Source organism: Gracilibacillus oryzae (genome assembly GCF_009498735.1).
GTDB lineage: Bacteria > Bacillota > Bacilli > Bacillales > Amphibacillaceae > Gracilibacillus > Gracilibacillus oryzae.
Map to the genome: position 1 here is coordinate 201594 of NZ_ML762427.1, position 57671 is coordinate 259264.

Annotated in this window: 66 protein-coding genes and 1 pseudogene (1 of these 67 only partly in view); 14 read left to right on the forward strand and 53 right to left on the reverse strand. The window is 37.5% G+C overall.

All coding sequences use genetic code 11. The annotated features are described in order from the left end of the window. The 3 genes and pseudogenes from F9U64_RS22915 to F9U64_RS07850 form a co-directional block, all read right to left on the reverse strand. Positions 1–401, reverse strand: a pseudogene (locus tag F9U64_RS22915) (ABC transporter ATP-binding protein); the annotation flags it as partial. Between the two features lie 627 nt (positions 402–1028). Continuing rightward, positions 1029–2369 carry a sensor histidine kinase gene (locus F9U64_RS07845; RefSeq protein WP_153402453.1) on the reverse strand — a complete coding sequence of 447 codons (1341 nt, stop codon included), beginning with the start codon at positions 2367–2369 and terminating at the stop codon, positions 1029–1031. After that, positions 2366–3034 carry a response regulator transcription factor gene (locus F9U64_RS07850; protein ID WP_153402454.1) on the reverse strand — a complete coding sequence of 223 codons (669 nt, stop codon included), beginning with the start codon at positions 3032–3034 and terminating at the stop codon, positions 2366–2368. Before F9U64_RS07850 ends, F9U64_RS07845 begins: the two co-directional genes overlap by 4 nt. 201 nt (positions 3035–3235) lie before the next feature. Here F9U64_RS07850 and F9U64_RS07855 point away from each other — a divergent pair, with 201 nt between their 5' ends. From F9U64_RS07855 to F9U64_RS07870, 4 genes are all read left to right on the forward strand, one after another. Next, the gene (locus F9U64_RS07855) at positions 3236–4819 is read left to right on the forward strand and encodes a spore germination protein (protein ID WP_194287307.1); all 1584 of its coding nucleotides are present in this window, start codon (positions 3236–3238) and stop codon (positions 4817–4819) included. Positions 4820–4834: 15 nt separating this feature from the next. After that, positions 4835–6049, forward strand: a complete 1215-nt coding sequence (locus F9U64_RS07860; RefSeq protein WP_153402455.1) for a Ger(x)C family spore germination protein — start codon at positions 4835–4837, stop codon at positions 6047–6049. Position 6050: 1 nt separating this feature from the next. After that, positions 6051–6299, forward strand: a complete 249-nt coding sequence (locus tag F9U64_RS07865; protein WP_153402456.1) for a hypothetical protein — start codon at positions 6051–6053, stop codon at positions 6297–6299. A 63-nt stretch (positions 6300–6362) separates the two neighbouring features. Next, positions 6363–7454 (forward strand): GerAB/ArcD/ProY family transporter, encoded by a 1092-nt coding sequence (locus tag F9U64_RS07870; RefSeq protein ID WP_228275630.1) that lies wholly within the window; start codon positions 6363–6365, stop codon positions 7452–7454. Positions 7455–7509: 55 nt separating this feature from the next. On the opposite strand, the gene F9U64_RS07875 is transcribed toward F9U64_RS07870, so the two are convergent. The 16 genes from F9U64_RS07875 to F9U64_RS07950 all read right to left on the reverse strand — a co-directional run bounded on the left by F9U64_RS07875 (position 7510) and on the right by F9U64_RS07950 (position 21967). Next, entirely contained in the window at positions 7510–8910 is a 1401-nt protein-coding gene (locus F9U64_RS07875) for a sugar porter family MFS transporter (RefSeq protein ID WP_153402458.1), read from the reverse strand. A gap of 365 nt (positions 8911–9275) precedes the next feature. Then, a complete protein-coding gene (locus F9U64_RS07880; protein ID WP_153402459.1) occupies positions 9276–10829 on the reverse strand; it encodes a response regulator transcription factor in 1554 nt (517 codons plus the stop codon). Between the two features lies 1 nt (position 10830). Beyond that, complete coding sequence (locus F9U64_RS07885) at positions 10831–12258, reverse strand: sensor histidine kinase (RefSeq protein ID WP_153402460.1); 1428 nt, start codon at positions 12256–12258, stop codon at positions 10831–10833. After that, positions 12255–13247, reverse strand: a complete 993-nt coding sequence (locus F9U64_RS07890; RefSeq protein ID WP_153402461.1) for a sugar-binding protein — start codon at positions 13245–13247, stop codon at positions 12255–12257. The genes F9U64_RS07885 and F9U64_RS07890 overlap by 4 nt, the downstream gene beginning before the upstream one ends. 143 nt (positions 13248–13390) lie before the next feature. After that, positions 13391–14206 carry a polysaccharide deacetylase family protein gene (locus F9U64_RS07895; RefSeq protein ID WP_153402462.1) on the reverse strand — a complete coding sequence of 272 codons (816 nt, stop codon included), beginning with the start codon at positions 14204–14206 and terminating at the stop codon, positions 13391–13393. A gap of 165 nt (positions 14207–14371) precedes the next feature. Continuing rightward, positions 14372–14740 (reverse strand): fluoride efflux transporter CrcB, encoded by a 369-nt coding sequence (crcB, locus tag F9U64_RS07900; protein ID WP_153402463.1) that lies wholly within the window; start codon positions 14738–14740, stop codon positions 14372–14374. Continuing rightward, entirely contained in the window at positions 14737–15108 is a 372-nt protein-coding gene (gene crcB, locus F9U64_RS07905) for a fluoride efflux transporter CrcB (protein WP_153402464.1), read from the reverse strand. The genes crcB (F9U64_RS07900) and crcB (F9U64_RS07905) overlap by 4 nt, the downstream gene beginning before the upstream one ends. A gap of 342 nt (positions 15109–15450) precedes the next feature. Next, complete coding sequence (locus tag F9U64_RS07910; protein WP_153402465.1) at positions 15451–15594, reverse strand: hypothetical protein; 144 nt, start codon at positions 15592–15594, stop codon at positions 15451–15453. A 317-nt stretch (positions 15595–15911) separates the two neighbouring features. After that, positions 15912–16061, reverse strand: coding sequence for a hypothetical protein (locus F9U64_RS07915; RefSeq protein WP_153402466.1), 150 nt, complete (start codon positions 16059–16061; stop codon positions 15912–15914). Between the two features lie 85 nt (positions 16062–16146). Next, on the reverse strand, positions 16147–16821 hold the full coding sequence (locus tag F9U64_RS07920) for an ABC transporter ATP-binding protein (RefSeq protein WP_153402467.1): 675 nt from the start codon (positions 16819–16821) through the stop codon (positions 16147–16149). Between the two features lie 12 nt (positions 16822–16833). Then, positions 16834–17595: a hypothetical protein gene (locus tag F9U64_RS07925; RefSeq protein WP_153402468.1), complete on the reverse strand. Its 762-nt coding sequence runs from the start codon at positions 17593–17595 to the stop codon at positions 16834–16836. Continuing rightward, positions 17592–18344: a hypothetical protein gene (locus tag F9U64_RS07930; protein ID WP_153402469.1), complete on the reverse strand. Its 753-nt coding sequence runs from the start codon at positions 18342–18344 to the stop codon at positions 17592–17594. Before F9U64_RS07930 ends, F9U64_RS07925 begins: the two co-directional genes overlap by 4 nt. Before the next feature lie 68 nt (positions 18345–18412). Further along, positions 18413–19150 (reverse strand): hypothetical protein, encoded by a 738-nt coding sequence (locus F9U64_RS07935; protein WP_153402470.1) that lies wholly within the window; start codon positions 19148–19150, stop codon positions 18413–18415. A 128-nt stretch (positions 19151–19278) separates the two neighbouring features. After that, positions 19279–20547: a sensor histidine kinase gene (locus F9U64_RS07940; protein ID WP_153402471.1), complete on the reverse strand. Its 1269-nt coding sequence runs from the start codon at positions 20545–20547 to the stop codon at positions 19279–19281. A gap of 3 nt (positions 20548–20550) precedes the next feature. Then, positions 20551–21267, reverse strand: a complete 717-nt coding sequence (locus tag F9U64_RS07945; protein WP_153402472.1) for a LytR/AlgR family response regulator transcription factor — start codon at positions 21265–21267, stop codon at positions 20551–20553. A 94-nt stretch (positions 21268–21361) separates the two neighbouring features. Continuing rightward, positions 21362–21967: a TetR/AcrR family transcriptional regulator gene (locus tag F9U64_RS07950; RefSeq protein ID WP_153402473.1), complete on the reverse strand. Its 606-nt coding sequence runs from the start codon at positions 21965–21967 to the stop codon at positions 21362–21364. A 169-nt stretch (positions 21968–22136) separates the two neighbouring features. Between F9U64_RS07950 and F9U64_RS07955 the strand changes: the two genes are divergently transcribed. Beyond that, positions 22137–22919 (forward strand): SDR family oxidoreductase, encoded by a 783-nt coding sequence (locus tag F9U64_RS07955; protein WP_153402474.1) that lies wholly within the window; start codon positions 22137–22139, stop codon positions 22917–22919. 44 nt (positions 22920–22963) lie between these two features. Here the strand turns inward: F9U64_RS07955 and F9U64_RS07960 are convergent, their stop codons facing one another. Then, complete coding sequence (locus F9U64_RS07960) at positions 22964–23536, reverse strand: NAD(P)H oxidoreductase (protein WP_153402475.1); 573 nt, start codon at positions 23534–23536, stop codon at positions 22964–22966. Positions 23537–23656: 120 nt separating this feature from the next. On the opposite strand from F9U64_RS07960, the gene F9U64_RS07965 reads away from it, so the two are divergent. Further along, positions 23657–24523 carry a LysR family transcriptional regulator gene (locus F9U64_RS07965; RefSeq protein ID WP_153402476.1) on the forward strand — a complete coding sequence of 289 codons (867 nt, stop codon included), beginning with the start codon at positions 23657–23659 and terminating at the stop codon, positions 24521–24523. Between the two features lie 67 nt (positions 24524–24590). On the opposite strand, the gene F9U64_RS07970 is transcribed toward F9U64_RS07965, so the two are convergent. Continuing rightward, the gene (locus F9U64_RS07970; RefSeq protein WP_323125831.1) at positions 24591–25034 is read right to left on the reverse strand and encodes a MarR family winged helix-turn-helix transcriptional regulator; all 444 of its coding nucleotides are present in this window, start codon (positions 25032–25034) and stop codon (positions 24591–24593) included. Positions 25035–25141: 107 nt separating this feature from the next. On the opposite strand from F9U64_RS07970, the gene F9U64_RS07975 reads away from it, so the two are divergent. Next, positions 25142–25729, forward strand: a complete 588-nt coding sequence (locus F9U64_RS07975; protein WP_153402478.1) for an NAD(P)H-dependent oxidoreductase — start codon at positions 25142–25144, stop codon at positions 25727–25729. A 44-nt stretch (positions 25730–25773) separates the two neighbouring features. On the opposite strand, the gene F9U64_RS07980 is transcribed toward F9U64_RS07975, so the two are convergent. The 7 genes from F9U64_RS07980 to F9U64_RS08010 all read right to left on the reverse strand — a co-directional run bounded on the left by F9U64_RS07980 (position 25774) and on the right by F9U64_RS08010 (position 31194). After that, entirely contained in the window at positions 25774–26280 is a 507-nt protein-coding gene (locus tag F9U64_RS07980) for a thioredoxin family protein (protein WP_153402479.1), read from the reverse strand. A gap of 134 nt (positions 26281–26414) precedes the next feature. Beyond that, complete coding sequence (locus F9U64_RS07985; protein ID WP_153402480.1) at positions 26415–26852, reverse strand: carboxymuconolactone decarboxylase family protein; 438 nt, start codon at positions 26850–26852, stop codon at positions 26415–26417. Between the two features lie 40 nt (positions 26853–26892). Further along, positions 26893–27762, reverse strand: a complete 870-nt coding sequence (locus F9U64_RS07990; RefSeq protein WP_153402481.1) for an RNA polymerase sigma-70 factor — start codon at positions 27760–27762, stop codon at positions 26893–26895. 32 nt (positions 27763–27794) lie between these two features. Next, positions 27795–29327, reverse strand: coding sequence for a polyamine aminopropyltransferase (locus F9U64_RS07995; RefSeq protein WP_153402482.1), 1533 nt, complete (start codon positions 29325–29327; stop codon positions 27795–27797). Between the two features lie 216 nt (positions 29328–29543). Further along, positions 29544–29963, reverse strand: a complete 420-nt coding sequence (locus F9U64_RS08000; RefSeq protein WP_153402483.1) for a DUF350 domain-containing protein — start codon at positions 29961–29963, stop codon at positions 29544–29546. 19 nt (positions 29964–29982) lie between these two features. Continuing rightward, positions 29983–30528: a DUF4247 domain-containing protein gene (locus F9U64_RS08005; protein ID WP_194287308.1), complete on the reverse strand. Its 546-nt coding sequence runs from the start codon at positions 30526–30528 to the stop codon at positions 29983–29985. 24 nt (positions 30529–30552) lie between these two features. Beyond that, entirely contained in the window at positions 30553–31194 is a 642-nt protein-coding gene (locus F9U64_RS08010; RefSeq protein ID WP_153402485.1) for a hypothetical protein, read from the reverse strand. 280 nt (positions 31195–31474) lie between these two features. On the opposite strand from F9U64_RS08010, the gene F9U64_RS08015 reads away from it, so the two are divergent. Continuing rightward, positions 31475–32896 carry an amidase gene (locus tag F9U64_RS08015; RefSeq protein ID WP_153402486.1) on the forward strand — a complete coding sequence of 474 codons (1422 nt, stop codon included), beginning with the start codon at positions 31475–31477 and terminating at the stop codon, positions 32894–32896. Positions 32897–32922: 26 nt separating this feature from the next. Here F9U64_RS08015 and F9U64_RS08020 read toward each other — a convergent pair whose 3' ends face one another. Both F9U64_RS08020 and F9U64_RS08025 read right to left on the reverse strand, forming a co-directional pair. Continuing rightward, entirely contained in the window at positions 32923–33438 is a 516-nt protein-coding gene (locus F9U64_RS08020) for a GrpB family protein (protein ID WP_153402487.1), read from the reverse strand. Positions 33439–33471: 33 nt separating this feature from the next. After that, positions 33472–33945 carry a hypothetical protein gene (locus F9U64_RS08025; protein ID WP_153402488.1) on the reverse strand — a complete coding sequence of 158 codons (474 nt, stop codon included), beginning with the start codon at positions 33943–33945 and terminating at the stop codon, positions 33472–33474. Between the two features lie 367 nt (positions 33946–34312). Here F9U64_RS08025 and F9U64_RS08030 point away from each other — a divergent pair, with 367 nt between their 5' ends. The 4 genes from F9U64_RS08030 (at position 34313) to arsC (ending at position 37662) form a co-directional block, all read left to right on the forward strand. Continuing rightward, on the forward strand, positions 34313–35467 hold the full coding sequence (locus F9U64_RS08030) for an MFS transporter (RefSeq protein ID WP_153402489.1): 1155 nt from the start codon (positions 34313–34315) through the stop codon (positions 35465–35467). A gap of 107 nt (positions 35468–35574) precedes the next feature. After that, on the forward strand, positions 35575–35919 hold the full coding sequence (locus F9U64_RS08035; protein ID WP_153402490.1) for an ArsR/SmtB family transcription factor: 345 nt from the start codon (positions 35575–35577) through the stop codon (positions 35917–35919). Positions 35920–35934: 15 nt separating this feature from the next. Next, positions 35935–37224: an arsenic transporter gene (locus F9U64_RS08040; protein WP_153402491.1), complete on the forward strand. Its 1290-nt coding sequence runs from the start codon at positions 35935–35937 to the stop codon at positions 37222–37224. Between the two features lie 18 nt (positions 37225–37242). Further along, positions 37243–37662: an arsenate reductase (thioredoxin) gene (gene arsC, locus F9U64_RS08045; protein ID WP_153402492.1), complete on the forward strand. Its 420-nt coding sequence runs from the start codon at positions 37243–37245 to the stop codon at positions 37660–37662. Between the two features lie 47 nt (positions 37663–37709). On the opposite strand, the gene F9U64_RS08050 is transcribed toward arsC, so the two are convergent. Then, the gene (locus tag F9U64_RS08050; RefSeq protein WP_153402493.1) at positions 37710–38180 is read right to left on the reverse strand and encodes a metal-dependent hydrolase; all 471 of its coding nucleotides are present in this window, start codon (positions 38178–38180) and stop codon (positions 37710–37712) included. A 535-nt stretch (positions 38181–38715) separates the two neighbouring features. Further along, entirely contained in the window at positions 38716–39534 is an 819-nt protein-coding gene (locus F9U64_RS08055) for a helix-turn-helix domain-containing protein (protein WP_153402494.1), read from the reverse strand. 198 nt (positions 39535–39732) lie between these two features. Between F9U64_RS08055 and F9U64_RS08060 the strand changes: the two genes are divergently transcribed. Further along, on the forward strand, positions 39733–40542 hold the full coding sequence (locus F9U64_RS08060; protein WP_153402495.1) for a phytanoyl-CoA dioxygenase family protein: 810 nt from the start codon (positions 39733–39735) through the stop codon (positions 40540–40542). A 227-nt stretch (positions 40543–40769) separates the two neighbouring features. Then, a complete protein-coding gene (locus F9U64_RS08065) occupies positions 40770–41420 on the forward strand; it encodes an SDR family oxidoreductase (RefSeq protein WP_153402496.1) in 651 nt (216 codons plus the stop codon). A gap of 51 nt (positions 41421–41471) precedes the next feature. Here F9U64_RS08065 and phnE (F9U64_RS08070) read toward each other — a convergent pair whose 3' ends face one another. From phnE (F9U64_RS08070) to F9U64_RS08170, 21 genes are all read right to left on the reverse strand, one after another. Beyond that, positions 41472–42335, reverse strand: a complete 864-nt coding sequence (gene phnE / locus F9U64_RS08070) for a phosphonate ABC transporter, permease protein PhnE (RefSeq protein ID WP_153402497.1) — start codon at positions 42333–42335, stop codon at positions 41472–41474. Continuing rightward, positions 42335–43120, reverse strand: coding sequence for a phosphonate ABC transporter, permease protein PhnE (gene phnE / locus F9U64_RS08075; RefSeq protein WP_153402498.1), 786 nt, complete (start codon positions 43118–43120; stop codon positions 42335–42337). Before phnE (F9U64_RS08075) ends, phnE (F9U64_RS08070) begins: the two co-directional genes overlap by 1 nt. A gap of 12 nt (positions 43121–43132) precedes the next feature. Beyond that, positions 43133–43897 (reverse strand): phosphonate ABC transporter ATP-binding protein, encoded by a 765-nt coding sequence (phnC, locus tag F9U64_RS08080; RefSeq protein ID WP_153402499.1) that lies wholly within the window; start codon positions 43895–43897, stop codon positions 43133–43135. A 109-nt stretch (positions 43898–44006) separates the two neighbouring features. Next, positions 44007–45026, reverse strand: coding sequence for a PhnD/SsuA/transferrin family substrate-binding protein (locus F9U64_RS08085; protein WP_153402500.1), 1020 nt, complete (start codon positions 45024–45026; stop codon positions 44007–44009). 171 nt (positions 45027–45197) lie between these two features. Then, complete coding sequence (locus F9U64_RS08090; RefSeq protein ID WP_153402501.1) at positions 45198–46007, reverse strand: PHP domain-containing protein; 810 nt, start codon at positions 46005–46007, stop codon at positions 45198–45200. A gap of 1 nt (position 46008) precedes the next feature. After that, positions 46009–46716 carry a phosphonate C-P lyase system protein PhnL gene (gene phnL / locus F9U64_RS08095; protein ID WP_153402502.1) on the reverse strand — a complete coding sequence of 236 codons (708 nt, stop codon included), beginning with the start codon at positions 46714–46716 and terminating at the stop codon, positions 46009–46011. 17 nt (positions 46717–46733) lie between these two features. Next, positions 46734–47915, reverse strand: a complete 1182-nt coding sequence (gene phnM, locus F9U64_RS08100; RefSeq protein WP_153402503.1) for a phosphonate metabolism protein PhnM — start codon at positions 47913–47915, stop codon at positions 46734–46736. Between the two features lie 62 nt (positions 47916–47977). Next, positions 47978–48817 carry an ATP-binding cassette domain-containing protein gene (locus F9U64_RS08105; RefSeq protein WP_153402504.1) on the reverse strand — a complete coding sequence of 280 codons (840 nt, stop codon included), beginning with the start codon at positions 48815–48817 and terminating at the stop codon, positions 47978–47980. Beyond that, positions 48810–49676: an alpha-D-ribose 1-methylphosphonate 5-phosphate C-P-lyase PhnJ gene (locus tag F9U64_RS08110; RefSeq protein ID WP_153402505.1), complete on the reverse strand. Its 867-nt coding sequence runs from the start codon at positions 49674–49676 to the stop codon at positions 48810–48812. The genes F9U64_RS08105 and F9U64_RS08110 overlap by 8 nt, the downstream gene beginning before the upstream one ends. After that, complete coding sequence (locus F9U64_RS08115; protein ID WP_153402506.1) at positions 49666–50781, reverse strand: carbon-phosphorus lyase complex subunit PhnI; 1116 nt, start codon at positions 50779–50781, stop codon at positions 49666–49668. The genes F9U64_RS08110 and F9U64_RS08115 overlap by 11 nt, the downstream gene beginning before the upstream one ends. Continuing rightward, complete coding sequence (phnH, locus tag F9U64_RS08120) at positions 50763–51377, reverse strand: phosphonate C-P lyase system protein PhnH (RefSeq protein ID WP_194287309.1); 615 nt, start codon at positions 51375–51377, stop codon at positions 50763–50765. Before phnH ends, F9U64_RS08115 begins: the two co-directional genes overlap by 19 nt. Before the next feature lie 16 nt (positions 51378–51393). Further along, entirely contained in the window at positions 51394–51816 is a 423-nt protein-coding gene (phnG, locus tag F9U64_RS08125) for a phosphonate C-P lyase system protein PhnG (RefSeq protein WP_153402508.1), read from the reverse strand. A 121-nt stretch (positions 51817–51937) separates the two neighbouring features. Beyond that, positions 51938–52651, reverse strand: a complete 714-nt coding sequence (locus F9U64_RS08130) for a GntR family transcriptional regulator (protein ID WP_228275623.1) — start codon at positions 52649–52651, stop codon at positions 51938–51940. Between the two features lie 121 nt (positions 52652–52772). Continuing rightward, positions 52773–53198, reverse strand: a complete 426-nt coding sequence (locus F9U64_RS08135; RefSeq protein ID WP_153402509.1) for a DUF3021 domain-containing protein — start codon at positions 53196–53198, stop codon at positions 52773–52775. Further along, positions 53179–53649, reverse strand: a complete 471-nt coding sequence (locus F9U64_RS08140) for a LytTR family DNA-binding domain-containing protein (RefSeq protein WP_153402510.1) — start codon at positions 53647–53649, stop codon at positions 53179–53181. The genes F9U64_RS08135 and F9U64_RS08140 overlap by 20 nt, the downstream gene beginning before the upstream one ends. 18 nt (positions 53650–53667) lie before the next feature. After that, positions 53668–54414: an ABC transporter permease gene (locus F9U64_RS08145; RefSeq protein WP_153402511.1), complete on the reverse strand. Its 747-nt coding sequence runs from the start codon at positions 54412–54414 to the stop codon at positions 53668–53670. 22 nt (positions 54415–54436) lie between these two features. Next, a complete protein-coding gene (locus tag F9U64_RS08150; protein ID WP_153402512.1) occupies positions 54437–55315 on the reverse strand; it encodes an ABC transporter ATP-binding protein in 879 nt (292 codons plus the stop codon). A 278-nt stretch (positions 55316–55593) separates the two neighbouring features. Continuing rightward, positions 55594–56412, reverse strand: coding sequence for a manganese catalase (locus F9U64_RS08155; RefSeq protein WP_153402513.1), 819 nt, complete (start codon positions 56410–56412; stop codon positions 55594–55596). 91 nt (positions 56413–56503) lie between these two features. Further along, positions 56504–56686 (reverse strand): YjzC family protein, encoded by a 183-nt coding sequence (locus F9U64_RS08160; protein WP_153402514.1) that lies wholly within the window; start codon positions 56684–56686, stop codon positions 56504–56506. 66 nt (positions 56687–56752) lie between these two features. Beyond that, positions 56753–57271, reverse strand: a complete 519-nt coding sequence (locus F9U64_RS08165; protein WP_153402515.1) for a con-10 family general stress protein — start codon at positions 57269–57271, stop codon at positions 56753–56755. A gap of 129 nt (positions 57272–57400) precedes the next feature. Continuing rightward, positions 57401–57671 carry the 3' portion of a M20 family metallopeptidase gene (locus F9U64_RS08170; RefSeq protein ID WP_153402516.1) on the reverse strand. It continues 836 nt past the right edge of the window, so only the last 271 of its 1107 coding nucleotides appear in the window; its start codon lies off the right edge, out of view; the stop codon is at positions 57401–57403.

Genomic DNA, 57671 nt, shown 5'->3' on the forward strand with positions numbered 1-57671 from the left:
AATGAGAATCCTTTTACTTTCTTTTTGGCCACATCCTGCAAGCGGACAATTTCGAGCACTTCTTTTATTCTTGCTTTTGGTACACCAAGGATTTTCCTTAATGCTTCGAGATTTTCATATGCAGTTAAATGAGGATAGTAAGACGGATTCTCTACTAATGATCCTACTTTCTTTAAAATATTGATTCGCTCTTTTTTTAAATCCTGCTGGAAAATATGAATCGAGCCAGATGTCGGTCTCATTAATCCTAACAGCATCCGTATCGTTGTTGTTTTTCCTGCACCATTCGGTCCTAGAAATCCGTAAATTTCCCCTTTTGGTACTTTCATCTCAATTCCTGCAACTGCTTGTTCTTTGCCAAATCGTTTCGTTAAATTATTCGTTTCAATGATATATTCCATTATTCATCACCTCTGTTATTAATCATAGAGGTTGAAGGTTAAAACAAAGTATAGAAGAAGTTTAAATTTTGTTTAAAAAAAGCATAGGACGTAACTAATTCATTTGATAGTTAAATGGAATGAAGGAATTTGTTTAATGATTCATCTTATCAACAAGTCTCTATCTGACTTTCTTTACATTTGTGCTTTATCCCCATTTTATTAACAAACCTCTTCTGCACTTCCCTACTTTTGTTCCTTATCCCCATTTTATTAACAATTCTCTACCTGCACTTCCTTACTTTTGTTCTTTATCCTCATTTTTATTAACAAATCTCTTCCTGCATTTCTTCACTTTTGTTCTTTATCCCCATTTTATTAACAATTCTCTTGCTGCATTTCCTTACTTTTGAGTTTTATCCTCAGTTTATTAACAAATCCCTTCCTGTATTTCCTCACCTTTGTCCTTTATCCTCAGCTTATCAACAATTCGCTTCCTGGCATGCGATACTTTTGGGGTTAATCCGGAACAGATGACAGTAATCTTGTTTGTTAAACCAATGATAAGGACAAAAAAGAAGGAATTGCATCCGTTTGAATGAAAATCCCTTCTTTTTAAACCTTTTATAATTGTTCACTTAGATGTGTTTACAAGTCTGTCCCAGCTTTTTGCTTCAATCGTAACAGTGTAATTACGGTTCCGCGATCTGTTGAATGGATCCTCCACTCAAGATTCATCCCTTTTACCATCATATCTACAATAGATAATCCAATTCCAGAACCTTTTTGATCAGAAATACCTTGCATTCCTTTTCCTTTATCCATAATAAGAATGGCATCATATTGAGCTGTCGATTCTGTTTTTACCGCCACATATTTGCCGCTGGCAGCATGGCGCAGAACGTTTTGCAAGAGGTTATCAAGAATGCGGCCATACCAAAGCGGATCAACCAGCCACTTACTTTGTTTAAATCCACTTAAATCCACTTCTATTTCAAAGCCCTCCTTTTCAAAGACAGGGTACCATGTTGCAAGAGACTCTCGGGTATGGCGAATAACGTCAATTTCCTGAAGATCCAATTTGTATTTACTTGCCATTAATAATGTGTAAGACATCAGGTTTTCAATTAATTTATCAATATCCTCAATGGATTTCTCCATTACAGTTAAGGACTGTTTCGCAGCACTCGGTAATTCCGTTTTGGCAAACTCATAAGTATGGGCGTTCAATTTGGTTAGAGGTGTGCGCAGATCATGCGATAAATTGGCGATCAATTCTTTTCGTAATTGTTCTTCTTCTTGTTCACGCAATCTGCTTTCCTTTAATTCCTCTACCATTCGATTAAATGAATGCTGTAATCGACCGATTTCATCTTGCTTCTTTACTTCCACATGAATCGGTAATCCATCTACATCTCTCATTTCCATCGCTTCTTGCAGTTGCAATAACCTTTTCCTTATCCCGCGAAAGAATAAAAATGACAGGAAAATAAACAAGAATATAAAAACTATTGTACCAATCAGCAAAATAATGCCAAATCGGTCATAGGCAATTTGAACAGGGGTTTTGAATAACTCTCTTGAAATCTCAAACACAATAAAACCGTTGGAATCATTATTTCCGGGATACGCAATGACTGTAAAAGCTGTCCATTCATTGGGAATCTCTCTGTCTGCATCTGATTGTGTCATCAAATCACCATCTTGATTAACCCAGAACATTGATGCATCTTCATATTTCTCTTGCCATTCCTCGAAAAGCTGCTGTACCTCTGGAACAGAAACCTCTTCTAATTGAGCAGCACTTTTATGCCACTGTTCTTCTATCACATCATAATCTGCCTCATCTGATGTATATGGCCTGTCAATACCTTGTGATAGTCCAAAAATGAAGATGGCAAGGATAAGATAAACAATTTGCACTAAAGATATTGCTAATATAATGATCAGCATATATTTTGCCAATAAGGATTGGAAGAGCTTTTTCATGCTTTCACCCGATACCCAATCCCGCGAATTGTTTCAATAACAGCGGGTCTCGCCGGGTTCTCTTCAATCTTTTCACGCAAATAGCGAATATGAACCATAAGTGTTTTATCCCCTTCCATAAAGGCTTCTCCCCATACACCCTCATAGAGCTGTTCCTTTGTCAGGATCTGATTCAGGTGTCTGATAAAATACTGAAACAGCTGAAATTGCTTTCCTGTCAGCAGAATTTCCTTATCTGTAATTTTATCAACAATCAGCATTGATTTGGGATCAATTTTTAAATGACCAATTTCTAAAACAGTATCATTCTTTTGATATCTTCTCAGCAGCACTTCTACTCTTGCCGCAAGTTCTTCCGGGTGAAATGGTTTTGTCAGATAGTCATCAGCAAAACCAAGTCCTTCGATCTTATCCTCTACTGCCGTACGGGCGGAAAGCATAAGAATGGGAAGGTCCCCCGCCTCCCTTTTTATCCGCTTGCCAATTGAAAATCCATCCAAGCCCGGTAACATAATATCTATAATAGCTAGATCAATGTTTGCTGTATACTCTTCCAGATCTTCTCCAGATTTTAGCCAAATCACTTCATAACCTCTTGCTTTCAGATAATCTGTTACCCAGCTCCCTATTTCTATTTCATCTTCTATATATAAAATCCGTACCATTCTGTATCCCCTATCTTAATCTTGTTTACTTTTAATTGATTCAATTGTACATTATCCAAAAAACTTTTACTATGTATCAACATTAAAGGAAATAATACGAAAAATATACATATTTTCTAGATTATTAGTAAATATTATTCCAACAAGAGAATCTTCTCGCATCTAAAAAGATGAATTACTATAGAGGAAAAATTGATAATTATGAGACAAAAATTTAAAAAAACATCTAGTACTAATAAAAGAGATATCACTAATATCTCTTCAGAATATGAAGTGAACTTATCGAATGAACTTGAATCTAACAAGAAGGAGATCTATCGCCTTTTAGGTAATAGTTCAGATTTAGTAACACGTGAATTTCAGTTAGGCAAGATTAGACCAATCAATGCAAGGATTCTTTTTTTAGATGGGTTAATTGATAAGGAATTCATTCAAAATTATCTTTTGAATCCATTGATTAATGATCTAAGAGAATCGAAATCAGACGAAAAAGTACTAGATGTCCAGGAATTATACCAATTTATTAAGGACTTCACCATTACGACCGCTGAATTAGCAGAAATCAAAAATTTCAAAGGTTTACTGGAACATTTATTAGCCGGTGACACGATATTACTGATTGATGGGATTGCCAAAGGATTTGCTGTAGGGGCTAGGGGAGCAAAGGAACGTGGAGTGGAGGAACCAACAACACAAAAAGTTGTCCGTGGTCCCAAAGATTCATTTACAGAAACAATTAGTGTAAACATTGCATTAATTAGAAAGAGAATTAAAGACCCTAATTTATGGTTGGAGTCATTTGCTTATGGAAGAAAAACAAAGACAAAAGTAACGATTGCGTATATTCATGGTATTGTTAATCCAAGAATAGTTGATGAGGTAAAAGCCAGATTAGCTAAAATCGATATAGATGGGATCTTAGAGAGTGGATACATAGAGGAACTCATTGAAGATGAAACATACACCCCTTTTCCAACGATGTTTAATACAGAAAGACCTGATGCTGTCAGTGCAGCATTGTTAGAGGGGAAAGTAGCTATTTTAGTTGATGGTACTCCATTTGTTTTATTGGTCCCAGCACTTTTTGTCGATTTCTTTCAAGCAAGTGAAGATTATTATCAAAGAAGTGATATTTCCAGCTTAATTAGACTTTTACGCTATATTGCATTTTTCTTAGCATTATTAACGCCGTCTGTATATATTGCTTTAACAACATTTCATCAGGAAATGATACCGACAACCCTGCTCGTCAGCTTAGCAGCACAGAGGGAAGGAATTCCATTTCCCGCATTTGTCGAGGCCCTTCTAATGGAGATCACCTTTGAATTATTAAGAGAAGCCGGGATCCGATTACCCACTCCGATTGGTTCAGCTATTTCTATTGTTGGAGCACTTGTTTTAGGACAAGCTGCGGTAGATGCAGGGATCGTGTCTGCAACAATGGTTATTGTAGTCTCATTAACTGCAATCAGCAGCTTTATCTTTCCTAGTTATAGCTTAGCCATCAGTGTCAGGATGCTGCGCTTTCCTTTTATGGTAATGGCAGCAACATTCGGCTTGTTCGGGATATTTATTGGATTAATCATATTAACATTACATCTAACTAGTTTACGCTCTTTTGGAATTCCCTATCTATCACCATTCGCACCTTTTATTGCTGAAGATCAAAGAGATGCCGTTTTCCGCGCACCTAGGTGGGCACAAAAGAAAAGACCAAGACTTATTAACCAACGCAACACGAGACGGGAAAATGCTGGACAGCCACAGCCTGACAGAAAAGGATAAAAGAGGGATGGCATCATGAAAATTATACTCAGACTTTTTATCTCGTTAATTATTTGCCTTAGTTTAAGTGGTTGCTGGAGTGCGAAAGAGTTAACCGATATTACATTAGCAACAGCACTCGCTATTGATAAAGATGAAAATAATGAATATAAAGTAACCATACAAGTAGTAAATCCCAGTGAAGTTGCCGGGGACCAGATTTCATCCAGGTCTAGTGTGGCAACCTATTCAGCTACTGGCAGAACCATGTTTGAAGCAGTTAGAAAAATTACGAAAATATCTCCAAGAAAAGTGCATCTTAGCCATCTTCAAATCCTTGTATATGGAGAGGAATTCGCACGAGAAGGAATTGGTGAGACATTAGATTTCTTAATAAGAGATCATGGATTTCGTACCGATTTCACAATAGCCATCGCCAAAGGCTTAACTGCAGAGGATTTAGTTAGCGTCTTAACACCTTTAGAAAAAATACCGGCACAGAAAATCGCCTCAAGCATCGAATCCTCCCAGGACAATTGGGCACCTTCTAAAGAAGTGTTATTAAATGAACTGATAGAATCAGTGTCCTCAGAAGGAAAAGATGCTATTCTGACTGGCATATATGTTCAAGGAGATCCTGATGAAGGAAAGAGTATGCAAAATGTGGAAAGTGCAGACGCTCCTGCTAAAGTTCGCCTAGATGCGATAGGTGTTTTTAGTGGCGATAAATTATTAGGCTGGTTAAACGAAGATCAGAGTAAAGGATTTAATTATATTACAAATAATATTAGCAGTACGGTAGGGTGGGTTAACTGCGGGGACGGTGACAGGACAATAACACTAGAAGTTATCAACAGTGAAACGAAAATAAAAGGATCGATCAAAAATGGGAAACCTGAAATAAACCTGGATCTTAACATAGCAGTAAATGTGGCTGACGTTGAATGCTCGATAGACTTAACCAATACAGAAGAACGGAATGAGGTTGAAAAAAAACTCGAACAAAAAACGGTGGACCTAATTAATGATAGTGTTAGTGCAGCTAAGGAATATGAGAGTGATATATTCGGATTTGGCGCCGCTATTCGCCGTTCCGATCCACAAGAATGGAAAAATGTAAAAGATAATTGGGCAACATTGTTTCCAGAAACAGATGTAAAAGCAAATGTCACAGTACAAATTGAACAGTCGGGGATGATTACTACACCAATCTATAATGACATAAAGAAAAAAACAAAAGAAGGGAATTAATATGCTGAACGCTATATTATTTTGGTCAATAAGCTCTATCTTTTTCTATAAAGAAGGGAAGAGATTATGGAAATTAAAAGCAAAGAAAGATATGATTATATTCACCATTTTCATGTGTTTTGCTGTCACAATCATAACCTTGCATCTATTTGGAGTTCAATTCCCTTATTTAATTCATGTTTTAGATTTTATTACAAAGCCGATCTCAGAGCCATTAAGACAATGGTTGAATAGCTTCCATCATACCTAATTCATAAAGCTATTCAAGATATCCCTTCATTTTTATAGTCCTTATTGAGGAGGAAATTCAGTGATGGAAAAGATTGATGGTAAGCAATTTACCATACTAGTTATCATGAATACACTTGGGGCATCCATAATATTCATTCCTTCAATCGCTACTGGCTTTGGTAAGGAAAACGGTTGGCTGACTGTCCTCTTTTCCATTGCGTTTGGAATGTTGATTGTCTCTATGTATAGTGTGATTATTAAACAACAAGCAGAAAGGGATATTTTCTGTTTTATTGAAGACACTTTCGGCAAATGGTTCGGAGTTATTATCATTATCTTATTCAACGGTTACCTCTTCACAAATGCATCCGCCAATTTATGGGCAATTGGTGATTTTATGTCATTGCAAATTTTAATGGGTACACCTGAACAAGCAATTGAACTAATCATTATCGGTACAGCTCTAATCGCAATCAGACACGGTATTGAGGTGATTGGCCGTACCGCTGAGGTATTCTTCCCTTTTACGATGCTGTCTACATCGCTTTTAACATTACTTGTTATGGAAGAAGCAAATTGGCAAAATATCCAGCCTGTTTTTCAACTAAATCGATTGGATACATTTGTTGGCACAATACCAATTATTGTTATCACTTTTTTGGAATTATTTATTCTTCTCGGCATTACACATAAAGTAAATCGTCCAAAAAGTGCCCAGAAAGGTTTACTCTTAGGCGGGTTTATTAGTGGAATGCTGCTCCTGGTCATTACTACTGCTTGTATTGTTGTGTTAGGTTTAAAAGCGACAACACATTATACTTATCCCATATACGCTTTAGGGCAAAGGATAAGTTTATTCAATTTTCTTGAACGGGTTGAGATCCTTGTTGCATTTATTTGGTTTTTCACTATTTTCTTTAAGATTAGTATCACCTTTTACATCTTATCAAACGGTATGAGTTATTTACTGAAATTAAAAAATCATAAAACATTATCTATTCCATTAGCATTGCTTTTATTTCTAGGTTCCGCCATTCTGATTCCTACCACATTTAATGTATTTACCTTTATCTATGGTCCCTATCTTGTCTTTTCGGTTCTATTCACTATCATTTTACCAATCTGTATTTTGTTAATTAATTCGGTGAAAAGCAAACAGCAAAAAGGGTCATAAGCATGGTAAATACCCGCTAGAGAAAGCTCTGCGGGTACTTAGAAGATGTCAACTACTATGCCATTTTTCCGTATGTTTTCTCTTTCTTTTTCTCAGCTTTAGAATTCCAGATCTCTCCGATTTCTTCTAGCGATTTATTCTTCGTTTCCGGCACAATCGTCATAACAAAGATAAAGCAGATAACGTTAATAACCGCAAACATCCAGAATGTAAAGGCACTGCCCATATTATTAATTAATACTGGTGTAAACTGTCCAATTGCCCAGTTTGCTCCCCATAAGAAGATAGTCGCAATTCCTACCGCTTTTGCGCGCAGGTGATTCGGAAAAATCTCCGGAATCATAATCCACGGAATTGGTCCCATTGAAATACAGAAGGAAGCAGTAAAACCAGCAATAAACATAATTAAAAGTACACCTGAGTTTTCAGGAGAAAAATAAAATACACTGCCGATTAACAGCATAAATACTGCCATTAAACTTGAACCGATAGCCATCAATTTCTTTCTTCCTAATTTATCAATAAGCAGAATCGCTACAATTGTAAAAGCTACTTGAACACTTCCAATAATGCTTGTTGCAAGAAACTCTGTATTATTCTCAAATCCTACACTTCGAAAAATATCCGGACCATAATATGTGACCGCATTCATTCCGATCACCTGATTAAATAATGCAAGAAAAATACCTACACCCATTGCCATTCGTAATCCTGGCTTTAATAATTCTTTCGCTGAACTGCTCTGTTCCACTTTAATGGAAGCTTTGATCTCCTGCTCTTCTTTTTTCGCAATTTCTTCTCCATTAATACGCTTCAAAATCTGATAAGCTTCTTCATCTTTCCCTTTTTGAATCAGATATCTGGGACTCTCAGGAATAAAGAATAAGAGCACTAAGAAAATGATTCCCGGAATCGTACCATAACCTAACATCCAGCGCCAGCCAATTTCGAGCCCCCAATCATACGTACCGCTATTCGCCACACCATAATTAATATAGAATGTTGCACAAATACCAAGTATTGTGAATAGTTGATACATCGAGCCTAAACGGCCGCGAATCGCAGGTGGTGCACACTCACTGATATACGTAACAGATAATGCAGAAGCAAAACCAATTCCAAAACCACCTAGAATTCTAGCAAGAACTAATGTTGTTATATCAATCGCAAATGCTGAACCCAATGCAGAAATGATAAAAAATACTGCGGATAACATTAATATATTTTTCCGACCGAACCTGTCACTCAAGTAACCAGACAATGCCACACCGATGACCCCGCCAATCATAACACAAGATATTACCCAGCCTTCCATTGCCGGACTTAGATTATATAAATCTTGCAAATAACCAATAGCTCCTGATATAACTGCTGTATCAAAACCATATAATAAACCTGCCATCCCAGCAGCTGCTGCGATTAAGATGACATACCATAAAGAGTGTTTCTTTGCCATATTCATCCCTCACCTTTAGATTTTTTGATATCGCTTTCTTTTTAACTTTCAATATAAAGCAACTAATCAGCTTGTCGCTTGTATTTAATTTACCATGTATGCTCTTACAAAATAGCGCATTCATCTTCACTATTTTGCTAAATACTAGACTTTTTTGTTCTGCAGATGTCCAGTAAGAAAAGCGCAAAGCGCCCGTTCTGCCCCGACAAGCTTAAGCGAAACTGCGACATGGCGATCTTTGCCAAATAGCAGGATCGCTTAAGAGCTCGAGGGGCAGGCGCTTGGAGCTAGACATCTCCGTTTATGCTTTCTTACCCAGTAAAAAAAACGCTCATACGAATATGAACGTGAACGTCTTTTGTGTTTTATTGATATTTATGCCGGAAATCACTTGGACTCATACCCACTTCTTTTTTAAATACCCGACTAAAGTAGTTAGGGTCCCTGTAACCAATATTCAAAGCGATTTCTTTTAGCGGGGTAACGCCATCCAAAAGATATGTTTTCGCTTTTTGTATCCTCAGTTCTGTTACATATTCCACAAATGTTACATCAAAATACTCCTTGAACAGCTTACTTAAATAATAGGAGCTTAAATTTACGTGAGCTGCCACTTCATCTAATGTAATTGCTTTTTGAAAGTGCTGATTGACATATTCTTTTGCTTGAATAAGCAGCCCCTCTACCCCATTTGTTCTCCAATCAGCAATCTGCTCTATAACAGACAGAAGATGTGCTTTTGCTATTTCCTTGATCTGCATGTTTGTCTCATATTGGTGAAAAGATATAGCAAAATCCTGCTCTAAACCTAACTCCTGTGTTGTTCGCGTTAATATTATAAAGAAATTTTCAATTGCCTTTTGAACATTCTTTACACTGTAATCCGCTTGTTGCTGAATCCATTGAAAATACTGGTCAAATGCTGACAGACTTGTTTGCTGGTCTCCTTTTTGAACTGCTTCGAGCACCTCTTTTTCCAATTCATAAGGAACAAATTCCTTTCTTCGAGCTTCCAGTTTCTCGCTGTATATCAAATAGCGTGCATTTGCATGATTTTGCAATAACGCAAGGGCATAGATTGCTTCTTCATATGATTTAGAGAACTGTTGGACACTTTCCACCACTGTTCCAACCCCGGCATTTACATTACAATCCTCTAAGAGATGTGACGATGAATGAATGACTGACTTGGTAAATTCTTCTCTTATATCTATTGCTTCTTCATCATCCAATTTTACAAATACAGGAACTTGGAAACTTGTTAACGGACCCACGAAACATTTCAATGTCTGTTCCTCTAAAGACTGCTTTAATAATTTGTACCATTCACTTTTCCTATTATGATCAGGGTTGAGATAATCGGAAGAGAATGAAAAAACGGAAACAAATCCCTTTGCATCTTCTATGTCAAGCCATTGTTTCCAATCACTGACGTCATGAACATGATCAAGCATCAGGGAAACAATGAATTCCATCTCCATTAAAGTGCTGGCTTGCTCTAATTTGCCCAAAATCACTTTATTCTCAAGCCTCTGTGTTTTTTCTTTGCGGACTTCTTCTGCCATTCGATCAAATGCTTCCAGTACTTCTTTTACTTTGCTGGGTTTGAGCAAATATTCCTTTACTCCGTATTTCATTGCCTCTTGTGCATATTGAAAAGTATCATAAGCAGAAACCATAATACACTTTGCTTCAGGTAACTGAGTGGAAATTTCTTTCACTGCTTCCAAGCCGTCAATCACCGGCATTTTAATATCCATAAAGATAATGTCAGGCTGATGGAGCTTGGCAAGTTCTATTGCCTTTTCTCCATTTTGCGCCTCTCCTGCAACCTCTATATCTGTTCGATTTCTTTCTAATATGAGGCGTAGTCCTTCTCTTTCAATTGCCTCATCATCCACTAGCAATACTTTGATCATTTTACATTTCCCCTGTCCAGGATAATTGAATAAGAATAGTTGTCCCATTGCCTTGTTTTGAATCAATGAGAAATTCACTATGTTTATCAAACAGTTTTAATCGGCTGATTACATTTTTAAGGCCGATCCCTGTTGAATGGCCAGAATGACTTTCAACGGTCTGCTCATTTGTATCCTCTTCCTTGCTTAATATACGGTCAATTGTCTTTTGATCCATCCCTGTACCATTATCTTTGATTTCCATACAGACTTTTTGTTCACAAGGAAAGATGTTCAGTTCTATTCTTGCCCCCTCTGCCATTCCTTCTATGCCATGGACAAAAGCATTTTCCACGATCGGCTGAAGTGTTAAACAGGGAATCGGCTGTGTCAGACATTCTTCCTCTATATCCACCAGAAATTCTACACGATCACCAAACCGGCTTTTTTGAATGAAAAAATATTCTTTAACTATTTCTACTTCATCCTTAATTGTTGTGTCTCTGTCTATATTTCCAATATTGTAACGCAGTAAGGAAGAGATGCTTGTAATTAAATCACTTGTCCTGTCTGCTCCTTCAATATAAGCAGTCTTGGAAATAGTATTTAATGTATTAAATAAAAAATGTGGATTAATTTGATTTTGGAGACTTCTCAGCTCCATTTCCTTTAATAACTGTGCAAGTCTTGCCTTTTCCTTCACCTCATTAACAGAAGCTACAATACTGTGTTTCATTTCATTAAAGGTTTCCGTTAAAATCCAGAGTTCATCCTTTGTCGGGACTGCTACATCCTTGCCATCATAATTTCCCGCAGATATTTCTTTTGCTGCATCCGTCAGTTTCGTAATCGTTCGTGTTATCCCATCTGAGAACCAGACAGCAAACAGAATGCTGAAAATAATGATAGAAACAAATATTGCTGTGCCCATATTTTTCGTAAAGGTAATTCTCTTATCTTCTAAAGATATATAATGTTGATATGCTGTCAATTCTTCATTTAAGAGTTCTAATGTCTTTTCGTGAATATAATCAGCTGTATGATCTGCTTCACTTAAGTTATAGGAGTATTTTTCCACATCTGTTTCATTTACTCCCTGAACTGTCTGGTCACTATTTTTCAGAAAACTTGTCAGCATACTCAAATAGTTCTTCTTTTCTATTCCCTCTGTTGTTAACTGATCATACTCTTCTTGCAAACGCAATAACTGTTGTTTATGCTCCTGATAAAATATAAGATTTTCTTCGATTGGTTCATGGACATATATTTGCAATGACTGGAAGGTTTCATCTGTTTTGCTTGTCAATTCGTTTAAAAGCAAATAGTGGTCAGTACTATTATTGTGCAACTCGATCATTTTCTCTGTGTTCTGTTCTCTTACAAGAAACATTATAATAACTAACATCAGAACAGAGACAAAATAGAGAAGTAATTTTGTCCGTATCTTCATGGTGTATCACTCTTCTCTATTAAATCTTGTTCTCTGACAATATTAACATCTGTATAATGAGTTTTTTCAATTGACTTGCCATTTAACATTCCCAGCATTAATTCAATACTGCGATAACCCATTTCATAAGGTTTTTGCCCAATTAATACATCGATCATACCTTGTTTCATAAGCTCGATATTTTCTGGCAATGTATCAAAACCAATCACATACAAGTCATCTTTGGCTATATTTAAGGAAGCTGCCGCATGTGCTATACCGATCCCGTCTAACGCACTGGTTCCATACATCGCATCAATTTCCGGATGTTCCTGTAACATTTGATAAGCTTTTTCCTCTGCTGTTACTCTGGTAATGTTCGACTCTTCAATTGCAACAATTTCTATGTTTTGTTCTTCAGCTAAAGCTGCGCGGAAGCTCTGCACTCGCAATTGATGGTGCGCATTAGTGAAGCTGCCTGTAATAATGCCAATTGTTGCATTCCCGTTTGTGTCCTCAGCCAGAGTTTCTCCAGCAATTCTCCCCGCATTATAATTATCTGTCCCAATATATGTAGAGCGCATACTATCCGGCGCATCTGTATCGATCGTAATAACAGGAATACCCTCCCTGACCGCCTTATTTATCATCGGTAAAAAATCATCGTTTAATGCTTGTACAATCAGTCCGTCTGGATTGGCCTTTATCGCAATATCCAATAATTCCAGCTGTTCATCCGGATTCGATCTTCTTGGTCCTTCATATTCCACATAAACATCATAGTGCTCTTCCGTATCTTTGGCACCTTCCCCTACTAACCGCCAATAATCATGATCCATTTCTTCCCCTATCAGGATAAAATGATACTCAGGTAACTCCTGTGTTGTCTCCATACTCCGGTCTATTTGCTGATCATATTTCTGGGCTTGTATATAGTAATAAAATGAGAAACTGACCGATATGATAAAACAAAATGATAGTGCTGTATAGATGATGGATTTCCGTTTCATAGCTTCCTCCTGCCTCTACGTGATACAGTCTCGCTTTTCTAGAATCCATTCTATCTTAACCTTCACCTGGACTAAAAATCAAAAGCATGTATCTATAAATATAAAAAAGGGCACCTGCTACCATTGTGCCCTTGACAGATAAATTAATTATTCACAAAATGTGTCCAGCTGATTTGCTCTCCACCTTTCACTTCGACATTGATACCATCGACGCATAACCAGACAGACATAGCTGATGGATTATAAACAAATTGACTGTCTGCTGAGAACTTCAGATTTTGAAAAGCATTCAAATAATCTACAATCTCCAGATTTGTTGCATACCATATATCCTCCCGCTTGCCGATATACATACAGAAATCGTTAATCAGGTCCCAGTTTTGATCATGATCAAATTCATAGCTGTGGCCCCAGACATATAGCATGTATAAGTATTGCTTTTTATGGAGCTGCACAAAATCGCCTGCCAGCTTCATCAGATTCCTGTTATGATGACAAGTGGGATTCCATTCAAGCAAATCATCAGGCATCGCAAAACTCTCTGTACTGTTCACCGTCCGGGCATATTCCATTCCTAAATGTGGCAGCAATTCTTTGATATATTGGTTGTAGGAGCCGTTTGGATAGGACATTCCTCTCACCGTTTTGCCTGCGATCCGTTCTAATCCTTTTCGGTCTTCTACTATTTCTTCAATCAGCTGTTCTTTCGGAGATCTGGCTATGGTAGGATGTGTGACAGTATGTGCGGATATCTCATGACCATGGTACAGTTCTGCTATTTCTTCCCCCGGTATACGATCTCCTTGCCCTACCAGTCCTGAATTAAGGTGAAAAGTACCCTTAATCCCATGATTGTTGAAAATTTCTACAAGGCGGCGATCAGCTTCTTTTCCATCATCATAACTCATTGTAAGTACTTTATGTTTCCCTTGTGGAAACGTCATTGTAATTTGAGGCATTCTTAGTCAGCTCCTTCGAATTATAAAGCGATTACATTCATTTTTTATTGGAGAACAGGACTTCTCGCCAAACAGAGCTGGCGAAAGTCTTAGCTTTGCTTTTCTATTATCCATTTTTATACTAATATAGTATAACAGAATGCCAAAGAGACACCTACTTTAAACTTAAGTAAGATACTGTCCCAGCCCGATTCCCAAAAAGGCGAGGCAAATCCCCCCACCATAGCTAATTAGCTGATATATGATAAAGTCTCTTTTTCTTTTATTAAAATAAAGCTGGATTGCTTCTAACTTAAAGGTAGAAAAAGTAGTAAAAGCTCCCATAAACCCTGTCCCCAATAATAATGTGGAGCTATCACCCAAATTACTCCCAATAATCATCCCCAGCAGGAAGGAACCTGATAAATTCACCAAAAGTGTCGCAACAGGTAGATGGCACGCAAACTTTTTCTTAATCAATTGACTTACTGTATAACGGCCGATAGCTCCAAAGAAACCGCCGATCCCCACTAACAAAACAGAAACAAAACTCATGCCGCTTTCCCTTCTCTCTTAAATCCCAGCCTGCTAAGTGCTAATCCGCCAAACATACTTATCACTATATAAATGAGAGCAAAGGAAATCTGGTTATTTTGTAATAATGTCACTGTTTCTACACTAAAAGTAGAAAACGTGGTAAAGGAACCGACAAGCCCTGTCCCGATTGCTGTCTGCAGCTGTTGGGATATAGGGAATTTTTTAAAAATAGCAGTGGTTACATATGCTAAAACAAAGCATCCGGTTAAATTTACGATTAAGGTACCATAAGGAAAAGCAACACCCTCACTGCTAAAAGGGGCCGCAACAAGATATCTGAGGACTGCTCCAATAAAACCCGCCAATCCCACCATTACATAAGTCATTTGAACACTTCCTATCATAACTATTGCAGACACTTGTGAATTCTGTCCAAACTGACAGGAGTCCGGTCAGTAAAATGAATTGTGCTATGATTGTTCACAGCTGATAAGTTTTGCTACTGATTAGCTGGGAGAGTGTGCAAAAACCCACCCTAATCAAACACTCATCTTATTATACAGAACTTCTTTTGATGAAGAAAGAATGGGGGCGGGGAGGGAAACCAAGGAGAGAGGCTGTTTAACCCCTCCTCAATACATTGGCTATTCTTTTGCGCGGGACTCATGGCATTCAGACTCCTTCCCAATTCCTTCGCTTGCTTTTTTTGATCGCTTATGGCATTCAGGCTACTTCTGAATACCTTCGCTTGCTTTTTTTAATCGCTCATGGTATTCAGACTCCTTCTGAATACCTTCACTTGCTTTTTTTGATCGCTTATGGCATTCAGACTCCTTCTGAATACCTTCGCTTGCTTTTTCCGAAACGCTCATGGCATTCAGACTCCTTCCCAATTCCTTCGCTTGCTTTTTACGAAACGCTCATGGCATTCGGACTCCTTCTGAATACCTTCACTTGCTTTTTATGAGTCGCTCATGGCATTCAGGCTACTTCTGAATTCCTTCGCTTGCTTTTTCCGAAACGCTCATGGCATTCAGACCCCTTCCCAATTCCTTCGCTTGCTTTTTCCGAAAAGCTCATGGCATTCAGGTACCTTCCGAATTCCTTCGCTTGCTTTTTCCGAAACGCTCATGGCATTCAGACTCCTTCCCAATTCCTTCGCTTGCTTTTTATGAGTCGCTCATGGCATTCAGACTCCTTCCGAATTCCTTCGCTTGCTTTTTTTGGAACGCTCATGGTATTCAGGCTCCTTCTGAATACCTTCGCTTGCTTTTTTCGAATCGCTCATGGCATTCAGGCTCCTTCCGAATTCCTTCGCTTGCTTTTTTGAATCGCTCATGGCATTCAGACTCCTTCCGAATTCCTTCGCTTGCTTTTTTCCATCGCTCATGGCATTCGGACCCAATCTGCATTATGAGTTTCACTTAGTTTCTCCTAAAATAAAATTCCTTCACATCATCTGTTAAAGGGCGAAACTCACCGTCTGATATGAAATATACTTCATCACATAATTCTTCAATATCCTGATAATGGTGACTTGTAAGCAAGATAGTTTTTCTCTCTTCTTTTAATGTGTGGATGACTTCTTTTACATCATGATAAGTTTTATAGTCCAATCCATTAAATGGTTCATCCAGGATAAGGATATCCTGATTTTCCATTATTGCTTGAGCTAGACCAAGCTTTTGTTTCATCCCTAAAGAATAATTTTTCACCTTTGTCTTATTTTCCGGATTAAGTCCAACCAGACTCCTTGTATGTTTTATTTGTTCATCCGTAATTTTATTTTTAATGGCAGCTAAAAACTTCAAATTTTTAAAACCATTGTAAATTTCGATATATCCAGGTGCATTGATAAAAATACCCACATTGTCCGGGAAGTCTAAATGCTTTCCTAATATCTCTTCACGAATTTTTACTGTACCTGTATCTGCACGAGTTAACCCACAAATGATCTTAAACAGAACCGATTTGCCGCTTCCATTTTTTCCTGCGATTCCAATAGTTTTGCCTTTTGCTACTTCCAGTTGGACATTTTTCAATATTACCTGTTTATCAAATACTTTTGTTACATTGTTAACCTCAATAATATTATTCATAAATATAACCTCCTAACGGAAAATGCGTTCTAAAGATAAACGGATGAAGCTGGCAATGAGCAAAAGAAGTGATCCTAATAAGGATAAAACATATATTGCAGGCATTTCTGTTTGCCCATTAAGCAGTACTAACCTGCTAAAGGTTACCATACCAGCAGGATTATAGATTAGAAAATCAAGTGGAAGTATATTCAGCATATGTAAAGACATAACAAGCAAAAAGCTAATGGTTGCATTTTCTGTCCAAATATAGAGCAATAACAGAAATAAATACAACAGCGAAAATTCTACTATCTTTAAGCAGAAAAAGATTATTTCAATGTTATTGTCTAAACATTCCCCTATTTGTAGTGCCGATACATTCCAAGACTTATTTGTCAGAATTCCGATGAACGTAATCGATAAAAAAGTAACCCCAACATAAAAGACTTGAAATCCTAACCCAGTTAACATCAATGCTCTTAGCCACTTTCTTTTTTGTTCACTTCTAATCAATATAGTGAAATGATTCCTGGAAAACCACTGACTTAAAAAAGCAGCAAGAAGCCAGAGCGGAGTTCCATAATAGATAAGTTGTTCCAGTAATGTCAGCAGATTAAATTCACCGATTTCCTGTCCGTAAAAAAAGCGCAGAAAATCATCCTGTAACGATTCTCCTTGGCCAATTCCTTTCCAAAATGTTAAAACAAGTATTATCATGATTGCAGGAACTAGGTTATTCATTGTCCACATTATTCGAGAGTAAAAATAAAACAAACCCTTCGACAACTTCATTTCCCTGTTTCCTTCCAATGCCAGGCCTTTTGAATAATTATACTCTGTATAAAAGTTAAGCTAATCATCCCTGTTATAGACCAGAGCACACCATTTGGCATAATTATATTATGATGAAGAATAATATAGCGGTTCATTGTTATAAAAGGTAGATTGCCTATTGCCTCGATTTTAAGCCCAACAATCATGACTAAATATACGAACATAATCAGTATTACTACAAAACGGCGATCAAAAAAATGATAAAGTGTAGTGATCGTTATCCCAACAAACGACAGTCCAGCCACCATATAAACACTGCTATAGATCAATGTTGCAAGCGGTGTAGAAAAACTATTTTTAAATGTTTGAAACAATGTGTCTGCAGCAGGAAGACTTTCTGAGAAATAGTTTCCTATAGGAAGACCTATCCCAACCAGACAAACCGTGATAACTTGCAGTGCAACAAAAAATGCAGAAAACATAAAGATACCCAGCCATTTGGTATAAAAATAGGAAGCAAACTTGGTAAAGCGAATTAATACATATGATAAATCATCAGACAAATTTCTGTATATTGATAATAAGAACACAGGGATCATGCAAAAGATTAGCAGATGGTAATATGTTAATACTCTTAAAAGATAGATTTCATAGGTTTCATTGGTTTCTTGACGTTCTGCATAGGAATATAGTAAGAAAATGATGATGAGAAAAATCAAGGGCGAACCTAGATATCCTTTCCATTCACGCTTTATTAATGAGATCATTGGTTTCTCCTAAACAGTATAAACTGATTCTTTTTTGACTAATTTCTTGTACAGAGCATACAATCCTGTTATAACAAGGCTAGCATTGGACCAACCAGGAAAGAAAGTATACTGATATTTTCCACTAATTCACTTGTAGGCTCAAATGCGACATATAACCTTAAAGCATCAAATGCCAGCATTTGCATAAGATAATTATCCAATAACATATAGATAAACGGGCCTGTCAAGATAACAAATAAGTTTCTGCTGAATAGACTGAAACCAAACCCCATTGTCGCAACTACTCCACATACGAGCCCTTTCCAAATACTTAACAGTAATCCATACAGAAGAGGTTTCTCTAAGAACAGTTCTGCGGCAAAATGAAAATGAATTAAACTAGGTGCAGGCTCATCAGTATCAGGAGATATCCATCCATATATTATCTCTATTGGCGGGATAATGTATAAAGCTGTAACTACACCTATAAATGATATACAAAACATAATCAGAGAGGCGCTGCCTGCAATGACAATCCATTTAGAGAATAAATATTTTCTTTTACTAGTCCTTGGCAGTGTATATTTCACAAACTCATTTTTCCGCTCAAAATACAGGAGCCAGCAAGTTGGCAATACGGCAACAAGTGGAAATGTGAAATTAAAGAATGTAAAGCCTACTTCCCACACCTCTAATTGATGCTCTAATGCGTAGGATTTATAGATAGTACTACAGAGAACAACAGAAGCAATCATGCCTAATATCAGAGTAAATATGATAGGAAATCTAAGTTTATGTAATTCTAATAAAATCAAATTCTTCATTTTATCCCTCCACTTTTGTTCTATGAAAAACTATATTACGTCCATCTATATACTGCAACAGCTTAGAAACAAACAGAGGTTTTAAAGGAATATAATTATTTCATTCCTCTAAAACCTCTGTTTATACTCTAAAACTGGACACCAATTGTGACCATCATTTCACTCATTTGTTCGTTTCTTGCAATAACTTTTCCATTATATTGTTTAGCAATTTGCTGAACATTATATAGTCCATACCCTCTATCTTTTGAATAGGTTGATTTTGTTGAGTAACCTAGTTTAAAAAATTGCATAAACTGATCGTTTGAAATGTATTCACCAGGATTGCTAACTGTTAATTCATACCGAGCATTCCTTTTGTGAAATTTAATAACAATGGATTCCCCGCCATAGCAGGCCTCAATTGCATTATCGACTAATATACCAAGTATTTCTATCAGGTCATAATCTTCACATGGCAAGGAATCGACCGGTACAGATCGGTCTATTTTTATCACTATGTTTGACTGCTCTGCTCGTTTCATTTTAGTGTACAAAAAGCCCGCAATTACTTTGTGATCCATATTTAATAACTCATATTGCCCCTTTGTCAATTGCACATTTTCAATATATTTTTCTACTTCCAATCTGGCTTGGTCCATGTTTTCTGAAGAATGCAGGACACTGGATATTGCTAATAATTTATTGGAAAACTCATGTTGCCTTGACCTTACTTCTGCAACAAGGTCATCTATAATTGGAATATATTCTTCTATTACCTTCAATCGATTTCTCATTATCTGTGACTGCCTCTGTTCATAAACCATCCAGCAAAAAACAGCCAATAATACGATGACAATAAATGTGATTAAAGCTGGTGATATAATTAATTGCTGCTGATTAACGGATGTTAATACAATATAAAACAAGAGTCCAAATACACATACAATGATTATCTTAACAAAAGAAGTAAGCTCACTAATCAGATATTGCTTAAATGTGGTCATTTCCAATATGACGACTGTTAATGATATACCGACGGTTAATAAAGGCAGTAAAGTTTCGCTCCACCCAGCAAAGTCTATCCACGTCATACTAGCCAGCCTGATTAGAAACCAGATAACATAAACAAATAATGTTAGAAAGACAATTTCGATATGAGAAGCTTTCATTATAAAACTGTTAATGAATAAAATTAGAACGAACAATCCTGCTATAGCTGCCCTTGATTGCACTGGAAAAATAATGAAATTCTCTTGACCGATCCATTGAAGACTATCGAAATAGCAATAAAGCCATAGAAATAAAAACCATTTAAGCAAATGTAAATTTAAACTGATCTTGTCACGCCCAACTAAATAAATGATACAGAATATAGATAGAACGTCCAGCGAAATATTGATATATAATGGTATCATAACCTACCCATTCCTTAAAACTTGCTCACGATATTTATTACCAATCGGGAGCTTCCCATTAAGATGACGTACTGTTACTTCATTATCTGCTTTATCAATCGAAATAATAAAGTCTGTATTCACAATATAACTTTTATGGCATTGCAGAAATGGTCCGTCTTGAACCATCTCTTTCATCCGCTTCAAAGAATATCCGGAGATTTTCTCTTGCTGATGCTTTCCGTCTATATACAAATGAATAACAAGCTTCTTACCATAAGACTCGATAAATAAAATCTCATGATACTTATACTCAAAAATAAACTCCTTCTGCTCCACACGTAAAGATAAATCCTCTTTCCATGTATTCTGAATATAACCGATTACATCTGTTATGACCTTTAATGCTTCATCCTTTGTATAAGGCTTGATTAAATAGTGATAAGATTTAAATTCTCTGTATGCTCTTAGTTCTTCTGTCACAATTGCTGTCTCGAAAATGATTGGAGTATATTTATAAGCCTCCATTGACCTTATTTGCTGAACAAGGTCTGTCCCTTTATAATCCACTAATTGAATGTCCACTATAAGTAAGTCAAACGGTATCTCCTTTGCCATTTGAAAAGCTTCTGCGGCACTAACCGTAGTAGAAACCTGTATCTCATTCTCTAATTCATTAAATAATTTTGATAAGAATGTCTGGACTTGTTGATCATCTTCAATTATTAAAACTCGGATCATATAGTAAATACCTCATTTTTCCTAGAGTAACAGTTTCGACTTCTTCCAGTAGTTCACAATATCCCATGCAAAGCAGAAACATAAATGGATTTTCTCACTTCCCCGCATTAACAATCACTAAATTACTAGCAAATGTATGTAAAATGTTAATCAGCTTAATCGAAATCTCTTCTGGTTTTAGATCATACCCGTTTCTTATCCAATCCATAATGACCCCTGAGGTCCCATGTGCCATATATAATTTATGCTCAACTGAGTTAATCGTCTTTTCATCTTTGGCTGTAAATACAAAGTTATCTTTCAGTACCTCAAAAATAGCGTTTGGCAAATCCTGATACAATCCCGGGATAGTATCATTTATTAAGAACAAATTAAAATACCCTTTATTTTGATAGATAAAGTGAATCAGCTCAAAGGAATAGGCATCCATTTTTTCTATATTAATTCTCTGGCCTTTCATATAACGATTCATCGTTTTTTGTTTGATCATTTCATACATTTCCTTTTGCAATTCTTCTGTTAACTCTATTTTATCGACATAGTAATGATAAAAGGTTGTTCGATTATATTGGGCTTTTTTCACGATATCGGTAATGGTCACATGAGAATACCCCTTCTCATGAATTAATGAGATAAATGCCTGTTTCAAATGTTTCTTTGTACGAATACTTTGCTTGGACAGGTTCTCTGCTGTTGTCATAACATCCCCTCCTTAAAAGTCAACAAAAGATAGAAAAGTGTCGATTCGATCAACAAATAAAGTTTTTTTGCTGATTGAGAAATACTTTTTTATTCAGGTAAAATAAGTATAGATAGTATTTATTTTAGCATATTAAATATGAAATTCAGCAGAAAAGGAGCAGATAGAAATGAAACGATTTCAAGACAAGGTAGTCCTTATTACTGGTGGTGCTTCAGGTCTTGGTAAAGCAGCTGCACTGCAGGTTGCTAAAGAAGGCGCAACATTAGTACTTGTTGACCTTAACCAGGAAGGGTTAGAAGAAAGTAAGAAAGAAATTCTTGCGGAAGCTCCAAATGCAACGATTGAATTAATAGAGGCAAATGTAGCAAAAGAAGAAGAAGTAAAAGGTTATGTTGATACAACTTACAATAAGTTTGGTAAAATTGACGCATTCTTCAATAATGCAGGAATTGAAGGAAAGCAAAACTTAACAGAGGATTTTGGGATTGATGAATTCCAGCGTGTTGTTGACATCAATTTAAACGGTGTATTTTACGGAATGAAATATGTGTTAAAAATAATGAAAGAACAAGGATCTGGTTCCATTGTGAACACCGCATCTGTTGGCGGTATTCGCGGGGTTGGTAACCAATCAGGTTATGCAGCGAGTAAACATGGGGTTGTCGGATTAACAAGAAACTCCGGAATTGAGTACGGTCAGTTTGGTGTCAGCATTAAAGCAATCGCTCCAGGTGCCATCATGACACCAATGGTAGAAGGTTCATTAAAACAAATTGGCGGTGAAAACTGGGAAGAAGCAGGCAAAGAATTCGTCAGCGTCAACCCAATGAAACGTTTTGGTAAACCAGAAGAAGTAGGTTACCTCGCTGCATTCCTGCTATCCAATCAAGCAGATTTTATTAACGCAACAGTTATTCCAATTGATGGTGGACAATCTTATAAATATTAAAAGCAGGAAAAAACTTGGCGAAGAAGGATTTTCGCCAAGTTTTTTTACTTCCCATAGTTAGCCCCTAAAGAATATGCTTTGGCTGACCATTCTTCCATGTATCCAGGCTCTACTTTTATCGTGTCATACAACATTTCAAAATGAGAGCTGGCGATCCCGCAATAATCAGCTAACCCAACATTAAAATAGTGACGTATCATCTGATCATATTGCCTCTTTTCAAATCGTTCAACAGGGGCTCCTGCTAAACTTAACCATAATACATGCTGATGCTTTAGTTTTCCTGGTCCATATGCAAAGCCATAATTCCACACTCGGTCAATATAACCTTTCATTAAGGCTGGCATACTCCACCACCATAATGGGAAAATAAAAGCCAAGCCATCATACTTGCTCATTCGCTCCATTTCGCTTCGTACAGTTTGGGAAAAGTCTTGGTTGCTGGCATTCCAATCAGGCTCATCCTCCATTCCTAAAATCGGGTTAAATCCACTACGATATAAATCAAACACATCTGTTTCATGGCTTGCACTCTTTAACCCTTCCACAAACTGATCCGCAACCTTAAATGTTAATGAATCGATCCTTGGATGCACAACTGTTGTTAATACTTTCATTTCAACCACTCCCCTGAATGAAGTCACCATAATTAAAGTGTATAGTAGATAGGGAGTTCAGTAAAATTGAAATAATAGATGATTTAGTTCATTAAAATCGATAAAAGGTGTGAACGAATAATGGAGCTTCGGCATTTAATTACCTTTAAAACGATCGTTGATTTAGGAGGGTTTAACAAGGCAGCAGAACACTTAGGCTATGCACAATCTACCATTACCTCACATATAAAAGAGTTAGAAAAAGAGCTGGCATATCCTTTATTTGATCGATTAGGCAAAAAAGTCACACTAACTAATTCTGGAAGGTTATTCTATCCCTATGCCATTGAGATCATTAATTTGTACAAGAAATCAAAAGAAGTTATTCAAGAATCTGATGAACCTTCAGGAGAATTGACGATAGGAGTTAGTGAATCTGTATTAGTTTATTGGATTCCTGAAATGATTAATGATTTTATGGAGATGTTTCCTAAAATTGAATTAATAATAAAGTCGATTAATTACGCAAGACTTGAGGAGCAATTAAAGCATGGGGAAATTGATGTGGCCATTCTGGTCGAAAGAAATCACTGGCATTCCAAAGAACTAACTATCCAAAAAATTAAGGAAGAAGATTTATGCCTGGTACATTCAACAGACAGGACAAGGCAGATACCGAAGACAATGCTTGTTACAGAATATTCATGCAGCTGGCGTCCTCTCATCGACAATTACATCAAAAACCAGAAAGATACAAAATATAAAAAGATTGAATTACCTGGAATTGAAGCAATAAAAAAATGTATCACTCATGGATTAGGGGAAACTATGCTGCCATACTTTACGATAAAAAAAGAAACAGACACAAAGGAAACAATGACTATTGAACATGTTATTGAAAAACCTCTTGCGATTTATACCGCCCATCATAAGGATAAGTGGATTTCTGCTAACTTAGAGTCCTTTTTTCATGTTATGAAGAGGCATTCAGGCAATGCTATTAGGTAATTTCTATCCTTCTCGTTTGCATAAACTAATAACCAGACCTCTACATTCAAAAAAGGTCTGGTTACTTTTATTTATTATAAAACACGCGATCTTGTAATATGTTCATCGCTTCTTCTAACTTCTCCAGTTCTTCTTGAGACATATCTTCTATTCTCCATTGGAATTTCCGCTCGATACATTGAAATGTATCCTTCATCAATTTCGCCCCGTCCTCTGATAATTGAATGTACTGCTTTCTTTTATCATGCAGATCATCCTTTTTTACGATTAAATTCCTTTCACTTAACTTTCTCACTTCCCGACTGGCATTTGGCAAAGAAATACGAAGACAGTCACTGATCTCACTTAATGTCATCGGATCGCTCACTGCTATAATTTCGAGGATACTATATTGTATCGGTGTTATGCTGTCAGGTTTACAATCTTGTGTCATTTCATGCGTACCGCTATGTACACTTGTTGTAAAAATAAGAAATTTATCAAATAATGACCTTTGTTCCAATGCTATCACCTCATAATCAAGATAACAAAACAGTTAACAAATAACAATTATCATTTGACAACTAAATGATTGCATTGTATATTATTATCAAATGATAACTATTTGGAGGTGAATCGATGAATGTATTAATTGTGTACACACATCCAAACCATAAGAGCTTGTGTGATGCTTTTTTACAAGAGATTATTTCTGCCTGTGAACAAAACAATAATATTCAGGAATGGAAAGTAGTAGATCTTTATCAGGAAGATTTTAATCCTGTTCTTGTTTTTAATGAAAGAAAAAGAAGGCGGGATATGCATACGGATCCCGACTATGAAAACTATCGCCAGCAAATAATCTGGGCTGACAAGATTGTCTTTATCTATCCGATTTGGTGGGGAAGACCTCCCGCAATGCTGCTTGGTTACTTTGATCAAGTATTCGCCGCTAACTTTGCCTATCGAGCGAAAGGGAAATATTTAGCTGAAGGATTATTAGAAGGAAAAACTGCTGTTTGCATATCCACAATGAAAGGGCCGGCCTATTACCCATTGTTTTTGCTGAACAATGCTCATAAAATGCTGATGAAAAAGGCCGTATTGAATTTCGCCGGGATAAAGAAGGTAAAATTCTTTGAGTTTGGGAGCATGGAACTTCCAAATGGAAACCAGCAGCAAAAATTGAAGAAAATATATAGCTATTTTAAAAGATTACAACATTGAACGATAAAACAGGCCGCATGTAAATGGCAGCCTGCTTTTTTTCCTTATAATATATCTTTTAACGTATTTTTAAAACTCTCATAAACATATGTCCACAGCTGAGGTTCATTGACATACCTCTCCTGCAATGCTGTAATCATTGCACGAAGATCATTGACAATCTGCTGTACTTCAGGTGCTCTTGGTCCCCATTTACCAATTAATTCACCCTCACCGCTTAAAATCAGAACAATCGGAATCGCACGGCCGCCATTTGTAAGGTGACGATCAATTAAATCAGTATCTGCATCTCGTAATGTAACTCTTGTCTCCATATCAGCTGCTTCTGAAATTTTACGGATAACTGGATTGATCATCATCGCATCACCACACCAATCTTCAGTGATCACTAAAAAACGTAATGATTGTTGTTTTAATGATGAGATAAAATCATCTTGAGGCAGTTCGAATTCATTATACACCTTCATACTTTCCTGTTTTAATTTACTCATTTCATCCATATATGCCTGGATTGACTTACCTTTTTCAAAATATTGCTGTTCTGTTTTCACCATATCACCTCTTTTCTTTCATCATAATATTCTTTTATATAACTTGTAAAATACTCTGTTTTAATTGGAATGGTGTACAAACAAAAAAAAGAATAAGGGCATTAGAGTATCCCTCATTCTTCTGGTACCACTTACTATTCTGGTACATTATTATTCGAAATGGCTAACCGGTTCCAGCAATTAATCGTGATAATCAATGCCACCAAATCCATATATTGCTTCTCATCAAAATGCTGACGTACTGTTTGATATACATTGTCAGGTACTCCATTGTCTGAAATTTTGGTAACAGCTTCTGTCAACTCCAGTACAGCTCTTTCTTGATCTGTATAAAAATTAGTTTCCCTCCATGCAGACAAACAGTAAATCCTCTGCTCTGTTTCTCCAAGTTTTCTTGCATCCTTTGTATGCATATTAATACAAAAAGCACACTTATTAATCTGCGATGCCCGAATTTTTATTAATTCAATCAGTTTCTCATCAAAGCCAGTTTGTTTCTTGTACATTTCTAATTGCATTAATTGTTTTACTAATTCCGGGGCAACTTCCATATAATGTATTCTTGGTTCCATCTTCATTCCTCCTCAAATTGTCTTTCACTAATAAGACAATTCAGAAGGAGAATTTGTGACCTATTTCCTTTAATTTATCCGGATTTATTACAACATAAATATTTTGTATCTCTCGATCATTATGGTCAAATATGATTAATTTAACAGGTGAACCTTGATTGCTTTGTAGAATGCCTATTTCTCCATTAACATTTACGATACGAAGTTCACCTTCAAATGTCCCGCGTTTATACACTCCCTGTAAAAATGCAGACACACGCTGCTTGGAAAAAATAGGATAAATAGCTGCCCGGGCTTTACCGCCACCGTCAGTTATAAGCACAACATCTTCTGTCAGTTGATTAATAAAAGAATCAAAATTGCCTATCTCGATTGAGTGTAAAAACAGTTCAGCTAACTCATTAGCTTTACCCATATTTTTCTTATTGAATTGTTTTTTCTTCTCAAGCTTTTGCTTCGCTCTACTGTATACTTTGCGGCAGCTCTCTTCCGATCGATCAAGCATTTCTGCAATATTCTGATAGTCATAGGAAAGCACTTCCCGCAATAAATATATACCTCTCTCTAAGTCTGTCAGCTGCTGTAAGAGAACAACGAAAGCATAAGACACAGATTCTTCTTTCAGGAGTTTATCCAGCGGCTCATTAGCATCAAGACTGACAATTGGCTCAGGAAGCCACTCTCCTGGATAAACTTCCCTTTGTTTACGAGCGGATTGAAGCAAATTCAGACTTTTATTTGTTACCATTTTTATCAGGTAGGATTTCAGGTTTTCAATTTCTGTTAGATTTACAGACTCTAATTGGATAAAAACATCATGAACTATATCTTCCGCATCCTTAATCGAACCTAGCATTCTGTAAGCGACAGTAAAAAGTAATGCTTTATATTCTTCATATAAATCTTTCATCACTTTACCAGCTTTCTTTTTATAGAATTAGATTAATAATACTTCCAGGCATTCTCATAAAGCGGCAACAACACAGGACGATTTAAGCTGTTAACAGGCAGTTCGAATGTTTCGCCATCCTCCACTATATCTTTATCTATATCCTTCCCAAAAGAAAAGAGTGTCTCTGCTATTTCATTTGTTAAATACTGGGTCTCCACTTGAACATCAATATTTTGCGCATCGATTGGCTCTCTTGAAGCAAGGACAAAGCCCCAGTTACCAAAGCTTGGTACGTCCAAATGATAACTTTCTGCATGTAAACCTGTTGCTTTTACAGTATTGTTTATTGTCCAGAACGCTTTTGTTGCAAAGAGCGGACTAGTAGACTGGATAGAAGCCATACCACCTGGCATCAGGTGGTTTCTAATAAGCGAATAAAATTCCTTTGTGTAAAGTTTATTTAATGCTTCATTATTAGGATCGGGCAAATCACCAATAATTACATTGTAAAATTCCTTTGTGTCCATTAAATAATTAAAAGCATCCTCATGTATGATTTTCACCTTGTCACTGCTCATGGAATTTTCATTGAGTCTAAGTAAATCTGGATGCGTTCTGGCAAGCTCTGTCATCATAGGATCAAGATCCACGACTGTAATTTGTTCAACTTCATCATACTTAAGCAGCTCGCGAACAGCCAGTCCATCACCCGCACCTAGAATTAAAACTCTTTGTTTGTCTTCCGCAAGTGACATCGGAACATGAATTAATGCTTCATGGTATCTGAATTCATCACTTTCTGCAAACTGGAGCTGCCCGTTTAAAAATAAACGGACATCCTCCGGTTCTTTCGTCATAATAATTTTTTGATATTCTGTTTCCTCTGAATAAATGATGGGATCAGAATAAAGTCTCTGTTCAAATGAATTAGCATATCCTTCACCGAATAAAAAGCCTGCTGTCAAAAAGATAATAAGAGCTCCACCAATTATTTTATGTAATAGAGGACGGTGTATTTCGCGTTGAAACTTGATAGAAACAACAAGTGCAACCACAGCATTAATTATCGCAATAAAAAATGCTGTTTTTATCAGGCCGAGCATTGGCCGGAGCAATAAAGCAAACCCGATCGATCCTATCAGACTTCCTGCATAATCAAAAAACAAAACCCTTGCTGTACTTTTACTGATGTCTTCTCTAATATCCTCTACTCTTCTAATTAAAATCGGCAACTCTAACCCAGTAAAAAAGCCAGTAAGACTGATGACAATATATAAATACAACTGAGCTATACCAGCGTCAAAATATGCTATTATAAAAAATAACCCAAAAATAGAGAGCCCGCCAATTAAGGCAATCATATACTCTGCCTGAATAAACCGTGCTACCAGGAAATCTTTAATTCGTTCACTGAGAGCCGCTCCAATCCCCATTGCCATCAAAAACAAACCGATAGTTATGCAATAAAATAACACACTATCACCAAACAAATAGCTGCCGGCAGCACCGTAAAGAACCTGATATACGATTCCGCATATCGAAACGATTCCAGAAGAAAAATACAAATAACGCTGTGTTGACACAGACCGTCACCCTTTCCAATCTGTTGACCCGTTAAGGAAAGAGTTCAACAGCACATATTAGTTTTATCACAGCGCTAACCGTCTGTAATACCCTAAACGAAAAGTATCGTCTAACACGAAGATGGTAATTGGGGTATAACAGACGCTAAGCATCCTGATAAGTTTCGCTAATGATCAGTGGGGGATATAAAAACCCCCCCTGATCAAAGTCTCACTTTATGTAATACTTCCCGCAACAACAAAGCCGATGAATATACTTACAGCTGCAGCAACAATAGCCACTGCTATATTGTTACGTTTAATTTCCTCTTCTACACGAAAAGGGGTTACCCATTCAAATAAATAGTATCCTAGAATCATTATAACAAATCCAATCAAGAACCATACCCCTGCTCCAATGAGATTAACATTATGTGTAATTGTTGCTTGGGTAATAATCCCCAGTCCGATCAATTTCCCCGCAAATTGAATCCCAACTGCTATATTGCCTTTTTTCAGTTCTTCTCTGTCATTATAAGGAGTTACCCATTCAAAAATGATCATACACAACCCTGCAAGCAAGAACATGATAATCCAATAAGCTCCTGTCATAAGTAACTCATTCAAGTCCATTATCTCTGACCAATCTATATTCATTCTGCCTCACTCCTATATTTTATTTTCCTGAACCAGGCCCGCCACCTCGTACAGCATTACTTGGCGCTGTTGATCCGCGAACGGAGGGAGCACTGCCAGTATTTTTAACATAGCCATTTGTACCAACATAACCGGTATAGACATGACTTCCGCCTGATGAATTCCCTTCATCAAAATCGAACTCATCAGCTGCTGCTTCACTTAATTCATATGTATCAAAAAAATCACTTGCATAATTATTCTGTACGAATCCCTCTTCTGAGACTTCGATGAGTGTATCCTCTTCATTCTCAATGTCCGGGTAAACTTGCACTAAATAATCATCATATATGAGTACAATTTTCTCGTTCGTTGTTTGATAATCTATTGGTTCTTCTTCCTCTATCAATCTATCGGTTACTTTATCTATTTTCGTATTATATGCTCGGAAAATTTCAGACTTGTTGCCATAATCATCATATACAATGTCCATCATGGGATAGGCTTCGTCCGCTACAGATTTAATCGAGCATCCTGTAATGAATAAAACGGTAAATAAGGCTAAGAACAATATGAAATTACGCAAACAATCACCTCCTAAAATTCTTTATTATTCAGAAGTAGCAGTATCCAGTTTTTGGAACATTAATCCATTAAGTCGCCAATAAGTCTCTGATACATTATCTTGCCAAACCGGAGGATAATCACCAGTTACCAAAAACACATCCTTTTGTGTGCTGTCATCCTCCAGATGGATGATTCTTGTCAGCTCAAATTGAAATTGCACCCATACATCATAAGGAAAAGTGGCCCATTCCACTCCATTTGATGAATTAGTTGAGATTGGATTTGTTTGACTGCCTTCTTCCATATAGGCCGCATACTGCTTATCTCTCACAATATATTCTATTTCTGAAATATCGTCAGGATCAACATTTTCTGCTACATATGCCTTTCTTAATTCGGTTTCCAGTACTAACTCTGACGCAAAGTGGTCATCGACCTCTCCCCACTTGTGATGATCCAAATAATCGAGCACAGCCATTGTGTGACTTAAAAAATCTTTCTCCCCAGGCTCGTAATCTTCATCTGTTATATAATCAGAAGTAGCTAAGTCTACATTATCTCCTTCCGGGTTTTGCCCGATAACGGTGACCGGTCCAGGCAGGAGGAGCCCGATAATAACTAATAATGCAAAAATTACCACAACACTGATTCCAATGCCTTTAAATATTTTTTTTACCTTTTTCATATAAACACCTCCTTACTTTCTATGGAATTTATGCTTGCTTCACCTGTTTCATTATAAAAAGTTAAAACTTCCACCAAAAGATTTTAACATAGATTTCCATTTTAATTAATAGGTGATTTAGATTGATTCCCACTTCAAAAAACGGGTTAAATTACCTACATTTGATCACAACCTGGATTACCCCGATTACTATTCCATGATTAATAAAAGGTTTATAATAAGGATATAGACAATAGTTGATAAGGAAACTAAATTTACAAGATGGTGAGGGAAGAATAAAGTGAATAATAAACAATTATTAGAACTTGATGCATGCGGGCAAAAAGAGTTAATAGATCAAAAGTTTATTTCAAGTCTCGAATTAGTAGATTTTTATATCCATCGCATAGAAGAAATTAACCCACAATTAAACGCCGTTATCCACCAAATGTTTGATGTGGCAAGAGAAGAGGCAAAAAACAGCAAGGTTGATCGAAGTCCAGTTGCAGGATTGCCTATTCTGATAAAAGATTTAAATGCAATAAAAGGACAGCCTTCCACCAGTGGTTCTGTTTTGCTGAAAGATTTTACAGCACCAGAAAATGATCAGATCGTTGATCGTCTAAAGAAAGCAGGACTCATCTTTTTAGGAAAAACTAATACGCCGGAAATGGGTTTTCTCCCAACTACTGAACCAGCATTATTCGGTCCAACAAAGAACCCTTGGGACTTGGATCGTTCACCAGGCGGATCAAGTGGCGGTGCAGCTGCAGCAGTAGCAGCAGGTTTAATCCCGTTTGCTCATGCAAGTGACGGTGGAGGGTCCATCCGGATTCCTGCTTCTGCCTGTGGATTGTTTGGCTTTAAGCCTAGTCGAGGAAGAATGCCCTATTCCCCGTATGTTAATCATTTTTCGGTTAACCATGCACTTACTCGATCTGTACGTGATAGTGCCGTTTTATTAGATATCCTTAATGGAAGTGATCATGCTCAGCTATATCCAGCATATGATAAACAGACGCATTTCCTTAGCAATTTGAACCAAACACCCCATAAGTTAAAGATTGCTGTTCAATATACTGAAGATAATCTTGTAGAATATGACCAGGCAACTCGGGAAAATTTTCAACGCTCCATTCAATTAATGAAAGATCTTGGCCATGAAGTGATAGAAACTATGCCATCATTTGACTATGAAGCACTGGCCCACCATTTTATTAATATATGGATGGCTACCGGTTCTGTTGTCATCAAACACATGGGACAGATGGCAGGTCAAAAACCGACCCTTGAAAATGTAGAAAAATTAACCTATGAGATCTTAAAATATGGGGAGAAATTAACGGCACAGGAGTATGAGGAATCGCGAGTATTTGTGCAAATGGAAGCACAGAAAATAATCTCCTTCTTCGAGGAATATGATATCTGGATGACACCGACGTTAAATCAATTACCACTTAAAATTGGCGAAAGAGAAGGAAAAGATTTATCTGGATATAATGAAATGTTACAGAATATGCTCGATTATAACCCGCTCATGCCAATTGCCAATGCCACAGGCCAGCCTGCAATGAGTGTGCCTGTTTCCTTGTCTAACGACGGTCTGCCAGTTGGGACACATTTCTTTGGCAAGCCTGGAAATGATATTTTATTGCTCCAGTTGGCTCAGCAAATCGAAACAGCCCAGCCATGGTTCCATCATTATCGAAAGATTAAATTATGAATTCAAAAAGCAGGGGGAAATGTCGGCTATCCTCTTTCCCCCTTCCACCAGGCAAGTGCCTTTTTCTCCATCTCAGCAACAAATCCTTTTTTAGCAGGGCTATAATCTGAAGTATACTCATACTTTTTCGCTAACATCTCTTTATATTGAGTATATCGTTTCACTTCTTCCGGGTGGCTCAGGAGGTAATCACGAAATACTAAATGTCTCCATATTTCTGGATTATCGTATTGATAGAAATGAATATGATGTGTTCGGTTTTCTCCGCCTTTGCGAAACAGACGTCTTCCTTCTATTCCCCATTCGCCAGCTACATCATAACCCTGCTTATTCATTTGCTTATTATATGTATCGATATTGTTAATGTCATTAACAATACACATCATATCAATGACAGGCTTGGCACTCATCCCCGGCACAGCCGTACTGCCAAAATGCTCAATAGAAACTATTTCACCATTGAAGAGGTTCTTTAATAGGAATGCTTCTTCTTCAAACATACTTATCCATATCGATGAATACTTGGTTAATCGGATTTTCACCCCGCATACCTGCCTTCATTAGGATTTCCAGTGTTATTCAAATTCTGAAACTCTCTTAGCAGTTTGCCTTTCTTCATTTGTGATAACACCAGCAAAATGGTATACGATCGCACCGCCTTCTGTAACTTTAATTGTAATAATCCCGCGGTTAGCCCAATCATCCAATTTATTCTGAGCTTCGGTAACTGACAGTGTTGTATCCATCGCTAATTCTACTGCAGTTAAACTGCCGTTTCGTTTTTCGGCTACTTTTAATATTACATTTTCTAATTCATCACCTGATAAAGGTTTCTGTTTCCTGCCAAAAAATGCCCATTTCCCCAAAAAAAAGGCAAGGATCATTGGAATAATGCCTACACATATGACAAGAATAATCTCTGCAGGGAAACTTATACTTGATTCCTCTCCATCACCGATATTAGCAATAAAGCCAAGAAGCAATATAAATCCACCCAGAAATAAACATATGCCCAAAATAAATACAACAATTCTTCCTGCTAACTTCATCGATTCTTCCTCCTAATGACACATTACGTCCATTGCCTCTATATTTATGCTAAGCAGTCTTTGTTTTTTACAAAGCTGATACATTTTTCCATTATATAATATCACAATATCAGCAATCTTTTACTAAAATATGCTATATAAGTTCCTAAACCCGGATGGTAAGCTTAAATCTCTCAATAATATATCTTCTCCATGGCATTTTAGAACAGGTTCTAATGCTTTGAGCAGGATTCCTGCGCTCGTCTGTGATTAAACTTTGTATATTTTATACTATCCTGGAGCAACAATAATCTGTTGGTATATTCAATTCCTATCTATTTTCCTGTATAATATACATTTCATCTTTAGAAAGTGAAGGTAAGTTTCAATGAAAAGACGTTTTTGGATTTTAGTAAGTATTGTGGCCGTCTCCGGCTTCAGTCAGGGCATGCTTTTGCCATTAATTGCTGTTATTTTTGAAAACAGTGGGGTGTCCTCCTTTCTTAATGGGTTAAACGCTACCGGCCTATATATAGGGATACTTTTGGCCTCTCCGTTTATGGAACAACCGTTAAGAAAATATGGATACAAGCCGCTTATTATTACTGGCGGTTTGTTTGTTATTCTTTCCCTTGCATTATTTCCGCTCTGGAAATCCTTTATCTTCTGGTTTTTCTTACGATTGCTAATCGGAATCGGGGACCATGCCTTAAATTTTGGTGCGCAGACGTGGATTACTGCTTTCTCACCAGAACATAAAAGAGGAAGAAATATTGCTATTTACGGATTATTCTTTGGAATTGGTTTTGCCGTCGGACCTTTGATGGTACCTTTAGTAAATATTAATGAAAGCCTGCCGTTTATTGTCTCTTCCATTCTTAGTTTAATTGGCTGGTTGTTTTTATTTTCACTAAGAAATGAATGGCCAGAACAGGACTTTCACATGAGTTCCATGAGAGGTACCATTAAACGCTTTGCCACAGCATGGAAATATGCATGGATCGCTTTTTTGCCACCATTTGCTTATGGCTTTTTGGAAACCTCTCTAAATGGAAGCTTTCCTGTCTATGGATTAAGAGTGGGACTGGATGTCCATCAGGTTTCTACTTTACTTGTCGCCTTCGCGATCGGCGGGATTGTTTTTCAATTACCTTTGGGGATGTTAAGTGATAAATTGGGCAGAAGGAAAATCTTGAGAAGTGTTTTACTACTTGGGTTTATCGCCTTTACTATGGCTGGTTTTCTGGAACATTCCTATCTTGCCTTAAATATCTGTCTTTTTATTGCCGGAATGTTTGTCGGCTCCACATTCTCACTTGGTATATCTTATATGACAGATCTGATGCCGAAAAACCTTCTTCCGACAGGCAACTTATTATGCGGTATTTTCTTCAGTTTTGGCAGTTTATCAGGACCGACAGTTGGCGGTTTGTTTATCCAGCTTTTTCAGTCCATTAGCTTTTTTACCATTATAAGTGGCCTTTATCTGCTGATATTCCTGTTAACATGGATTAAAACAACACCTGTTAATAATACAGCGTAAAAATTGTGAAAATCGTCCATCAATATCCCTTAATATTGGTGGATTCTTTAATTGATTGCATATATAAGCAAATCATTATATACTAATATAGGTAAAGGGGGATTAGTATGTCGGAAAATTTAGTTGCTGTTGATAAGGCTGCAACCATTTTAAAGTTATTAGGAGACAAAACTCGGTTGATGATGGTGAAACTATTAGAAAACAATACTTGCTGCGTCTGCGAATTTGTTGAAATATTCCAGACAAGTCAACCTGCGATCAGCCAACACCTCCGCAAATTAAGAGATATTGGTGTCGTTATGGAAGAAAGAAAGGGTCAGTGGATATTTTATTCTTTAAACAAAAATTATGATCACTATAGTTTGGTTGAGCAAATTCTTCAACAAGTACCAAATCAAGAACATAAGTTGAAAGAACTCGAAGAAAATGGCACAAGAATCTCTTGTTGTTAAGATGGAGGGGATCAATTGGCATTACTAGCTGTCCTTATTTTTCTAATTACCTTAATATTTGTAATATGGCAGCCAAAAGGGCTGTCGATCGGATGGTCTGCCTGTGGGGGAGCTGTCATTGCTCTCATTATTGGTGTAGTAAGTCTGGATGATGTCTTAGAGGTTACAGGTATTGTCTGGAATGCGACACTTGCTTTCGTTGCTATCATTATTATTTCTTTAATTCTCGATGAAATCGGCTTTTTTGAATGGGCAGCATTACATATGGCCAGAGCTGCAAAAGGCAATGGCATCAGAATGTTTGTCTATATCAGCTTGCTTGGAGCCATCGTTGCCGCATTTTTTGCTAATGACGGGGCAGCGCTTATTCTCACACCGATTGTTTTAGCAATGGTTCGGAACCTGAATTTCACAGAAAAGATGGTTTTCCCATTTATTATGGCAAGTGGCTTTATTGCTGATACAACATCCCTACCCCTGATCGTAAGTAACTTAGTAAACATTGTTTCAGCAGATTTTTTCGACATCGGTTTTGTTGAATATGCCTCACGCATGATTATTCCAAACTTTTTCTCACTTGCTGCAACGATTATTGTTTTACTGATTTACTTTAAGAAAAGTATTCCGGGAAATTATGAAATAACTAACTTAAAAAATCCATCGGAAGTCATTAAAGATGATAAAATGTTTCGTCTGTCCTGGTATGTGCTGGCAATATTATTGGCAGGTTACTTTATCAGTGAATTTATTGAGATCCCTGTCTCCATTGTGGCAGGAATGATTGCCATTCTCTTTTTAATTCTGGCCCGTAATAGCAAAGCGGTTCATACCAAATCTGTCATCAAAGGTGCACCATGGGAGATCGTCTTCTTCTCAATTGGGATGTATGTGGTAGTATTTGGACTTAGAAATGCCGGTTTAACGGACATTCTGGCAAGTGTTATTCAAGCAAGTGCTGAACAGGGGTTGTTTATTGCTACCATTTCCATGGGCTTTATTGCCGCAATTTTGTCATCGATCATGAACAATATGCCAACTGTAATGATCGATGCTATCGCCATTGCAGAAACCAGTACATCAGGCGTTATCAGGGAAGCATTAATTTATGCAAATGTTATTGGTTCTGACCTTGGGCCAAAAATTACCCCAATTGGTTCTTTAGCGACTTTATTGTGGTTGCATGTTTTATCACAAAAAGGGGTGAAGATCTCCTGGGGAACTTATTTTAAAACAGGTATTATCTTAACCATACCAATTCTGTTAATTACCCTGATTGGATTGTTTATCACACTTTCTCTATTATAAAAAAGGAGCTCGATAATAATGTCAGAAAAAATTATTTATTTCTTATGTACAGGAAACTCATGCCGCAGTCAAATGGCGGAAGGCTGGGCGAAAAAACACTTAGGTAATGGTTGGAAAGTTTACAGTGCAGGTATTGAAGCACATGGCCTGAATCCTAATGCAGTGAAAGCTATGAATGAAGTTGGGATTGATATTTCGAACCAAGAATCAGAGATTATTGATCCAGAGATTTTAAATAATGCGACACTAGCTGTCACTCTTTGTGGCGATGCTGCCGACAAATGTCCTGTAACACCTCCTAACGTAAAGCGGGAGCATTGGGGATTTGATGACCCTGCCAAAGCAGAAGGCACGGATGAGGAAAAGTGGGAGTTTTTCCAAAGAGTGCGTGATGAAATTGGTGAAAGAATAAAAAAGTTTGCGGAAACAGGTAAATAGAGTTATTTGGGCGAGCCGCCTTTTGTAAAAAGTGGCTCGCTATTTTTTTATAAAATAAGATCTTTGCCATAGTAAATCGTTACTACAGTCAGCAGCAAAAGAATTACTTTTTCCATTGACCCACCTGTTTTCATTGTAACTGGAAATCGGAATGTCAGGTCTGCAGGATAGAGTAACTTTATTCCATTTTTCGTCATCGCATCTAATAATAGATGGCTTGCCATTCCCAACAGAAACCCAGTAATAATAGATTGATTATTGGTAAAAAAAGTCAAAACATAACCGATCAGCACAAGAAACAGCAAACTGTGTGTAAAAGTTCTGTGCCCAAACAGTTTGTTTACCATCTTAGATATCATCGGAAGTTTCCGGCCTATCTTGCTGCCACTATGGCATATATCTGGTATAAGTGATCCTATCGTTCCTGCTGCAATAAAAAATCCGGGGTCATATCCGGTAAACTGGACAGTAACAACAGAAGCTGCTATCCCTCCCATTAAATGTGTCTTTCCTGTCATATGTATTCTCCTCAGTTGTCTTTCCTTGATGTTTGATACCCAAACGAAACATCTGTTCCTATTTTATCATATTTTTGTTTGGATACCAGTCATTTTTGCCATTTTATCTGTATATCAGGTTTTACTACATACAAAAATATATCTTTTCCCAATTTCATCTATTTACAATCAATAGAAGACCTCCTACGCATTTATCATAAGATAAGTGTATAGGAGGTCGAGTTGTTATTAGAGATTTTTTGTTATCGGGCGCTTACTTTGTTGCTCTATCTAACTCCGCTTTTTCTTCGCTTGGTTCCTGATCAGAGTCTCCCTCATCCAAAGATCCGCGATAACCCAATTGGACATTATCTATAATCCGCTCTTAGCATCTGTACAAACTATATAAAATGCATAAGTACACATAATTCAATCTCTAATTATAGTAGATTATTTTAATCTATCATAACAAGGTGGATTGTGTATAAACAATTCAATATATTCTATCTGTAAAGGAAATACTCTTATAATGTTTCAATTCTGTAAACTTAACTGATCAGGATTCTATTTCTTTGGACTGGACACTCTGAATGAATTCGCTAGGAGTTCGCCCTACATATTTGCGAAACTGTCGGGTAAAATGGTTGTAATTTTGAAAACCTACGTCAAGGGCTGCTTCACTTGCATTCCGATTCGTATGGGCAAGGAGCAAGGCAGCTTGCTTAATACGAATTCGGTTTAGTGCTTCCACAATTGATTCACCAGTATTTTCTTTAAAAAGATGAGACAGTCTCGATGCGGAAATCCCCACACTGTGGGCCAGTTCCTCGACTCGCACCTTCTCTTTCATCCGGTGAGAAAGTAAATAAAGTGTTTCTTCTATCCTTGGATCCATGCGGCAGGATTGCTGCTTTGCGAGCAGCATCAGAATCTCCCGCAATGCATTCAAGCAGAGCTCATGCCAATAGGCTCCTCGCTCCCTGGAATCGGAAAGAATTCGACAAAAGGAATTATAAATGCGGTCCCTCACCGCTTGCTGTTCAATTTGCCTTATAGTCAGCGCTTTAAATGGAAGTAAACTGGTGTCTATGAATCCAGTAGTAAAATGCGCCCACACAAAATCCCAATTCTTCCCTTCGGTCGTACCGTAACGATGGGGGACTCCAGGCTTCAAGAGTGTGACGTTACCGGTTGTTACACGCTGCTTGCGGCCGTCTGTCTCGAAGTAACCTTCACCGCCTAACGTGTAAGTGATTAGCCAGTCGCTCATGCCTTCTGGACGTAAGGTCGAATAATTATCGCTTTCATGGAAATGTCCGGCGATTACTATTCCGTAAGCCAATCCATCATAGTTTGAGGGGCGGTCTAACTTCATACTACTCATCCCTTCCAGTAATACTTTAACAAATTTAGTTTAGCTTAACTGATAGTGGTATACAAGTGTCCCATATTCAGAAATAGCAGAATCGTATGTGTTGTTAGCAAGATCGTTCCTTCTCATAACCATTATTGTAACTGTATAATTTAAATATATGAAATATCAGCCATAGTATAAATAGAGGAGGAGAAACAAATGACGTATAAGCAGCTGGTTTTAACGGATGAACAAAAGAAAGCGTTTCAAAAAGATGGTTATTTAATAGTCAAAGGATTGTTTAAGGAGCAGCAATTGAAGGAGATTGACAAAACCTTTGAGGACATCAGCCATCAGGTAATCCCCGGACATTTTGAACCGGATTTGCAGCAAGAAACTGTCGACCCGCTCAAACGATATCCAAGGGTCATGCATCCGCACCGGTTTAATGAAACAGCCAAACGGTATATGTTACATCCACCGGTAATGGACGTTCTTGCTGATTTATATGGGGAAGAACCATTGGCAGCCCAAAGCATGTTTTATTACAAACCACCGGGAGCACGGGGACAGGCGCTTCATCAGGATAACTTTTACTTAAAGGTTGAGCCAGGAAACTGCATCGCAGCGTGGACAGCGATCGATTCAACTGATCAGGAGAATGGCGCACTTTTAGTTGTACCAAAGACTAGTGAGCATGATATTGTATGTCCTGAATTGTCTGATCCCAAAGAATCATTCACTACACATTACGTGAAGCCACCGAAGGATCATAAGGCAATTCCCGTAGTGATGGATAGAGGAGATGTGCTCTTTTTTAATGGGAATCTGATTCATGGCTCGTACAGCAATAAGTCGAAAGATCGTTTCCGGCGTGCATTTATTTGCCACTATGCCAACAGTTCAGCAACTCGCATCTCCTCGCATTATCGTCCTCTGTTCCGAGCAGACGGCACGGCGGTGGATATTGAGACAAATCCGGATGGAGGTCCATGTGGCATTGAGTACGACATACCGTATATCCACTAAGAGCCTCATTTTTTCCGGTATAGAAGGAAAAAATAAAAGTAAAATAAAATACAAATCCTACAATCATGCATTTTAATCATAAAGCACAATTAAAAAGGATAAAATAACTCCTTTATTTACAAAGATGCAGTTTCCCCCCATTTTTATCCGATCAGTTCTGTTTACTTAACTTCTTTACAGGGAAGATTTAAAATAGAAGTATAGTACAATTGGAAAGGATGAAAAGGATGAAAGTATTAGTAATCGGCGCAAATGGGCAAATCGGAAAACATCTTGTCAAACTAATTCAGGATAATGATAAATTAGAAGCAAAAGCGATGATTCGCAAAGAGGAACAAGCTGACTTTTTTAAAGACTTAGGGGCAGATGTAGCTGTCGTCAACCTTGAGGGTGAAATTGACGATATAGCAAAAGCAGCTGATGACGTTGATGCGATTGTCTTCACTGCAGGATCTGGACCGAACACTGGAAAAGATAAAACAATCATGGTCGACCTTGATGGGGCTGTGAAGACAATTGAAGCAGCCAAGCACGCTAATGTAAAACGCTATGTGATGATCAGTTCATATGATACTACTCGTGAGGCTATTCAGGAATCACCAGAATCATTTGCACCATATGTTGTGGCAAAGCATTATGCGGATGAATGGTTACGAGCTGCTGATTTAGATTATACAATCATCCATCCTGGTATGCTGACAAATGATACAGGCAAAAATCAGGTAGAACTTGCGGAAAAAGTGGAAAGAGGAGAAGTACCACGTGAGGATATCGCTCAAGTGATCTTAGAAAGTTTACTCAATGATTCTACGATTAAAAAAGAATTCCAGGTGGTATCTGGTAACAGCACGATAGAAGATGCTATTAAATCTTTATAATCTTCAGATGTCATTTGGCAAAAGACCAGTGTTAGCACTGGTCTTTTGCCTTTAATTTTTTACTGTAGAAGGAAAATAACGGTCCTTCAATTTAGTTGAGATAAATTCTAAGATGATCGCTATAATGAGAATAAGATAAGTAATTAACCCAACTTCCCGAAGGTCAAAATAGAAGCCTGATGCCATAAATAATTCAAAACCTATCCCGCCCGCTCCTGCTGCTGCTCCCATTGCTACTGCAACAGAGAAGTTAATTTCAAAGCGCAGGAAGGTCCATGATAATAAATAAGTAAAAGTAGATGGCAGCACTCCATGGACAACAATATGCCACCAGTTGGAGCCAGTTGCTCTTAATGCCTCAAGAATGCCTGGGTCCACTTCCTCGATTGATTCTGAAAATGCTTTTACTAAGTAAGCGACAGAGTGAAATAGCATTCCCAGAACAGCTGCTTCACTGCCTAATCCTGCTGCAATAGCAAAAATCAAAACCCACAGTACAGTTGGCACTGCACGAATAAATGCAACAAATATTCTTACTGTTTTTGATAACCATGGCTTTGATAGATTTTCCGCTGCCATTAATGCCAGGAAAAAGGCAATGATAGCACCAAAGATAGTGGCAAGCACTCCTAACCCTAATGTGACGGCAACTTGATAGAATGCTTCCGCCCAGCTAAAGTGGCTTAAAGCAGGTTCCAAAAACATTACTCTCAGATTATATAATGTCTCTGTGAATGCACGTTCTATTTGCAAACCGGTATAGTTAAAGAAGAAAAATGCTAAGATTGTTAACAAGGTTAATATCCAAAGTGTCCACTTTACAACAAGGTCAATTTTGTTTCCTGACTTAATATTAATTTTTCCACTTTTCGTCCGTTTGATTACAGCTGGATTTATGCTTGTCTGTACTGCCATTATAAAATCACCTTCCTAATCCTTGTAGATATTAACTCAATGGCAATAACAGCTACAACGATGGTCAATGTAATTAATGCGACAATATTATAGTTCAAATTTTTATAATATAAATCAAACATATAGCCAATCCCTGTTCCCGTCAGGATTCCAACTAATGTGGCGCTTCTGATATTAGTTTCAATCATAAACAATATCCAGCTGATCATTTGCGGCAGACTCTGCGGGATAACAGCCTTGCTCACAATCTGGAAATAAGTTGCACCTGTCGCGGTTAAAGCCTCTACTGATTTTTGGTCCGCTTCATCAATGGATTCGATAAATGCTCTTGTCAAAAAACCAAGTGTAGCCACAAATAGTGCCAGAAAACCGGTAACGGAATTCTGTCCAAACGAAATTAATAAAATCAGTGACCATGCAACAACAGGAATGTTACGTGATAAAGATGCAACGAATCTGGCAATCACACTAAGTATATTATTTGCTTTAGTCGTTTTAGAGCCCATCAGTGCCAGAAAAAGAGAAAACACAGCAGCAATCGTTGTTGCAGCAATAGACATAAAAATCGTCTCATTTAATTTCTCCAGAATGTCAGGTAATCTTTCTAAAGCTTCTTGTGTAATGATTAAGTTCGAGAATATCCAGGCAAAAGCAGCGGGAATTGTTGCAACACTTTCAAACAGATTGTATTCTGTTACAGCGCTGGATAAATAAGTAGCAGCAATAATAATCAGGAAAACGAACGTCAGTTGCAGCTTTTTTTTACGCATAATTTTTTCATTCATCTGTTATACCCCTTATACGGTGATTAGCTCCCTTGTTTCCATCCCGTAAATATGTTCAATCTTATCTTGTGACAGCAATGGACTGGCACCATCAAACACCACTTCTCCTTGTTTAAGACCACTGATCCGATGTGCATAATCCTTTGCAACTTCTACTTGATGTAAATTCACAATACAGGTAATGCCAAGCTCTGTAGAAATCTGTTTAAGATGATCCATAATTATTTTGGAGGAGTTCGGATCAAGTGATGCAATCGGCTCATCACAAAGAATAAGTTTAGGTTCCTGGATTAAAGCACGGCAAATTCCTACTCTTTGCTGCTGACCTCCACTTAACTGATCACAACGTTTATAAGCCTGTTCCGCGATCCCTAACTTCTCCAGCAAATCAAAGGCACGCTGTTTTTCTTCTTCAGTAAAGAGTCCAAGCACCCCTCCAATTGTTGATTTATAACCAAAACGCCCATGTAATACATTTTCAATTACGGTTAAGCGGGGTACTAAATTATAGTGCTGAAATATCATCCCGATGTTTGTCCGCAATCTGCGCAAATCCTTTTTATTTTGCGCACCTACATCCTTACCATCAAAAAACACACAACCTGTCTCTATCTCGACCATCCGGTTAATACATCTTAACAAAGTAGATTTACCCGCACCTGATGGGCCGATAATGGAAATAAATTCACCAGCACCGACACTGAATTCAATATTTTTCAATACTTGGATTTCTGAATTATAGGATTTGTTTAACTCTTTTACTTCTAACAAAGGCATGTTCAGCGATCTCCTTTTTATCGTTTTGGATTTTGAGTAATGGATTGAACTTGCATGAATAAGCCATTTGGAGGATAACACTATTCCAAATGGCCTGTTAGAATGCTAATTAATTAGATAGCTCACGAATCGGGTCAAACCATGCATCTTCCACTTCTGCAAAACGTTCATCCGCTGATTTCGAGAATAAGCCGCCTTCTTCAGAATCCTCTGGTACAAAGATTCCCTCATTATTTGCCACTTCATCTGATACAAATGTTTCTTTAATTTTATTTAAATCTTCTTCACTTAATACTTCTGTGTTCGCAACAAAAGGAGCATTTAATACTGGTGTTACACTCATTAGCATAAATTCCTTGCCTGTTACTGTATTAAAAGGTTCCGCTGCATCGTCTTTTACACGATAAACAGTTCCAGCTGTATTCTCTTCACCTTCTGCTACTTCAACATAATTATTTACACATGTATCACAAAATGCTGCCACATCTGCACTGCCGTTTAATAAGTTAACTGCCGACCCTTGATGGGAACCACCGAATAAAACTTGTGAGAAAAGCGGTCCACCCTCCATTAAATCTTCTTCCGTTAATTCTTTGTCAGCAAAATGTCCGATAATTGTTGACGAGGGAACTACGAAACCTGAAGTTGAGCTGTTGGAAACAAACGAAAATTTCACACCTTCAAGTGTATCTAATGAAAATTCTCCATCCACCTTAAAATTGTCCTGTTGATCGACAGGCACTGCTAACCAGCTGTGATACATCGCATCATCTAATGTACCTGATGGACCAGTTGGCACTGCAATTGGCTCAATAGCATCATTTCCATTTTTTGCTTCAATGTACCCTTGTGCTCCCATAAAAGCTAATTCAGCATTGTTATTCACAATTGTTTCAATTGCAATGGCATAATCTGTTGTCAAGTGATGTTCTACTTCTTTTCCTGTTGCCTCAGCAACCATACTACCTATCGCTTCACGTGCACCTTTCAAGTCGTTACCTGATTCATTTGGATACCAAACCATATCAATTACATCATCTCCACCTGACTCTTGTGCATTTCCACTATTACATGCACTTAACACCAACGCAACAACAACCAAAAGCATGAATCCCATTATTTTTTTCATTCTTGTTTCCCCTCTCCATATAAAATGATGGTTATAAAATAATGTCTGAATATGTATGCCAGTATTAATTAAATCACAAATTGTAGAACTATATTACTTTTTTACCATTTCTTAACACTCATTTAAGAATATTTACAAATTTCATAAAAAGATATTTTCCTATATGGAAAACTATTTGTTTATTAATTGATTAGGTGGACTATTAACTTCTCCAATTGTAATAGCAGCACCAAATAGCCCATGATAATCTGTTCCGCCAGTTAGAATTAAGTTATATTTTTCCGCAAGTGAATCAATTAACAGATGATCTTCTCTCGTATGATCAGGATGGTGTCGTTCCACCCCATCTAAACCCGCCTCTGCTAACTCTGGAATCAGGTCATAGGAATCTAATTGTCCTGGATGCGCAATAACAGCTATTCCGTTATCCTGCTTAATTGCATGGACTGCCTTAAACACATCCACATATTCTATATCTCCTGATGCAACGCCATTTTGTTTAAATAAAGATTGATAGAGGTTCTGATAATTTTCCGATTCATAAGATGATGCTGTTAATTGCCGCATAATATGCTGTTTGTAGATAGCAGAACCTGGCACAATAGAAGCACTGATCTTTTCTAAACTAATATCATATCCTGCCAGTTGAATTTGTTCGATTTGCCAGAGAGAATGATGATGCCTTCTTATTAGCAACGGATCACAAAGAGCTTTGATATTCTTAGCATCAAGATCATATTGATAACCAAGGATATGGACTTTCCTGTTTCGTTTAAAATCATATGCCGAGATTTCTATACCCGGGATGACGTTAATGTTATAGTGTTGCCCTATCCTAATCGCTTCCTCTTGTCCAGCCGCAGTATCATGATCAACAAAGCTGATAGAAGAAATTTGCTGCTGCTTAGCTTGCTGCAAAACAGCTTCTATTGTGTCAAAACCGTCTGAATATTTACTGTGAACATGTAAATCAGCTTTCATACTATCCACCATGGACTAATTCACAGCTTTTATTTTTCATATCAAAAACCTTATCACAAAGGTTCTCCATAAATTCAATATCATGAAAGATACCGATTAATGTGGTTCCACTTGCTTTCAATTTTTCAATCACTTCACGCACTTTTACTTTCGACTGTTGATCAAGACTGGCAGTAGGTTCATCTAAAAGTAACAATCTTGGTTCTTTTACTGTAGCAATCGCAATATTTAAGCGCAGTTTTTCCCCACCGGAAAAAGTGTTAGGGAAGGTATCCCATAATTGCGGGTCAAGATCAAAATGTGTTAATGCTTGTTCTGCTCTTATTGCTGCTGTTTCCTTCACTGCTCCCATTTCCATTAATGCCTGTTCAACCAAATGTCTGGCAGTAGTGCGCGGCATCACATTTAAAAATTGTGAAACATATCCTATTTCATGTTTTCTTAAATAAATCATTTGTCTTTCGCTGGCTTTGAATAAATCGATAAACCCAAATCTTTTGGAGTCAAAATAGATACTCCCTTCATCAGGTAAATATGTTCTGTAAATACTTTTTAAAATGGTCGATTTACCGCTGCCGCTTTTTCCGATAATCCCAATAAATTGGCCTTTATCTAAATCAAAATTAATATTTTCAACAGCCTGTCTCGTACTGCCAAGCTGGTGACTGGTAAAACTTTTCCCAAAATTCCTGACTTCAAGAAATGTCATTCCCACTTCCCTCCTTATTAATTTGTCCGATAATTCGTTGTTGTGATAACCGTTCCATTAACCATCGTTAATGTCAGCATTGGATAACCATCTTCCATTCTTTCGATAATTAACAGGTCAGCTTTTTTACCTGGCTTAATTGAACCAATTTCATCATCCATTTTTACCGCTCTTGCCGGATTTAAGGTAACTTTCATAAACATGTCATGTAAGTCATGCTGGTATTGTTCATTCATTTTAAAAATTGCGTGTAAAAGTGCTGCCGGATAATAGTCACTGCAAAGAATGTCTGCACATTTCTCTTTTATTGCTTCATTTGCTGACAGATTGCCTGAATGCGAGCCGCCAAGCATGATATTGGGAGCACCGACAACGGTAGCCAGCCCTAAAGCTGTTGCTTTTTTGGCTACTTCTAACGTAATCGGAAATTCACTAATCGTTGTACCAAAGGATTGAACTAACTCTACTTTTTTCAGGTCATCATCATCATGGGAAGCTACTGCAATACCTTTTTCCCTAGCGATTTGTGTTACCTCCTGAATTTTTTCTATCGTGAGCTGTTCTCTGCTCTTTCTTTCAGCAATAAGGACATTGACTTCATCATCTGTGATGTTTCGATATCCTTGCAATGTATCACGGAAAACTTCCAGATCACGGTACTGTCCCTGTCCAGGGGTATGATCCATGAAAGATAGCAGATGCACTTTATTTTTTTCTATACTATCAATCAGAAATTCTACTTGGTCGATATTATCAATCTCAAAACGTGCATGATGGCGATGTCTTATCAAATGGAGACGGTCATGTGTGGCTGCAATTGCATTAACAAGACGCTCCACATTCTTAGGAAAACGCATTGGTTTATGTGAAAAAAGATCTTCTTTATAAAAAGATAGAGAATGGAATATGGTTGTAATGCCATGACTAATTAAGATTTTTTCTACTTCTCTTAAACTAATATCAAAATCCATCAGGCTTGTCGGTCTTGGTGACACAATTGATTCAATATAATCGGAATGAATATCAATAAATCCAGGGGATATGAAACCACCATTTGCATTAATTAAATCAGCATCTGGATAATCTGTTATTGCCGTATCTGTGATGATTTCTTCAATCCTTTCCCCATCAATAACAACAGCCAACCCTTGCGTAATTCTATCTTCTAATACTAATTTGCCATTATAGATAATCTGCAATTGCAACATACCTCCTTATATTTTGTTTACAAAAAAGGGGATAAAATTATATTTGGAACATTTTACAGCATGCTATAAACTAATTGTTGTGTATAAGAATGAGCAGGATCTTCTAATATCTGATCTGTTAAGCCCTGTTCAATTACTTCCCCATTTAACATAACAAGTGTGCGATCTGCCAGCATTCGGATGACTGCCAGATCATGTGAGACGACAATCATGCTAATTTGCAGTTCCCGCTGTATTAGTTTAATCAAATCAATCACAGCCGCTTGTACTGATAAATCTAGTCCTGTTGTTACTTCATCAAGAAATAATATTGGTGGCTGATTTGATAAAGCTTTCGCAATTTGGACACGCTGCTGCATTCCGCCAGAGAAATTTCCCGGCGCTTCTTTCATTCGGAATAATGGGATATGGACCGTTTCTAATAGATCCTGACCGATTCTTTGCATTGCAGTTACATTCCGGTTTCCTGCCGCAATCAGTTTCTCGGCAATATTTCCGATCGAAGAGAAATTCATTTTTAAGCCTTTGACAGGATTTTGATAAACCATCCCATATTTATGGTTGCGAACATAGCGTTTTTTCTGTGAGGATATTGTGAGTAAGTTCAGTCCTTCAAATTCCGGGTCATGCAAATAGACTTCACCTGCCGTCACTTCCTTATCAAAATACAGGCAGTGCATTACAGTAGATTTGCCACTGCCGCTTTCCCCGACAATACCGAGGATTTCACCAGGGTACACATCAAAGGAAACATTCCGGCAAGCGTAAATCGTTCCACACTTCGGGCAATAATTTTTGATCAGATTAGCTTGTGCTGCATTGGTGCAATGACGGCATCCACTCCCAAATTGTTTATTTAAATGCTTTACTTGTAAAATAGGCTGTTCATACATCTGCCAGCTCCACCTCTTTTCGCTCCTGCTGATTTAACCGGGCAATACAGTAGCTTGTATCATTACACTGAAAAATTGTTTGACCGGATTCTTCATCAATAAGTTCATCTAAAAATACATCTGTTGCACCACATAAATGACAGCATTCCCCGCTAAAATCTTCGACGGTGAACGGGTAATCTTCAAAAGCTAGTGAAGCCACATCTGTATGTGGAGGAACAGCATAAATCTTTTTCTCTCTTCCAGCCCCGAGTAAAATCAATGCCTCTGAATCATGCAGCTTGGGGTTATCAAACCTTGGAATTGGACTTGGTGCCATCACATAACGGTCATTAACAAAAACAGGATGATCTGCTTGTGTCGCTGTTTTGCCAAACTTCATAATTTGTTCAAACAACATTAACCAAACTCCGCTGTATTCATTTTCCGCATGAAGCTTTTTCGTTTCTTGTTCTTTTTTCTCATAATGACGGAGTGGCTCAGGCATAGGAACCTGCAGCACTAAAATCTGCTCCTTTGTTAAAGGTATCTCTGGAATACGGTGCCTTGATTGAATAATCGTTGCTGCTTCCGTTTGCTCTGTCAGCTCCACATCTGTTGTTGATTGGACAAGTTTTTTTATACTTACTGCATTAACTGATTCATCTGAGCCTTGATCGATCACTTTTAAAACATCTTCTTTTCCAATCAGGGAAAGGGTCAGTTGCAGCCCGCCAGTCCCCCAGCCTCTGGCTATCGGCATTTCCCTTGAAGCAAAAGGAACTTGATAACCTGGAATGGCGACTGCTTTTAAGGAAGCTCTTCTTATTTCTTTTTTGGAACCTTCATCTAAAAAGGCAAAATGCTGATTAGGATTCATTTTCTGTTCCCCCTTGTTTTACTCTGCGGACACTGTCTAATTTCGACTGGAACGTAACGTAATGTGGCAGTTTTAAATGTGAAATAAAACCTGTAGATTCCACTGAATCGACATGCAGTAAAACGAATTCTTCGTCATGTGTTGCGAACGATTCCTCCGGATGTTCCAAGCATTGATCAAGAATGCTCATCGCAATTGCTTTTGTTTCGTTTTGCCCATAACAAACCCCATAACCAATCTCAAACTCTATCTCATGCTCATTTGTATTCTTCTTTTTGGTAACAGGGACAAATGATTCGACTTCGGTTACTTTGATCTCGCCTAGATAGTAGTCGTCTTCCGGATCAGTCATTTCACTATTCTCCAGCGATACATAGATTGGCAGTCTGCCGACACGAACCTCTCCAACTGTTGGGTGTACTTGGCCATAACCTCGTAATGAAGCATATCCCAATGAAGTGATTGCTCCTGTTTGCCCTCTTGTTAAAATCTGCAGCCTTTCACTCCGGGAAGCAGGAAATTGTAAGCTGTACTTTGTCACATCATCAGGTGAAGTATTATCTGCTTCATATGTTTCAAACAGCCCTTCTGCGCGCAGATATTCGACTACTTTTGGATAGTGGGTTATTTCATTTCGTGTTGCACGAGGTAACTTTTCTGCTGAATATTGTGCCAACCAATTCTCTAAATCTTGCTTTGTTTCACTTAATAATTGAAAATCTAATAAACGGTGAGTATAGTCATGTGTCGCACCTAAGAGCTGCCCGCCGGGAATGTCTTTAAAACTTGCAGAAATTCTGCGTTCCACAAACATTTCATATGGATCAACCGTCCGGCTGTAATAAAGACGAGGTAATGTAGAGCGATGTGCCCGCAGTAAAAATACCGCTTCTTCCATACTGCCTTCTGCCTGTTTAATTGCTAGTGCTGCCAGATAAGGTGAATAAAGGCTTGCTTCTGACATCACCTGATCTACCAGCAGTCTCATGGACGAGAGGATTGTCTCCACACTGACAACTTCCATATCTTTTATTCGCTCATATTTGATACGTTCGATTGATGCTTCAATCGCATTCGTTCCACCTTTTACTGCGACATAGCCCAATTCGCTTCCCCCTTTCTATGAATAGAAGTTGTCCGCGGCAGGCAAACAATTTCCGCATTTTTTGTTGTAAAGATGAGGTCTATCCCTAAAGGGTGTTCATTCGTACGTCCTTTTCTTGCCTGTAAAAATTCCTCTGTTAGAAGCAAAGGTAGTTTGGTTTCTCCTTTAATACCCGGACCAGTTAATGACCATTGATCAGGATTCTGATTCAGCTTGTTTTCTATGATCCATGTTGCTGAAAGCTGCGGGTCCCGCAAATCACCAATCTTACATTGAGACAAATCATGAATGATCTCTGTCTCACTTGTATCTTCTAAGACAAAAATATAATCGGCCTTTTCTATACTGGTGAATTGGGCAAATGTGTATGCTGATATTTTGCTGGTTACCTCTCCTTGAGGATCACCTAATATATGAAAGGTAACTTCTGCATCCAGCAGGGTCATTGCAATAAGCCATGTGGTTTTGTAACAGCCTTTGGCATCATCCATCTTACTGGTAATAGGTTGTAGTGATGCGACGGAACCTGGTCTAGCCATGCTCTGTAACAACGTGCGGTAGACTTGCTGCATATCGTGTACAGTGTCGATTCGCATGGATTCATCTCCTCTCTTATACATCCATTGTTTCGAAGAGTACTTTTGTCTTTAAAAGTTCTTCCTGTTCCTGAATTTTTGCTTGTTTGATTCGCTGCTCTTCTTCCATTAACTTCTTTCCCCATTCTTCCGTTTCTGGCAATGCCGCTTTATATGCCGCATCAATAATCGCTAATTGTTTCGCAAGCTCTTCCTTTATTCCAACAACAATTCCTGCTCCAATGTGATCCATCACTTCTACTTTCGCTTCCGTGATCAGCACCTCGCCGATATAAAAGAGAGAATTTTTTGCTGTTTCACGCATCTTTACCATTGTCATTCCTTGTCTTGGCGCAACTAATTCTTTACAGCGGTATTTATGTAATATCATTTCTGATAGCTCTTTTGCTAGAGAAGGGTCACCTTCAATTAAAATTTCTGTCCTTCTTTTTCTTTTCATTAATGCTTTCCCTCCTTTCCATTTTCATCCTAACTTGTCGCCAAGTTGCTGTGTGTAAAGATAAGGTAAATTATTTGTAAACAAGAAAAAAAAACGTACATTCTCGAGTGAGAGTGTACGTTTAGATGTCTGAAGTTATATCATATTTAAATTTATCGCTTCGATAGAGTATTCTCGTATATTCGAGGACATTGCCATTTTCTGCATTAATGCTGTCACTAACAATCTCGATGAGCGGCACCATGCTCCCGCAATGAAGCAGTTTCTGCTCTCTGGAGGTGGGAAAGGTGACATTTAATAATGATTTCCGGCTGGAGAATTGCTGGATGCCATGAGCGCGGTAATAACGAAACATAGATAATACAGCAGGACCATCGTCACCTATTGAAGGAAACTGTGCTTCCTTTACATAAGAATAATGGATCGCAATTGGTTCGCCATTAATCAGCCTCAATCGGCCAATTTGATACACACTCTCTGATTTCTCAGCACTTAAAGTTTCATAAATCACAGGGTCATAGTCTATCGGAGTACAGCTGATATTTTGGGTACAATGGTCATAGCCAAGTGCATTCATTTTTTCGGTAAAACTGGTTTTGGATGATAAAGACATCTGTACAGAGACTGACTCTTCTTTTAGATAACGCCCCTTGCCTTGTTCAGAATAGATATATCCACGTTCTTCCAGCTTATTAAATGCTTCTCTAATCGTAAATCGCGGAACCTTATATTTATCTGCCAGCTGATTTTCAGACGGAAGCTTAGCTCCAGGCAGCAATTTCTTTGTTGTTATTTGTTCCATCAATTCATCAACAATCAATGCGACTTTACCCACTAGAACTGCCACCTTCTTTACGTGTAAATTAGATGAGTTATCCTTCTAGTATTATACACTTGTTTAGGCAACACATCTATCGCTGCCAAGAATGGTTGATGTAAGACTGTTACAGATTCAGTTATAGTTTTTGCCGCCCATCTCTCTGTTGAATATTTCTGTTCATTGATTTCTCTATCTTTTTATAATACAAATAGTATCCCGTCCAAAAAATAGCGTATATAAACAAAAATATTAAACTAGTTAAAAGAATCGCTGGTATCTCCCATGGTGTCCAGCCCGCCGTTAAGGCAATAATTAAGTAGAAGGCAATGGAAAGAATAAAATGCAGAATCGTTTGCTTCAAAATACTCCACCCGTTATCTCCAAAAATAAATGAAGACAACCCAAAATAAATCCCTATTATAAAGGAGCAGAGCATATAAGACCAGATCTCTGTGGCAGAGGATTCTGTGTCTGTAATGATGACTACCGTCAGAGCAATAAAAGTGATCATTCCTCCGAATGCTATGCCTGTAATGCTTCTTTTAATTGCTTCCATTATCATCTGGTTCCCCTCCCATGTCCAACCTATTTTTTATCGGTACTACATATTTTCGAGAAATGTATTCTTTACATCCTGAATGGAAATAAACACAGAGATTGCCATTAAAAGATAGCTCAAAGCAATCAATATGGTTAAGGTTACCAATGACAGATTTAGAGAAACGCATAAAATTATAAGGCGCTAGAATTACTTCTATTTCATAAAGTTTCATTTTTATTTCCACATTGCGACTTCCAATACATGCAAAGACCTTCCTCTTTTCTGAATAAACAAAATCAATATCATTAGGATCAAGCAGGACCGTTTGATCTGATTCTATGCCAAATAGGCGCTTTCGGTGTTTCCCTCTAATAATAGTAATAATTTCCTCTAATTCTTCTGTCCATTCATTTGTCTGAATCGTGATCGATGGTTCCGTATGCTCATCATTAATGTCGATATTTATCTTCATTTTATGCCCCCTAATCGATTATCCCTTCGACCGCCTTAAAAAATTCGGATATGCGAACAATGCAACAATAAACCCTAATAAACTGAACCCGATTAAAACGAATAATGTCTTAAATAGATCAGCAACCTGAAGCGTACCTGACATTGCATCCTGGAAAGCTTGATGCGCCCAATATTGTGGCAGGAAATTACTGATTTTCTGAAAAAATGCCGGCATTATATCGATCGGAATCCATAATCCACTCAGCACAGCTCCACCTAATGCAACAACTTGAGTCAGAGCAATACCCATATTAATTGATTTTACTAACAATGACAGTGCTAATCCTAATCCGGTAACCATAACAGTCAAGAAGATAAATAAAATAATTAAATAGAGTGGCTGTGTTAAAGGGATATCATAAATAACCTTTCCGAAAGTTGTTAATATCAATATTTGTATAATGACAATATACATGTAAGAAATCCATTTGCCTAGCAGATAGAAAAGTGAGGGTAATGGGGTGCTTTCTATTCTGGTAACCATGCCAATATTCTGATCTTTTATAAATGAATCTGCCATTGATATCATGATAAAAAAGACAAACATAATGGTATAACCTGAGACAATGGAGACAATTACTTGCTGACGATCTGATCCGCTTAATCCCGAGGTAAATATAGAAATAAATATAACAGTGAAAATAATAGGCAGGATCAATGTCCAGAATAATAAACCCCTGTCTTGCAGACTCTTTTTCAATTCAAATCCGATTATCGCAAACATTTAAGTCTCTCCTCTCGTTATATCAGTCTCGCAGCTGGCTCCCTGTTAAGGAAAAGAATACATCCTCAAGTTTTGGTTTAACTAACTCAAGACGTTCAATTTCTCCACTGTTTTCATTACAAAAATGAATCATTCTTTCCATCGCTGCTAATGGATTGTTTGCAGTGATTAAATAACCGCCATCTTTTCCTTTTGAACAGGTTTGGCTTAAATCATCAGGTACACACATCCTTCCCTTAACATAAATCGAAGGGACAGCATGTTTTTTCAGTAAGTGCTCAATTGATCCATTTTCTACAACCTTGCCATGGTCCATAAATGCAGCTTCCTCACATAACTGCTCTATTTCTTCCATGTAGTGACTGGCATAAATTATTGTAAAACCATTTGATTTAAATTTTTCGATCATGTTAAAAATATATCGTCGTGACTGCGGATCAATGCCAACTGTCGGTTCATCCATTATGATGAATCTTGGCTGATGGATAATGGCACATCCTATATTTAATCTGCGTTTCATCCCTCCTGAAAAAGTCTTCACTTTTTCTTTTCCACGTTCTGTAAGTCCAATTTCCGATAAGACCTCTTCCGTGCGTTTTTGTAGTACAGCACCTTTTAAACCATAAAGTCTTCCAAAAAAGTGTAAATTATCTCTGGCAGACAGTGTCTCTTCTAATGCAATTTCCTGGGGAACATAACCGATTTGAATTTTGTTATTTGTAAACTGAACATTCCCGCTATAGTCCTGGATAACCGATGCAATAATTTTAATTAAAGTGGATTTGCCAGCTCCATTTGGCCCAATCAGACCGAAACAAATACCTTCAGATATATTTAAGGAAACATTTTTTAATGCAACATTGTTTTTATACGATTTACTTAAGTTCTTTAAGCTTAACAATCCAATCCCTGCCTTTCATTTTTATTCTATTATGACAATGTAATGCTTCGATTAGGTTACAAAATGACTAACATGCTGGATTTTATGATTAAAATAACAGGAATTTTGTTTGTAAATTCATACGCTGAGGTTAAGGGGATATTTTATGAACTTTATCAAAATAAATGAGGAAATTCGGATGCTCGGAAAATGGTAAGTTTAAAGTCAAGCATGAAATATATTTCACAAAATAAATAAAAGCACCCTAAAACAGGATGCTTTTAAAACTTGATAATATTTTACTTCGGTGGTGTCCCATGCATATAGGATGGAGCAGGCTTTAATTCCTGTTTACCACCATGAGCTTCCGGTGTTTCCACATAGCCAAATTTGCCATGTCCATCAGGAGTCTTACCTGAAGCCCAACCTCCATCTCTACTTTCTTCTCCTGCAGAGAAATTCATTAAATCATAAGAAAAGTCAGTTGCTTCCCATTCTTCTGGTACAGTTCCAGGAACAGTAGTACCATACTTTTCTTCCAGTTCTTTTAATGCGGCAATCCATTGATTCTGGTGCATAGTATCACGCGCCAGAAGGAATGAGAGCATTTTCTTTACTCCGTTATCATTTGTCATTTCATACAATCTCGCCACTTGTAGTCTGCCTTGTGATTCGGCGTTTAAGTTCGCTCTGAAATCTGTGATTAAATTACCGCTGGCAACAATATACCCGGCATTCCACGGAACTCCTGTGCTATTTTCAGGCATTGCTCCAAGACCTGACACAATTGCATGGTGAGGATTCATTCCACCAAGAGCTGCTTCAATTATCGGGTTTTCTGCCGCTTTTTCCTGTTCGTTAACAGGGGCATCATCTAATAATCTAGCAATCATTGTTGAAATCATTTCAATGTGCCCCAGTTCTTCTGTACCTGTGTCCATGATTAAATCTTTATACTTTTCTTCTCCTCGTGCATTCCAACCTTGAAATAAGTATTGCATGGCAACAGACATTTCGCCATATTGTCCGCCTAATATTTCTTGAAGTTTCTTTGCATACACCGGATCTGGACGGTCGGGCTTAGCGTGATATTGCAATTCTTTTCTATGAAAAAACATAATTCAGACCACCTTTAATGAAGAATTCATTTCTTAATACTGGGCAAAATAATGCCCCCCTTTTCAAATTTAAAAGAGGGGCTTGTGTATCTTAAGAAGATTTTACCCAATATGCTGCCTCATGTTCTGATGGAGATGGAGGGAATTGATCTCCTGCGCTTAAATCGATTTCTGAATCGTCATTATGGTTATTTCCATTTAATAACTTATCTACTTTATACTTACCAGATTCAGGAGCTTTTTCTCCCGTTTTATATTGTTTATCATTTGCCATTTATATCATCCTCCTATATAATTGACAATAGTTAATTAGTTTAATATTTATCTAATCGGTCGAAATTTAAGAGTTGTTATTGTTTCTTCTTGAATTACGGCCGCCTTTTTTACCAATTTCTTCGTAATGATCTTCGCCATATTTATCGCTTGTTGTTTCTCCGCCTTTTTGACCGATTTCCTGGAAGTGCTCTGTATCATACTTGTCACTTGTTGTTTCTCCGCCTTTTTGGCCGATTTCCTGGAAGTGCTCTGTATCATACTTATCACTTGTTGCTTCTCCGCCTTTTTGGCCGATTTCCTGGAAGTGCTCTGTATCATATTTGTCACTTACTGCTTCTCCGCCTTGTTGACCGATTTCCTGGAAGTGCTCACTATCATATTTATCACTTACTGTTTGTCCACCTTTTTTCCCAATCTCTTGGTAAAAGTCCTGATCATGATTTTGGCTTGTTGTTTTTCCGCCTTTTTGCCCAATTTCCTGGAAGTGTTCTGTATCATATTTGTTGCTTACTGTTTCTCCACCTTTTTGGCCTGCTTGCTCTCTGCTCATTTTACCGTTATTATTATTGTTATTTTTCGCCATTTAAAACTACCTCCTGTAAATTAGTTATTTTTTTGTGATTATTTATCACATTTTTCTTATACCTCTATAAACTTTTAAATAAACATGTTTTCCATTATTTTTTATTTCTGTAATATAATTGTATAAATGTCACTTACTCGAAACAGATAGTTCCTTAATGTTGGCCACATCTATACTGATAAAGTCTTTCATAATTTCTACATATTCTCTGACAGAGTCTATATACACCATTTCATTTTCCCCGTGCCAGTCTGCACCTACAGGGCCAAATTCAACTGCTGCACTTCCATACTTTGTGAAAAATTGGGCATCAGAAGACCCATGTTGACCAAACACATTAACATCTTCCAATTGCGTCTCTCTCTTGATCGATCTTTTTAACATTTGCACATAAGGATCA

Excerpts from the sequence above, each read along its gene's own strand:
- F9U64_RS08065 (WP_153402496.1), top strand. The coding sequence starts at position 40,770 with ATGAAAGTATTAGTAATCGGCGCAAATGGGCAAATCGGAAAACATCTT.
- F9U64_RS07880 (WP_153402459.1), bottom strand. The coding sequence starts at position 10,829 with ATGATCAAAGTATTGCTAGTGGATGATGAGGCAATTGAAAGAGAAGGA.
- F9U64_RS07845 (WP_153402453.1), bottom strand. The coding sequence starts at position 2,369 with ATGAAAAAGCTCTTCCAATCCTTATTGGCAAAATATATGCTGATCATT.
- F9U64_RS08000 (WP_153402483.1), bottom strand. The coding sequence starts at position 29,963 with ATGAATATAGATTGGTCAGAGATAATGGACTTGAATGAGTTACTTATG.
- phnC (WP_153402499.1), bottom strand. The coding sequence starts at position 43,897 with ATGCCTTTGTTAGAAGTAAAAGAGTTAAACAAATCCTATAATTCAGAA.
- F9U64_RS08155 (WP_153402513.1), bottom strand. The coding sequence starts at position 56,412 with ATGTTTTTTCATAGAAAAGAATTGCAATATCACGCTAAGCCCGACCGT.
- F9U64_RS08010 (WP_153402485.1), bottom strand. The coding sequence starts at position 31,194 with ATGAAAAAGGTAAAAAAAATATTTAAAGGCATTGGAATCAGTGTTGTG.
- phnG (WP_153402508.1), bottom strand. The coding sequence starts at position 51,816 with ATGAAAAGAAAAAGAAGGACAGAAATTTTAATTGAAGGTGACCCTTCT.
- F9U64_RS08085 (WP_153402500.1), bottom strand. The coding sequence starts at position 45,026 with ATGAAAAAAATAATGGGATTCATGCTTTTGGTTGTTGTTGCGTTGGTG.
- F9U64_RS08145 (WP_153402511.1), bottom strand. The coding sequence starts at position 54,414 with ATGTTTGCGATAATCGGATTTGAATTGAAAAAGAGTCTGCAAGACAGG.
- F9U64_RS08030 (WP_153402489.1), top strand. The coding sequence starts at position 34,313 with ATGAAAAGACGTTTTTGGATTTTAGTAAGTATTGTGGCCGTCTCCGGC.
- F9U64_RS07850 (WP_153402454.1), bottom strand. The coding sequence starts at position 3,034 with ATGGTACGGATTTTATATATAGAAGATGAAATAGAAATAGGGAGCTGG.
- F9U64_RS08055 (WP_153402494.1), bottom strand. The coding sequence starts at position 39,534 with ATGAAGTTAGACCGCCCCTCAAACTATGATGGATTGGCTTACGGAATA.
- F9U64_RS07945 (WP_153402472.1), bottom strand. The coding sequence starts at position 21,267 with ATGATCCGAGTTTTAATAATTGAAGATGATCAACAAGTCCAGACATTC.
- F9U64_RS07965 (WP_153402476.1), top strand. The coding sequence starts at position 23,657 with ATGGAGCTTCGGCATTTAATTACCTTTAAAACGATCGTTGATTTAGGA.
- F9U64_RS07925 (WP_153402468.1), bottom strand. The coding sequence starts at position 17,595 with ATGAAGTTGTCGAAGGGTTTGTTTTATTTTTACTCTCGAATAATGTGG.
- F9U64_RS08160 (WP_153402514.1), bottom strand. The coding sequence starts at position 56,686 with ATGGCAAATGATAAACAATATAAAACGGGAGAAAAAGCTCCTGAATCT.
- F9U64_RS08025 (WP_153402488.1), bottom strand. The coding sequence starts at position 33,945 with ATGAAGTTAGCAGGAAGAATTGTTGTATTTATTTTGGGCATATGTTTA.
- F9U64_RS07910 (WP_153402465.1), bottom strand. The coding sequence starts at position 15,594 with ATGAGCGTTTCGGAAAAAGCAAGCGAAGGTATTCAGAAGGAGTCTGAA.
- phnE (WP_153402498.1), bottom strand. The coding sequence starts at position 43,120 with ATGAATGAAAAAATTATGCGTAAAAAAAAGCTGCAACTGACGTTCGTT.
- F9U64_RS07895 (WP_153402462.1), bottom strand. The coding sequence starts at position 14,206 with ATGCCTCAAATTACAATGACGTTTCCACAAGGGAAACATAAAGTACTT.
- F9U64_RS07885 (WP_153402460.1), bottom strand. The coding sequence starts at position 12,258 with ATGAAGATACGGACAAAATTACTTCTCTATTTTGTCTCTGTTCTGATG.
- F9U64_RS07960 (WP_153402475.1), bottom strand. The coding sequence starts at position 23,536 with ATGAAAGTATTAACAACAGTTGTGCATCCAAGGATCGATTCATTAACA.
- F9U64_RS07855 (WP_194287307.1), top strand. The coding sequence starts at position 3,236 with ATGAGACAAAAATTTAAAAAAACATCTAGTACTAATAAAAGAGATATC.
- crcB (WP_153402463.1), bottom strand. The coding sequence starts at position 14,740 with ATGAGTTTTGTTTCTGTTTTGTTAGTGGGGATCGGCGGTTTCTTTGGA.
- F9U64_RS07955 (WP_153402474.1), top strand. The coding sequence starts at position 22,137 with ATGAAACGATTTCAAGACAAGGTAGTCCTTATTACTGGTGGTGCTTCA.
- F9U64_RS07985 (WP_153402480.1), bottom strand. The coding sequence starts at position 26,852 with ATGGAACCAAGAATACATTATATGGAAGTTGCCCCGGAATTAGTAAAA.
- F9U64_RS08140 (WP_153402510.1), bottom strand. The coding sequence starts at position 53,649 with ATGAAGATAAATATCGACATTAATGATGAGCATACGGAACCATCGATC.
- F9U64_RS07935 (WP_153402470.1), bottom strand. The coding sequence starts at position 19,150 with ATGAAGAATTTGATTTTATTAGAATTACATAAACTTAGATTTCCTATC.
- crcB (WP_153402464.1), bottom strand. The coding sequence starts at position 15,108 with ATGACTTATGTAATGGTGGGATTGGCGGGTTTTATTGGAGCAGTCCTC.
- F9U64_RS08050 (WP_153402493.1), bottom strand. The coding sequence starts at position 38,180 with ATGACAGGAAAGACACATTTAATGGGAGGGATAGCAGCTTCTGTTGTT.
- phnL (WP_153402502.1), bottom strand. The coding sequence starts at position 46,716 with ATGACATTTCTTGAAGTCAGGAATTTTGGGAAAAGTTTTACCAGTCAC.
- F9U64_RS07940 (WP_153402471.1), bottom strand. The coding sequence starts at position 20,547 with ATGATACCATTATATATCAATATTTCGCTGGACGTTCTATCTATATTC.
- F9U64_RS07860 (WP_153402455.1), top strand. The coding sequence starts at position 4,835 with ATGAAAATTATACTCAGACTTTTTATCTCGTTAATTATTTGCCTTAGT.
- phnH (WP_194287309.1), bottom strand. The coding sequence starts at position 51,377 with ATGCGAATCGACACTGTACACGATATGCAGCAAGTCTACCGCACGTTG.
- F9U64_RS07890 (WP_153402461.1), bottom strand. The coding sequence starts at position 13,247 with ATGAAACGGAAATCCATCATCTATACAGCACTATCATTTTGTTTTATC.
- F9U64_RS08060 (WP_153402495.1), top strand. The coding sequence starts at position 39,733 with ATGACGTATAAGCAGCTGGTTTTAACGGATGAACAAAAGAAAGCGTTT.
- F9U64_RS08165 (WP_153402515.1), bottom strand. The coding sequence starts at position 57,271 with ATGGCGAAAAATAACAATAATAATAACGGTAAAATGAGCAGAGAGCAA.
- F9U64_RS08105 (WP_153402504.1), bottom strand. The coding sequence starts at position 48,817 with ATGTATGAACAGCCTATTTTACAAGTAAAGCATTTAAATAAACAATTT.
- F9U64_RS08110 (WP_153402505.1), bottom strand. The coding sequence starts at position 49,676 with ATGAATCCTAATCAGCATTTTGCCTTTTTAGATGAAGGTTCCAAAAAA.
- phnE (WP_153402497.1), bottom strand. The coding sequence starts at position 42,335 with ATGGCAGTACAGACAAGCATAAATCCAGCTGTAATCAAACGGACGAAA.
- F9U64_RS07875 (WP_153402458.1), bottom strand. The coding sequence starts at position 8,910 with ATGGCAAAGAAACACTCTTTATGGTATGTCATCTTAATCGCAGCAGCT.
- F9U64_RS07870 (WP_228275630.1), top strand. The coding sequence starts at position 6,363 with ATGGAAAAGATTGATGGTAAGCAATTTACCATACTAGTTATCATGAAT.
- F9U64_RS07920 (WP_153402467.1), bottom strand. The coding sequence starts at position 16,821 with ATGAATAATATTATTGAGGTTAACAATGTAACAAAAGTATTTGATAAA.
- F9U64_RS08035 (WP_153402490.1), top strand. The coding sequence starts at position 35,575 with ATGTCGGAAAATTTAGTTGCTGTTGATAAGGCTGCAACCATTTTAAAG.
- F9U64_RS07950 (WP_153402473.1), bottom strand. The coding sequence starts at position 21,967 with ATGACAACAGCAGAGAACCTGTCCAAGCAAAGTATTCGTACAAAGAAA.
- F9U64_RS08090 (WP_153402501.1), bottom strand. The coding sequence starts at position 46,007 with ATGAAAGCTGATTTACATGTTCACAGTAAATATTCAGACGGTTTTGAC.
- F9U64_RS07865 (WP_153402456.1), top strand. The coding sequence starts at position 6,051 with ATGCTGAACGCTATATTATTTTGGTCAATAAGCTCTATCTTTTTCTAT.
- F9U64_RS07915 (WP_153402466.1), bottom strand. The coding sequence starts at position 16,061 with ATGAGCGATTCAAAAAAGCAAGCGAAGGAATTCGGAAGGAGCCTGAAT.
- F9U64_RS07990 (WP_153402481.1), bottom strand. The coding sequence starts at position 27,762 with ATGAAAGATTTATATGAAGAATATAAAGCATTACTTTTTACTGTCGCT.
- arsC (WP_153402492.1), top strand. The coding sequence starts at position 37,243 with ATGTCAGAAAAAATTATTTATTTCTTATGTACAGGAAACTCATGCCGC.
- F9U64_RS07930 (WP_153402469.1), bottom strand. The coding sequence starts at position 18,344 with ATGATCTCATTAATAAAGCGTGAATGGAAAGGATATCTAGGTTCGCCC.
- F9U64_RS08135 (WP_153402509.1), bottom strand. The coding sequence starts at position 53,198 with ATGATAATGGAAGCAATTAAAAGAAGCATTACAGGCATAGCATTCGGA.
- F9U64_RS07975 (WP_153402478.1), top strand. The coding sequence starts at position 25,142 with ATGAATGTATTAATTGTGTACACACATCCAAACCATAAGAGCTTGTGT.